Origin of the sequence: Parapedobacter lycopersici, from assembly GCF_040395035.1 — a bacterium.
GTDB classification, from domain to species: domain Bacteria; phylum Bacteroidota; class Bacteroidia; order Sphingobacteriales; family Sphingobacteriaceae; genus Parapedobacter; species Parapedobacter lycopersici_A.
Genome location: NZ_JBEBRB010000004.1, coordinates 1 through 57,671 on the forward strand (window position 1 = coordinate 1; position 57,671 = coordinate 57,671).

52 protein-coding genes and 1 pseudogene (1 of these 53 running past the window's edge) are annotated in these 57,671 nt (G+C 49.4%); 27 read left to right on the plus strand and 26 right to left on the minus strand.

Translation table 11 applies throughout. The features are described 5' to 3' along the window. Positions 1-245 (minus strand): annotated as a pseudogene (locus ABWO75_RS02040) (ABC transporter permease); the annotation flags it as partial. Beyond that, positions 242-1,177 carry an ABC transporter ATP-binding protein gene (locus ABWO75_RS02045; protein ID WP_353182057.1) on the minus strand — a complete coding sequence of 312 codons (936 nt, stop codon included), beginning with the start codon at positions 1,175-1,177 and terminating at the stop codon, positions 242-244. The pseudogene ABWO75_RS02040 and the gene ABWO75_RS02045, both read right to left, overlap by 4 nt. Before the next feature lie 333 nt (positions 1,178-1,510). Here ABWO75_RS02045 and ABWO75_RS02050 point away from each other — a divergent pair, with 333 nt between their 5' ends. Genes ABWO75_RS02050 through ABWO75_RS02060 form a run of 3 tightly spaced genes read left to right on the plus strand, consistent with a single transcriptional unit; the run spans position 1,511 to position 4,202 of the window. Beyond that, a complete protein-coding gene (locus ABWO75_RS02050) occupies positions 1,511-2,356 on the plus strand; it encodes a 3-hydroxybutyryl-CoA dehydrogenase (RefSeq protein ID WP_353182059.1) in 846 nt (281 codons plus the stop codon). Between the two features lie 40 nt (positions 2,357-2,396). Next, positions 2,397-3,461, plus strand: a complete 1,065-nt coding sequence (locus ABWO75_RS02055) for an NADH:flavin oxidoreductase/NADH oxidase (RefSeq protein WP_353182061.1) — start codon at positions 2,397-2,399, stop codon at positions 3,459-3,461. Between the two features lie 12 nt (positions 3,462-3,473). Next, a complete protein-coding gene (locus ABWO75_RS02060; RefSeq protein WP_257656677.1) occupies positions 3,474-4,202 on the plus strand; it encodes an RluA family pseudouridine synthase in 729 nt (242 codons plus the stop codon). A 35-nt stretch (positions 4,203-4,237) separates the two neighbouring features. Here the strand turns inward: ABWO75_RS02060 and ABWO75_RS02065 are convergent, their stop codons facing one another. The 4 genes from ABWO75_RS02065 to purN form a co-directional block, all read right to left on the minus strand. Continuing rightward, a complete protein-coding gene (locus ABWO75_RS02065) occupies positions 4,238-5,107 on the minus strand; it encodes a DUF72 domain-containing protein (protein WP_353182063.1) in 870 nt (289 codons plus the stop codon). A gap of 80 nt (positions 5,108-5,187) precedes the next feature. Continuing rightward, a complete protein-coding gene (purH, locus tag ABWO75_RS02070; RefSeq protein WP_353182065.1) occupies positions 5,188-6,714 on the minus strand; it encodes a bifunctional phosphoribosylaminoimidazolecarboxamide formyltransferase/IMP cyclohydrolase in 1,527 nt (508 codons plus the stop codon). 104 nt (positions 6,715-6,818) lie between these two features. Then, positions 6,819-7,196, minus strand: coding sequence for a hypothetical protein (locus ABWO75_RS02075; RefSeq protein WP_353182067.1), 378 nt, complete (start codon positions 7,194-7,196; stop codon positions 6,819-6,821). A gap of 49 nt (positions 7,197-7,245) precedes the next feature. Beyond that, positions 7,246-7,818 (minus strand): phosphoribosylglycinamide formyltransferase, encoded by a 573-nt coding sequence (purN, locus tag ABWO75_RS02080; protein ID WP_257656674.1) that lies wholly within the window; start codon positions 7,816-7,818, stop codon positions 7,246-7,248. 345 nt (positions 7,819-8,163) lie between these two features. Between purN and asnB the strand changes: the two genes are divergently transcribed. Continuing rightward, complete coding sequence (gene asnB, locus ABWO75_RS02085; protein WP_257656673.1) at positions 8,164-9,852, plus strand: asparagine synthase B; 1,689 nt, start codon at positions 8,164-8,166, stop codon at positions 9,850-9,852. A 134-nt stretch (positions 9,853-9,986) separates the two neighbouring features. Here the strand turns inward: asnB and ABWO75_RS02090 are convergent, their stop codons facing one another. Together ABWO75_RS02090 and ABWO75_RS02095 are read right to left on the minus strand one after the other, a co-directional pair. Next, positions 9,987-10,730, minus strand: a complete 744-nt coding sequence (locus tag ABWO75_RS02090; protein WP_353182070.1) for a 3-keto-disaccharide hydrolase — start codon at positions 10,728-10,730, stop codon at positions 9,987-9,989. A gap of 66 nt (positions 10,731-10,796) precedes the next feature. After that, positions 10,797-11,969 carry an acyl-CoA dehydrogenase family protein gene (locus ABWO75_RS02095; RefSeq protein ID WP_353182072.1) on the minus strand — a complete coding sequence of 391 codons (1,173 nt, stop codon included), beginning with the start codon at positions 11,967-11,969 and terminating at the stop codon, positions 10,797-10,799. Positions 11,970-12,291: 322 nt separating this feature from the next. Here ABWO75_RS02095 and ABWO75_RS02100 point away from each other — a divergent pair, with 322 nt between their 5' ends. From ABWO75_RS02100 to ABWO75_RS02115, 4 genes are all read left to right on the plus strand, one after another. Then, positions 12,292-12,993, plus strand: coding sequence for a helix-turn-helix transcriptional regulator (locus ABWO75_RS02100; RefSeq protein ID WP_353182075.1), 702 nt, complete (start codon positions 12,292-12,294; stop codon positions 12,991-12,993). 20 nt (positions 12,994-13,013) lie between these two features. After that, complete coding sequence (folB, locus tag ABWO75_RS02105) at positions 13,014-13,379, plus strand: dihydroneopterin aldolase (protein ID WP_353182077.1); 366 nt, start codon at positions 13,014-13,016, stop codon at positions 13,377-13,379. 14 nt (positions 13,380-13,393) lie between these two features. Continuing rightward, complete coding sequence (locus ABWO75_RS02110; RefSeq protein ID WP_353182079.1) at positions 13,394-14,794, plus strand: FAD-binding oxidoreductase; 1,401 nt, start codon at positions 13,394-13,396, stop codon at positions 14,792-14,794. A 125-nt stretch (positions 14,795-14,919) separates the two neighbouring features. Next, positions 14,920-15,360: an Hsp20/alpha crystallin family protein gene (locus ABWO75_RS02115; RefSeq protein WP_353182081.1), complete on the plus strand. Its 441-nt coding sequence runs from the start codon at positions 14,920-14,922 to the stop codon at positions 15,358-15,360. Between the two features lie 68 nt (positions 15,361-15,428). Here ABWO75_RS02115 and ABWO75_RS02120 read toward each other — a convergent pair whose 3' ends face one another. The 6 genes from ABWO75_RS02120 to ABWO75_RS02145 all read right to left on the minus strand — a co-directional run bounded on the left by ABWO75_RS02120 (position 15,429) and on the right by ABWO75_RS02145 (position 21,728). Then, positions 15,429-15,863 carry an acyl-CoA thioesterase gene (locus ABWO75_RS02120; RefSeq protein ID WP_257656666.1) on the minus strand — a complete coding sequence of 145 codons (435 nt, stop codon included), beginning with the start codon at positions 15,861-15,863 and terminating at the stop codon, positions 15,429-15,431. 102 nt (positions 15,864-15,965) lie between these two features. After that, positions 15,966-16,838 (minus strand): SMP-30/gluconolactonase/LRE family protein, encoded by an 873-nt coding sequence (locus tag ABWO75_RS02125; protein ID WP_353182083.1) that lies wholly within the window; start codon positions 16,836-16,838, stop codon positions 15,966-15,968. Between the two features lie 57 nt (positions 16,839-16,895). Then, a complete protein-coding gene (locus tag ABWO75_RS02130) occupies positions 16,896-18,821 on the minus strand; it encodes an OmpA family protein (RefSeq protein ID WP_353182085.1) in 1,926 nt (641 codons plus the stop codon). A 1-nt stretch (position 18,822) separates the two neighbouring features. Then, positions 18,823-19,575, minus strand: a complete 753-nt coding sequence (locus tag ABWO75_RS02135) for an enoyl-CoA hydratase/isomerase family protein (protein ID WP_353182087.1) — start codon at positions 19,573-19,575, stop codon at positions 18,823-18,825. A 29-nt stretch (positions 19,576-19,604) separates the two neighbouring features. Continuing rightward, the gene (locus tag ABWO75_RS02140; RefSeq protein WP_257656662.1) at positions 19,605-20,687 is read right to left on the minus strand and encodes a mannose-1-phosphate guanylyltransferase; all 1,083 of its coding nucleotides are present in this window, start codon (positions 20,685-20,687) and stop codon (positions 19,605-19,607) included. Positions 20,688-20,759: 72 nt separating this feature from the next. After that, the gene (locus ABWO75_RS02145) at positions 20,760-21,728 is read right to left on the minus strand and encodes a KpsF/GutQ family sugar-phosphate isomerase (RefSeq protein ID WP_353182090.1); all 969 of its coding nucleotides are present in this window, start codon (positions 21,726-21,728) and stop codon (positions 20,760-20,762) included. Between the two features lie 96 nt (positions 21,729-21,824). On the opposite strand from ABWO75_RS02145, the gene recQ reads away from it, so the two are divergent. The 6 genes from recQ (at position 21,825) to ABWO75_RS02175 (ending at position 29,927) form a co-directional block, all read left to right on the plus strand. Beyond that, positions 21,825-24,017, plus strand: coding sequence for a DNA helicase RecQ (recQ, locus tag ABWO75_RS02150; protein WP_353182092.1), 2,193 nt, complete (start codon positions 21,825-21,827; stop codon positions 24,015-24,017). A gap of 81 nt (positions 24,018-24,098) precedes the next feature. Next, on the plus strand, positions 24,099-24,914 hold the full coding sequence (kdsA, locus tag ABWO75_RS02155; protein ID WP_257656659.1) for a 3-deoxy-8-phosphooctulonate synthase: 816 nt from the start codon (positions 24,099-24,101) through the stop codon (positions 24,912-24,914). Between the two features lie 161 nt (positions 24,915-25,075). Beyond that, on the plus strand, positions 25,076-26,866 hold the full coding sequence (lepA, locus tag ABWO75_RS02160) for a translation elongation factor 4 (protein WP_257657027.1): 1,791 nt from the start codon (positions 25,076-25,078) through the stop codon (positions 26,864-26,866). Positions 26,867-27,006: 140 nt separating this feature from the next. Beyond that, positions 27,007-27,891 (plus strand): bifunctional 5,10-methylenetetrahydrofolate dehydrogenase/5,10-methenyltetrahydrofolate cyclohydrolase, encoded by an 885-nt coding sequence (locus ABWO75_RS02165; protein WP_257656658.1) that lies wholly within the window; start codon positions 27,007-27,009, stop codon positions 27,889-27,891. 59 nt (positions 27,892-27,950) lie between these two features. Further along, on the plus strand, positions 27,951-28,625 hold the full coding sequence (locus ABWO75_RS02170) for a response regulator transcription factor (protein WP_257656657.1): 675 nt from the start codon (positions 27,951-27,953) through the stop codon (positions 28,623-28,625). 9 nt (positions 28,626-28,634) lie between these two features. Next, complete coding sequence (locus tag ABWO75_RS02175) at positions 28,635-29,927, plus strand: sensor histidine kinase (RefSeq protein WP_353182096.1); 1,293 nt, start codon at positions 28,635-28,637, stop codon at positions 29,925-29,927. Here the strand turns inward: ABWO75_RS02175 and ABWO75_RS02180 are convergent. Beyond that, positions 29,920-30,192: a hypothetical protein gene (locus ABWO75_RS02180; protein WP_353182098.1), complete on the minus strand. Its 273-nt coding sequence runs from the start codon at positions 30,190-30,192 to the stop codon at positions 29,920-29,922. The two genes, ABWO75_RS02175 and ABWO75_RS02180, sit on opposite strands and share 8 nt — an antisense overlap. Positions 30,193-30,750: 558 nt before the next feature. Here ABWO75_RS02180 and ABWO75_RS02185 point away from each other — a divergent pair. From ABWO75_RS02185 to ABWO75_RS02195, 3 genes are read left to right on the plus strand one after another with little or no spacing between them, the layout of a single operon-like run. Continuing rightward, positions 30,751-33,876, plus strand: a complete 3,126-nt coding sequence (locus ABWO75_RS02185; RefSeq protein ID WP_353182100.1) for a SusC/RagA family TonB-linked outer membrane protein — start codon at positions 30,751-30,753, stop codon at positions 33,874-33,876. Between the two features lie 18 nt (positions 33,877-33,894). After that, positions 33,895-35,430, plus strand: coding sequence for a SusD/RagB family nutrient-binding outer membrane lipoprotein (locus ABWO75_RS02190; protein ID WP_257656653.1), 1,536 nt, complete (start codon positions 33,895-33,897; stop codon positions 35,428-35,430). A gap of 24 nt (positions 35,431-35,454) precedes the next feature. After that, positions 35,455-36,321: a DUF1735 domain-containing protein gene (locus ABWO75_RS02195; protein WP_353182102.1), complete on the plus strand. Its 867-nt coding sequence runs from the start codon at positions 35,455-35,457 to the stop codon at positions 36,319-36,321. Positions 36,322-36,645: 324 nt separating this feature from the next. Here ABWO75_RS02195 and rplI read toward each other — a convergent pair whose 3' ends face one another. The 3 genes from rplI to rpsF are packed head-to-tail and all read right to left on the minus strand — an operon-like array spanning position 36,646 to position 37,737. Continuing rightward, on the minus strand, positions 36,646-37,089 hold the full coding sequence (rplI, locus tag ABWO75_RS02200) for a 50S ribosomal protein L9 (protein ID WP_353182104.1): 444 nt from the start codon (positions 37,087-37,089) through the stop codon (positions 36,646-36,648). Positions 37,090-37,102: 13 nt separating this feature from the next. Continuing rightward, on the minus strand, positions 37,103-37,366 hold the full coding sequence (gene rpsR / locus ABWO75_RS02205; RefSeq protein WP_257656650.1) for a 30S ribosomal protein S18: 264 nt from the start codon (positions 37,364-37,366) through the stop codon (positions 37,103-37,105). Then, the gene (gene rpsF, locus ABWO75_RS02210) at positions 37,366-37,737 is read right to left on the minus strand and encodes a 30S ribosomal protein S6 (protein ID WP_353182106.1); all 372 of its coding nucleotides are present in this window, start codon (positions 37,735-37,737) and stop codon (positions 37,366-37,368) included. Before rpsF ends, rpsR begins: the two co-directional genes overlap by 1 nt. 187 nt (positions 37,738-37,924) lie before the next feature. Between rpsF and rplU the strand changes: the two genes are divergently transcribed. Next, positions 37,925-38,236, plus strand: coding sequence for a 50S ribosomal protein L21 (rplU, locus tag ABWO75_RS02215; RefSeq protein ID WP_257656648.1), 312 nt, complete (start codon positions 37,925-37,927; stop codon positions 38,234-38,236). Between the two features lie 51 nt (positions 38,237-38,287). Then, positions 38,288-38,929, plus strand: coding sequence for a 50S ribosomal protein L27 (gene rpmA / locus ABWO75_RS02220; protein WP_353182109.1), 642 nt, complete (start codon positions 38,288-38,290; stop codon positions 38,927-38,929). An 83-nt stretch (positions 38,930-39,012) separates the two neighbouring features. On the opposite strand, the gene ABWO75_RS02225 is transcribed toward rpmA, so the two are convergent. After that, a complete protein-coding gene (locus ABWO75_RS02225) occupies positions 39,013-40,803 on the minus strand; it encodes an ABC transporter ATP-binding protein (RefSeq protein WP_353182111.1) in 1,791 nt (596 codons plus the stop codon). Positions 40,804-41,000: 197 nt separating this feature from the next. Here ABWO75_RS02225 and ABWO75_RS02230 point away from each other — a divergent pair, with 197 nt between their 5' ends. The 7 genes from ABWO75_RS02230 (at position 41,001) to ABWO75_RS02260 (ending at position 46,535) form a co-directional block, all read left to right on the plus strand. Further along, positions 41,001-42,080, plus strand: a complete 1,080-nt coding sequence (locus ABWO75_RS02230; RefSeq protein WP_353182113.1) for a Glu/Leu/Phe/Val family dehydrogenase — start codon at positions 41,001-41,003, stop codon at positions 42,078-42,080. Between the two features lie 41 nt (positions 42,081-42,121). Continuing rightward, on the plus strand, positions 42,122-43,069 hold the full coding sequence (gene nusB / locus ABWO75_RS02235; protein WP_353182115.1) for a transcription antitermination factor NusB: 948 nt from the start codon (positions 42,122-42,124) through the stop codon (positions 43,067-43,069). A gap of 56 nt (positions 43,070-43,125) precedes the next feature. Beyond that, a complete protein-coding gene (locus tag ABWO75_RS02240; protein WP_353182117.1) occupies positions 43,126-43,599 on the plus strand; it encodes a DUF1573 domain-containing protein in 474 nt (157 codons plus the stop codon). A gap of 32 nt (positions 43,600-43,631) precedes the next feature. Continuing rightward, complete coding sequence (gene yajC, locus ABWO75_RS02245) at positions 43,632-43,958, plus strand: preprotein translocase subunit YajC (protein ID WP_353182119.1); 327 nt, start codon at positions 43,632-43,634, stop codon at positions 43,956-43,958. A gap of 209 nt (positions 43,959-44,167) precedes the next feature. Beyond that, entirely contained in the window at positions 44,168-44,983 is an 816-nt protein-coding gene (locus ABWO75_RS02250; protein ID WP_353182121.1) for a YbbR-like domain-containing protein, read from the plus strand. An 8-nt stretch (positions 44,984-44,991) separates the two neighbouring features. Beyond that, complete coding sequence (coaE, locus tag ABWO75_RS02255; protein ID WP_353182123.1) at positions 44,992-45,579, plus strand: dephospho-CoA kinase; 588 nt, start codon at positions 44,992-44,994, stop codon at positions 45,577-45,579. Further along, complete coding sequence (locus ABWO75_RS02260) at positions 45,579-46,535, plus strand: MBL fold metallo-hydrolase (protein WP_353182125.1); 957 nt, start codon at positions 45,579-45,581, stop codon at positions 46,533-46,535. The genes coaE and ABWO75_RS02260 overlap by 1 nt, the downstream gene beginning before the upstream one ends. A gap of 23 nt (positions 46,536-46,558) precedes the next feature. Here the strand turns inward: ABWO75_RS02260 and ABWO75_RS02265 are convergent, their stop codons facing one another. The 5 genes from ABWO75_RS02265 to ABWO75_RS02285 all read right to left on the minus strand — a co-directional run bounded on the left by ABWO75_RS02265 (position 46,559) and on the right by ABWO75_RS02285 (position 55,412). Continuing rightward, on the minus strand, positions 46,559-48,019 hold the full coding sequence (locus tag ABWO75_RS02265) for a SusD/RagB family nutrient-binding outer membrane lipoprotein (protein WP_353182127.1): 1,461 nt from the start codon (positions 48,017-48,019) through the stop codon (positions 46,559-46,561). Between the two features lie 62 nt (positions 48,020-48,081). After that, complete coding sequence (locus ABWO75_RS02270) at positions 48,082-51,384, minus strand: SusC/RagA family TonB-linked outer membrane protein (protein WP_353182129.1); 3,303 nt, start codon at positions 51,382-51,384, stop codon at positions 48,082-48,084. A gap of 102 nt (positions 51,385-51,486) precedes the next feature. After that, complete coding sequence (locus tag ABWO75_RS02275) at positions 51,487-52,224, minus strand: MIP/aquaporin family protein (RefSeq protein ID WP_353182132.1); 738 nt, start codon at positions 52,222-52,224, stop codon at positions 51,487-51,489. A 75-nt stretch (positions 52,225-52,299) separates the two neighbouring features. Continuing rightward, complete coding sequence (gene glpK, locus ABWO75_RS02280; RefSeq protein WP_353182134.1) at positions 52,300-53,790, minus strand: glycerol kinase GlpK; 1,491 nt, start codon at positions 53,788-53,790, stop codon at positions 52,300-52,302. A 32-nt stretch (positions 53,791-53,822) separates the two neighbouring features. Continuing rightward, positions 53,823-55,412 carry a glycerol-3-phosphate dehydrogenase/oxidase gene (locus ABWO75_RS02285; RefSeq protein WP_353182136.1) on the minus strand — a complete coding sequence of 530 codons (1,590 nt, stop codon included), beginning with the start codon at positions 55,410-55,412 and terminating at the stop codon, positions 53,823-53,825. A gap of 189 nt (positions 55,413-55,601) precedes the next feature. Between ABWO75_RS02285 and ABWO75_RS02290 the strand changes: the two genes are divergently transcribed. Continuing rightward, positions 55,602-56,366: a DeoR/GlpR family DNA-binding transcription regulator gene (locus ABWO75_RS02290; RefSeq protein WP_353182138.1), complete on the plus strand. Its 765-nt coding sequence runs from the start codon at positions 55,602-55,604 to the stop codon at positions 56,364-56,366. 4 nt (positions 56,367-56,370) lie between these two features. On the opposite strand, the gene ABWO75_RS02295 is transcribed toward ABWO75_RS02290, so the two are convergent. Beyond that, positions 56,371-57,363 carry a lipid A deacylase gene (locus ABWO75_RS02295; RefSeq protein WP_353182140.1) on the minus strand — a complete coding sequence of 331 codons (993 nt, stop codon included), beginning with the start codon at positions 57,361-57,363 and terminating at the stop codon, positions 56,371-56,373. An 11-nt stretch (positions 57,364-57,374) separates the two neighbouring features. Further along, positions 57,375-57,671: the 3' end of an ArnT family glycosyltransferase gene (locus ABWO75_RS02300; RefSeq protein WP_353182142.1), read on the minus strand. The gene runs 1,410 nt beyond the window's last position; only the last 297 of its 1,707 coding nucleotides appear in the window; its start codon lies beyond the right edge, outside the window; the stop codon is at positions 57,375-57,377.

Consider the following 57,671-nt stretch of genomic DNA (forward strand, 5'->3'; position numbering starts at 1 on the left):
ACATTGCCGGATGTTTCCACAAACGTAATGGTTTCCGTATCATGCAGCTTCCCCTCAAACAGGCCGCTTTGATCGATAACCTGTACTGTAGCTTGGTTGCTTTCGAAGCTCTTAACCGCAAGCAAAATCGCAATTGCATAAACCGCAATCAGAAAAATCGGAACCAGGAAGGTGATCAGCAGAAATGATTTCTTTTTTACGCGACTCAGGTATTCACGCCGGATGATGAGTAGTATCTTGTTCATTGGTTGGTTTCAATTGCAGTGGACGGCTTCTTTTGGGTTACCTTGTCAACAAAAATGTCATGTATACTCGGTACAATTTCCTTCAGTTCGTGAAGTTGTACCAGTGGGATAAGGTAAGTGAGCACATCGTTAATAGTCCGTCCACCGGCGATATTAATGGTCAGCACCGTGCGGTCCTCCACCGTTTCCCGGCTGCTGACGGAAAACAGGTCGTCCACTCCCGTAACCGGTTTGTCGCGGGAAAAGTATTCCACGCGGTAAGTATTCGTCCGATAGGTATCTTTAATGGCCTTTACCTTTCCGTCCAGTATTTTCTTTGATTTGTTGATCAGGATGATGCTGTCGCATAGCTCTTCAACGGATTCCATCCGGTGAGTGGAAAAGATAATGGTTGCTCCATTACGGTTCAATGCGAGGATTTCCTCCTTGATGATGTTTGCATTGACGGGGTCGAATCCGGAAAACGGCTCGTCAAGAATAATTAAGTCCGGCTGGTGCACCACGGTAGCAACAAACTGCACTTTTTGCTGCATCCCCTTGCTGAGATCTTCTATCTTCTTATTCCACCAGCTTTGCATCTCCATCTTCTCAAACCAATGTTTGATCCGCTCGACGGCTTCCTGCCGCCGAAGGCCTTTTAGCTGGGCAAGATAACACATCTGTTCGCCGATTTCCATTTTCTTATACAGTCCGCGTTCCTCGGGCAGGTAGCCAATCCGGCCGATGTGTTTCGGTCCCAGCCGTTCGCCATCCATGTAAACTTCGCCGCTATCGGGAGCTGTAATCTGGTTAATAATACGGATCAACGAAGTCTTACCCGCACCGTTCGGACCCAGCAGTCCGAAAATACTGCCCTTTGCAATATCCGTAGAGATGTTATCCAGCGCCAGGTGATTGGCATATTGTTTTACGATGTTTCTGATTTCCAGCATGTGTGTTCCGTGGGCTTGCCTGTCATTGGATACAAAGATGTCGTTTTTGTTACGAATAAGCCTTTAATTCTTTAACATTTTTTAACAGCCGCGCGGTTAAACTTTTCCGGATAAACAAGCTCTTACAGGTAAGCGAATGTAACGAATGGCCAGACAGGCACTGTCCGTTTACATGCATCCCGGGAAATGCCATAGCGGCAGAAATATCCCGGCCGGAAAGACAAATTGTTTAATTGTTTATAGTTTTTGGTTTAAGTTTGATGATGAACGTCCGGTCTGCCTTTGGCGGCCGGGCGTTTTTAGTTATGTTTGCGGTGCATCAAACTCGACGCCATGCAACAGATCAGCGTTATCGGCTCGGGGACCATGGGTAACGGTATTGCTCACGTCTTCGCACAGTATGGATTCCAGGTTTCCCTGGTCGATACGGATGCAGGTGCGTTGGAGCGGGCGTTAGTCACCATTGCCGGCAACCTGGATAGGCAATCCGGCGCTGGAGTCATTACCGGAGCAGCTAAGCAGGCTATCCTCGATCGTATCTCACTCCATGCCAGCTTGGGGCCGGGTGTACGGGAAGCCGACCTGGTTGTGGAGGCCATCACGGAAAACGAGGAAGTTAAACTCCGGGCATTCCGGCAGCTTGATCAGCTGGCCCCGCAACACGCCATTCTGGCCACCAATACGTCATCCATTTCCATCACCCATATTGCGGCCGCCACGCAACGGCCGGATAAAGTAGTGGGCATGCATTTTATGAACCCCGTGCCTGTAATGAAGCTGGTTGAGGTGATCCGCGGAAAAGCCACAGCCGGATCTACCATGCAAACAGTAGTGGCACTGGCCAGGCAGCTGGATAAAGTTCCGGTAGAAGTAAACGATACCCCCGGTTTTGTGGCCAACCGCGTGCTGATGCCCATGATTAATGAGGCAATCTTTGCGTTACACGAAGGTGTTGCAACAGCGGAGTCGATTGATACCGTGATGAAACTGGGTATGGCCCATCCCATGGGGCCGCTGCAGCTGGCCGATTTTATCGGACTGGATGTATGCCTGTCCATTCTGAATGTGCTGCATGAGGGGTTTGGTACGCCGAAATATGCACCCTGTCCGCTGTTGGTTGATCTGGTTGCTGCGGGAAAACTGGGAAAAAAGACAGGCAGTGGGTTTTATAATTATTGAGCTATTGATTCATTTGTTGAATACCATTTAATCAGCTACGATGTCTTTACTTTTTCAACCGATAACGATCCGGTCGATTACCGCCAGAAACCGGCTGGCCGTTTCGCCAATGTGCCAGTATTCCAGTGTCGATGGTTTTGCCAATCACTGGCACCTGATCCATCTGGGCAGCCGGGCGGTGGGCGGCGCAGGAATTGTCTTCACCGAGGCCACGGCCGTTTCGCCCGAAGGACGGATTTCACCCGATGACCTGGGGATATGGAAAGACACGCATATTGCCGGGCTGGCACAGGTGGCCGAAGCGATCAAAAGCAATGGCGCTGTGGCGGGGATACAGCTGGCCCATGCTGGCCGCAAAGCAAGCCATAGCAGTCCGTGGAACGGTAACCGGCTCCTGACCACTGCCGAAGACGGATGGCAGACACTGGCGCCAAGCGCAGTCGCCTACAGGGAGGGGATGCCTCTGCCCGGGGCGATGGATATCTCCCAGATCCGGCAGTTGATTGCCGATTTCGGAAATGCCGCCCGGCGGGCCGTGGAAGCCGGTTTCCAGGTATTCGAAATCCATGCCGCACATGGTTATTTATTGAATGAATTTCTTTCGCCGCTGAGCAATTTCCGCGACGATGAATATGGGGGTTCTTTTGAAAACCGCATCCGCCTGCTGCTGCAGGCGGTGGGGGAGGTCCGGCGGGTTATCCCGGAGATATTACCCCTTTTTGTGCGGATATCCGCAACAGAATGGACAGCAGGTGGGTGGGATGAATCGGACTCCATAAAGCTTGCCGTCCGGCTAAAAGAACAGGGCGTTGACCTGATCGATTGCTCCTCGGGTGGGAATTCGCCCAATCAGCAGATTGTAACGGCCCCGCTGTACCAAGTGCCGTATGCCGCCAGTATCAGGCAGGCGGCCGGTATCTTAACCGGGGCTGTGGGATTGATCACACGCGCAGACGAAGCAGAGGATATCCTCCGTGGGGAGCAGGCAGACCTGGTTTTCATGGGACGTCAGTTGCTACGGGATCCATATTTTCCGCTGCACGCGGCAAAACAACTGGGAGCCAATATACCGTGGCCGGTACAATATGAACGAGCCAGGCCATAAGCAGTAATACAAATGGGAAAAAGTAAATACAATAAATTCGAAGAATTAATTCTTCATGAAGATGACAATCTGATTGTGATCAATAAACCGCCGTTCCTGGCCTCGCTGGATGAACGCGAGGGGGAGGGACTGAGCGTGCATCGCCAGGCTAAGCAGTACTACGCTGAAGCCCAGGTTTGTCACCGGCTCGATAAGGAAACGTCAGGTTTACTGCTTATCGCAAAAAATCCGGAAACCTACCGTGCGGTATCCATCGAATTTGAGCGCCGGCGGGTCGCCAAAACCTATCATGCCGTCATCGAGGGCACGCATATATTTGAAGACCTGCTGGTCGACCTGCCCATCCTGAATATGGGGAATAAAAACGTGACAATCGACCGTGCAAACGGTAAACGGGCAGAAACTTATTTTAAATCGCTTCGCTACTTTAAGCATTATACATTGGTAGAGTGCCGGCCCATTACCGGTCGCATGCACCAGATACGGATCCACCTGGCTACCCAGCGGGCCTCCATTGCCGGCGATGAGCTGTACAAGGGCAAGCCTGTCTTTCTTTCGCAGATTAAAAAGCGTGGATTTACCATGGGTAAGGGGCGTGAAGAAGAACCGATTATGAAGCGGTTTGCGCTTCATGCACGCGAGCTACGGTTTGCGCTTGGGGAAAAGCAGTATCACTTTGAAGCGCCGTACCCGAAAGATTTTGCTGCCCTGCTCAAGCAGCTCGAAAAATACGACGATTAACTGTCGGTGCGCCGAACCAACCGGTGCACCGCTTTTTAGAAAAGCTTGCCGTGCGGACCGCGTACCTGAAGTCCGAGCAACTGATTCAGTTTATCGATAAAATAGCGGGCCAGCAGGGGAGACTCCACCTCCAGGTTTTGATGGACAAAGAAATAAAGGGATTTCAATCCTCCGTCATGCCACTCCTTGATGCGGACAAGCCAGTCGTCCAGTCGCCGGTAATCGCTGGGGTGATTGGCGCCGACATACCGGACAAAAGCGGCGGGGGCGGTGAGCTGCATGTGCAGCATATCGCGCCGCCCGGCGGTATCTACGATAACGGCCGTACGGTGCTCTTCACGAAGCAGGTCATATAGTGCCTGACTTACCCCGGCATCGTTAAACCACTCCGCATTCCGTACCTCCACAGCCAGTGGAATGGCCTTCGGGTATTGTTTTATAAACGTTGCCAAGCGGTCAAAGTCCTTGGGTTTGTAATTATCATGCAGCTGAAGAAAACTCATGCCCAGTTTCTCTTCAAATAGACTGATGGCATCACAGAAAGCCGTTACTTTTTCCCCTACATTGAGGAGACGGCTATAATGGCTGATGGATTGCGGTATTTTTGGAAAAAACTTAAAATCCCCGGGCGTCTTGTTTTTCCACACTTCCACTTGGTGTTTGTCGGGCGAATTATAAAACGTAGCGTTTAACTCGATGCAGTTGAACTGGGTGGCATAATAAACCAGTTCGTCTTTCGTTCCCCGTGGATAAAAGCCTTTGAGATCCTGTTTATTCCACTTGGCACAGCCGACGTACACTTCGAAATCGGTCCCCTCTTTTTTGAGGACTTTCCAACTATCGGGGTGAGTCGGGGGCAGGGAGAAATCAACCGCTTCGGGGTCAGCTACGCTTCCAAATTTCATAACGCTGTTTTATTACAAAAGCGATTAACTGTTAGCAACACGCGTCAGTTGCCTGATTGCTAACAGTTAACCGTTAAGACTTAGTGCTTAAAATGCCGTACACCTGTAACAACCATGGCTACTCCTTTACGGTTGGCCATGTCCACGGACTCCTTGTCGCGGATGGACCCGCCTGGTTGCAGGACTGCCGTAATGCCCGCCTCGGCCGCAATTTCCACACAGTCGGAAAACGGAAAGAACGCATCGGAGGCCATCACGGCGCCGTTCAGGTCAAAACCAAACGACTGGGCCTTCAGGATAGCCTGCCGCAGGGCGTCCACACGTGAAGTCTGGCCGACACCGCTTGCCGAAAGCTGTCCGTCTTTAGCCAGTACGATGGTATTGGACTTGGTATGTTTTACAATTTTGTTGGCAAAATAAAGATCGCTGAGTTCATGATCCGTCGGCTGCTTATCCGTTACGGTGTTCATCTGGGTTGGCCCCTCAATCACGAGGTCCTTATCCTGCTCAATGACGCCATTCAGCAGCGTCTTAAACAACTTGGTTGGCAGTGTTACCGCTTTCCGTTTTAGCAGGATCCGGTTTTTCTTGCTGGTAAGCGTATTAAGCGCCCCGTCGCTGTAGTCCGGAGCAATAAGCACCTCAAAAAACAGCTTGTTGATTTCTTCCGCGGTAGCATCGTCCACCTGCCGGTTGCAGATGATTACCCCGCCGAAAGCCGATACCGGATCACAGGCCAGCGCGTCGTTCCACGCCGTAAGCAGATCCCCGCGTGAGGCCACCCCGCATGCGTTCGTATGTTTCAGTACGGCAACTGTGGGTTCGTCAAACTCGTCGATCAGCGCCACCGCCGCATCAATATCAACCAGGTTATTATAGGATAACTCTTTTCCGTTCAGCTTCTCAAACATGGTGTCCAGTGCACCATAAAAAACACCCCGCTGATGCGGGTTTTCACCGTATCGGAGTACCTGTGCCTGCTGTTCGCTTTGCTTGAATACCGGCAGTGGCTCCGTCGCGTTGAAGTAATTGAAAATGGCCGTATCGTAATGCGACGACACGTTGAACGCCCGTTTAGCAAAGGTTTTCCGATGCTCCAGCAGTGTATGCCCTCCGTTTTCCGTTAAAATATCCTGAAGCAGCTGATAATCATTCCGCGAGGAAACGATCACCACATCGTTGTAATTCTTGGCCGCTGCGCGGATAAGCGAGATGCCGCCGATGTCTATTTTTTCGATGATCTCCTGTTCAGCGGCTCCAGAAGCCACAGTTTCTTCGAAAGGGTAGAGGTCGACGATCACCAGGTCGATTTCTGGGATTTCGTATTCCTGCAGCTGCCGTCCGTCGGCTTCCAGGGGCCGGCGTGACAGGATCCCGCCAAAGACCTTGGGGTGCAGGGTTTTTACCCGGCCGCCCAATATGGACGGGTAACCCGTGAGATCTTCCACCGGGACAACCTCATGGCCGAGTTCGCGGATGAAGGTTTCCGTGCCTCCGGTGGAATAGAACGTAACACCTTGTTTATTTAACAGTTCGATTAATGGGGCGAGTCCGTCTTTATAGTAAACGGATATCAATGCGTTTTTGATTTTTACGGGGTGGCTCATTTGCTATTTAGCGCTTTTGTTTATGAGCAGCAAAGATAAGAAAAATCCCCGTGCATTCTCCCGGCACGGGGATCTGATGACAAATCAATGCTCCCGGCCGTTAATCAACCGCTTAAGCCGAGCAGTTGCTTTGCTTCGGCGTAACTCACCCGGTTCCAGTCGATATCCGAAGCCGGGCGCATGCCGGTTAGCGTAACGCCCGCAGGTATCAGTACATAGCGGAACTCATTCCCCCGGACACCTGAATAATCATACTCGGTGAGTGCCGAACCGTCGGTGCTCCTTATCCGATATTGATGGCATTGAGGGTGGAAACCGCAAAAGAGCCGCCCGACCAGGTGTACTCGACATTTGAATAGGAATAAGGCTGTTGAATTGATTTCGTAGTCAATCCAACTGGAAGAGACCACGTTGGCCGTACCGCGCTCACTTACATTTGTAAAAAAGGGCCAAAATGAAAAAACAAGGGAATTACAATCCATAATAACCCGGGCAAATAACATGTCTTGGGAGACGGCACCCGTCCGTCGCTTACATTTTCTTCAGCAGGTTTTCCACAACTTTGGGATAATGCTGGTGTTCCAGCTGCTGCCCTTTAAATTTGATGACCTCCAGGCTGTCCTCCGGTTCGATCCTGAACCGGGCCTGGTAAATCACTTCGCCTTCATCGAAGTTTTCGTTGACAAAATGGATGCTGATGCCCGATTCCGCTTCGCCGGCATCCAGCACCGCCTGGTGCACGCGGTCGCCGTACATTCCCTTTCCTCCGTAGGCCGGAAGCAGGGCAGGGTGGATGTTGATGATTTTATTCGGGTATTTTTGCAGGAGGTTCTGGGGCACAAGCCACAGAAAGCCTGCTAACACGATGAGATCGATATTCAGCTTACCCAGCAACTGGACAATTTCATCTGTGTGGAAGAACTCATGCCGATCAAAAATGTGGGTAGGTACTTCAAAATTATCAGCCCGTTGCAACACATACGCTTCCGGGTTGTTGCTCAGAACCAGGGCTATTTCGGCCTGGTCGTGATACCTGAAATATTCCATCAGTTTTTGGGCGTTCGATCCGGAGCCGGAAGCAAAAATAGCGATTCGTTTCTTCACGTGATATAAATTAGTAGTTGGTACGGGGTTGCCACCCAAATTTACATTATTTTTTTTGATGCATTAAATGCTGGGCAAAAATAGCATATTTGCAGGCAATATCATTATCTTAGCACCGATTAACGCCTGAACCTGCTGTAATATAACAATAATTCCCGACGCGTGTCACCCTGTTTTTGTATTAAAATCATGACATTACATGGCGTGTTTTGTTGATATTATTTCTTTATATCTCGTGTTTTTTTGAAAAAATCGTTAAAAAAATAATATTTTGTTGCAAATGTCAATATTTTATTTGTTACTTTTGCATCATTATAGCTATATTAACATTTAACGTTTTTATCTATGTGTGGAATTATTGGTGCTTTTGACCTGAAAGGTAAGTCAGAAGAATTGCGCCCCCAAGTGCTTAAGATGTCGAAAAAGATTCGTCATCGCGGGCCGGACTGGTCGGGGATATATAGCTCGGAAAAAGCTATTCTAGCGCATGAACGTTTAGCGATTGTTGATCCGAAATCCGGCCGTCAGCCGTTGTTTAGTGCCAACGGTAATACGGTATTGGCGGTTAATGGGGAAATATATAATCACCAACAGTTGCGGAATCAGCTGACAGACTATGCATTTTCCACACAGTGTGACAGCGAGGTAATATTGGCACTGTACGAAAAGAAAGGCCCCCAATTTATTGAAGAGCTTAACGGCATATTTGGGTTTGCCCTCTATGATATTGAACAGGATACGTTTTTAATAGCACGCGACCATATTGGCATTATTCCGCTGTATATGGGATGGGACGATGCCGGCACGTTTTACGTTGCGTCTGAACTTAAGTCACTCGAAGGCTATTGCAAACGCATTGAAACGTTTCCTCCGGGACATTATATTTACAGTAAAGAAGGACTGACACCGCAACGGTGGTACAGCCGCGACTGGGAAAGCTATGCGAATGTCGAAAACAACGTTTCGGACATTGACGTACTTCGCAAAGGACTGGAAGACGCGGTACACCGGCAGATGATGTCTGACGTACCTTATGGCGTACTGCTTTCCGGCGGACTGGACTCGTCGGTCATTGCGGCGGTGACGAAGAAATTTGCAGCCAAACGGATTGAATCTGACGACCAGGAAACCGCCTGGTATCCGCAACTGCATTCATTTGCCGTGGGATTGAAAGGTTCACCGGATTTGATCGCCGCCAAGCGCGCTGCCGATCATATCGGTACCATACACCACGAAATCAATTTCACCATCCAGGAAGGGCTGGATGCGGTGCGGGACGTAATTTACCATTTGGAAACCTATGACGTAACCACGATCCGCGCTTCAACTCCGATGTACCTGCTTGCGCGTGTGATTAAATCCATGGGGATTAAAATGGTGCTTTCGGGAGAAGGCTCGGATGAGCTGTTTGGCGGGTACCTGTATTTCCATAAGGCACCCAATGCGAAGGAATTCCACGAAGAAACCGTACGCAAACTGGGTAAACTGTACTTGTACGACTGCCTCCGCGCCAATAAATCATTGGCCGCCTGGGGTGTGGAAGGACGTGTCCCGTTCCTGGATAAGGAATTTATCGATATTGCCATGCGGCTGAACCCTGAAGATAAAATGATCAGGGACGGCAGGATGGAAAAATGGATTGTACGGAAGGCCTTTGAGAACTATCTTCCCGAAAGTATTGCCTGGAGGCAGAAAGAACAGTTTTCAGACGGTGTAGGTTACAACTGGATCGATACACTCAAGGAACAGGCAGCGCAGAAGGTAAGTGACGGAGAGCTGGCCAAAGCCGCCGAGCGTTTCCCGATCAACCCGCCACAGAACAAGGAGGAATACCTGTACCGCTCGATTTTTGCGGAGCACTTTCCCTCGGATGCAGCGGCACTGACGGTACCTTCCGTTAAATCGGTCGCATGCAGCACCCCCGAGGCGCTGGCCTGGGATGCTTCATTCCAGAACCTCAACGATCCGTCCGGACGGGCCGTAGCTGCGGTGCATAACGAAAGTTACGAGAAATCCAAAGCAGTAGCGCTGTAAGCCGTTTACTGACGAATCAGAAACATAGAAAAGGCCGGGTGCATCATACACCCGGCCTTTTTTGTGAAATGTCTTTTGCGGTGACTAACCGGCTGTCCGTTATCCGTCGCCGGCCAACGTACGGATCGCCGCCGCTAAAGCGGCCTGATCCAGATGTTCCGGAAGCTGACGGGGTTGCCATGGTCCTGCAGGGCAATCGGGCCCGGGCCATGCGCTTTGTATTTGGGTATCCCGATATATTCCGTTGTTCCGTCGAGTTCGACGTTATTTTGCACCAATACCCCGTTATGGATCACGGTAACCCGGGCTTTACTCACCAAGATACCGTCTGCATTGAATCGCGGCGCTGTCCAGATAATGTCATATGTCTGCCATTCACCCGGCGGCTTTGTGGCATTTACCAACGGAATCCGCTGTTTATAGATGCTGGCCGCCTGTCCGTTGGAGTAGGTGCGGTTATCGTAACTGTCGAGCACCTGTACCTCATACCGCCCCTGCATAAATACGCCGCTGTTGCCGCGCCCCTGGCTTTCCCCGACAATTTCCGTAGGCGACCTCCATTCCAGATGCAGCTGATAGTCGGTAAATTCCTGCTTGGTCTGGATGCCGCCTTTGCCTTTTACTACCGTAAATGCACCGGCTGACACCGTCCATCCGGCCGGCGACGAACTGTCATTGCTGCTGACCCATTGGTCTAATGAGGTGCCGTCGAACAGGACAATGGCGTCCGATGGTGCCCGGTCGGCATATGTGGTCACCATGCGTGGTTCAGGTTCCCAGATCTCCGTTTCTTCAGGTTTCATTTTCGTTTGCTGTGCAAAAGCGGAAAGTGTCAGCGAAGCTGCAATCCCGGTTGTTATGACTGATTTGATATGCATAGTATAATGTGTAATTTGTTGTCTTTTCTGTGGTTTCGGCCGGCTGATGCCTTCCTGTCCTTTCCGTTACCCGAAAGCATTAAATCCGGTAATATCCATGCCGGTGATTAATAAATGGATGTCGTGCGTACCCTCGTATGTGACGACCGATTCCAGGTTCATCATGTGCCGCATGATCGGATAATCACCCGTGATACCCATTGCGCCGAGTACCTGGCGCGCTTCCCGTGCCACCTGAAGTGCCGTTGCCACACTATTGCGTTTGGCCATCGAAATCTGTGCCGGTGTGGCCCGGTCTTGGTTTTTGAGTAAGGCCAGCCGCCATACGAGCAGTTGGCCCTTCGTGATCTCGGTCAGCATTTCCGCTAATTTCTTCTGCTGCAGCTGGAAGCTTCCGATGGGCCTGCCGAATTGCTGCCGTTCTTTGGCATAACGGACAGCCGTGTCATAACAGTCCATCGCCGCGCCGAGGGCACCCCAGGCGATGCCATACCGTGCCTGGTTCAGGCAGCTTAGCGGGCCGCGCATCCCGGTAATACCCGGTAAGATGTTGGTCTTGGGGATGCGCACCTGATCGAACACGAGTTCGCCGGTAGCTGATGCCCGGAGGCTCCATTTGTTATGTGTTTCGGGTGTGCTGAATCCTTCCATACCGCGTTCAACGATGAGCCCCTGAACCTGACCATCCGGGTTTTTAGCCCATACGATGGCAATATCGGCAAATGGTGCATTCGATATCCACATTTTGGATCCGTTTAGGATCACGTGGTCGCCTGCGTCATCAAAATGAGTCAGCATCCCGGCCGGATCGGATCCGTGATTGGGCTCGGTAAGTCCGAAGCAGCCCATAAGCGCGCCGCTCGCCAGTCTGGGCAGGTAGATGGCCTTCTGCTCCTCGCTGCCGTAGGTGTAAATGGGATACATCACCAACGACCCCTGTACGGAAGCGGTGGAACGGATGCCGGAATCGCCACGTTCGAGTTCCTGCATCATCAGGCCATAGGCAAGGTAATCAAGCCCCCCGCCGCCGTGTTCCTGCGGAATGGTCGGGCCGAACAGCCCGAGTTCCGCCATTCCCGGAAGCAGCTGGCTGGGAAATTCGGCACGCTGGGCGTAATCTTCGATGATAGGTAGGAGTGCCCTGTTTACCCACTGCCTTACGCTGTCGCGGATAAGCCGGTATTCCTCGCCAATGAGTTCGTCCAGCAGATAATAATCAGGTGGTTGGTATTGGCTCATGATTCATCAGGTTTACCATCTGTCTGACAAGTATACAGATAATTTTCCGTATCAGGTTCGGCACTGGTTTATTATTGCACCGGGCCTGCTTCGTTGCCCGTCCGGAATCCGGCCGCGGTACCTGCAGGACGAAAGCACGTTTTGTCGATAAAGACGTGGACTCACCGTGCACTCACCGTGGACAGATGGTGCACTCACTTCGAAGCAGGTGCAAACCAGTAACGGGCAAACCCCGGATGATGTAAAGCTGAGAATACCCACTTTTGGGTATTTTTCATTATCTTGCCTCGAGAATACCTAATATCAACTAAATCTACTGATCATGGACGAATTTTTACCAGCTGATTTCGATTGCAGCATGGCGGTGCGGCAGGAAATCATACGTAAACTTAAGGCGCTTGAAGCGGTGGCCGACGAGCTGCCGGTCTATATCATTCACGATGTGCGCCATTTCTCGGTGATGTATATGTGTCCACGCGGTTTGCAGCTGTTGGGGATTTCCCTGGAAGATGTCCGGCGGCTGGGCTCGGCGTATTACACCAGGTTCTTCAATCCTGATGATGTGGCATTTTACCTGCCCAAGTTCATGGAACTGCTGCAGAATCCCGACCCGCCAAAGTGGTTTTCTTTTTTTCAACAGGTTACCACGGGAAAAGGGAACGGGTTTGAATGGTATTTGAGCGCTTCCCGGCCATTTGTGTTCGATGAAGAAGGGAAACCGATTCTTTCACTCACTTTTGCGCTGCAGCTTGACCCGAACCACCATCTCGCCGAGAAGGCGGAGCGCCTGATGGAGGAAAACCTGCTGCTTAAAAATAACTATCAGCGTTTTGCTTCATTAACCAAACGCGAGAAAGAGCTGCTGCAATACATTGCCCTTGGGCAGAAGACAGCCGAGATCAGCGGCCGCATCCACATTTCAGAAAAAACCATGCACACGCACCGGCGGAATATCAAGCGTAAAATCGGTGCGAAAACACATTATGACATCATCAAATTCGCCCAGGCATTTAACATGGTGTAAAAAATCAGTAGGTTTGCTGTATGGAACAGCTTCAGCAACGAGTGACACTCCGCGATTTGCGGTTTTATGCTTTTCATGGTTATTATCCCGAGGAACAGGTGCTGGGTAATGAATTTATCGTCGAGGTGGAAGCGGTGTTTAACCGTTCCGCCGGTACCGCGGAAACACTGGACGCCACGGTGGATTACGAAGTGGTATACCGCATGGTGCAGGAAGAAATGACCCTTCCCCGGAAATTGCTCGAAACCGTGGCCGAGGCGATCCTGGACCAGGTCCGGGCACATTATGCCTTTGTTCACGAGGCGCGGGTAAAGCTCATTAAAAACCATCCGCCTTTTGGCGGCGACCGGGCCGGGGCCGCAGTGGAACTGATCTGGAAACGTTAAACACAGGTATTCCGATGGCATACCAGGAAATTTCAGCGACCGTCTTAAACGAAATCCGCGCGATCCTGCCCGAACGGCTCATCGTTACGCCTTCCGCCGACCTCGAACCGTATTGCCACGATCAGACCGAAGACCTGCGGTTTGCGCCGGAACTGGTGGTGCTTCCCGAAACGGTTGAACAGGTAGCTGCCCTGCTGAAGCTATGCCATGCCCAGTGCATTCCCGTTACGCCACGGGGCGCGGGTACAGGCCTGAGCGGGGGAAGCCTGGCTGTTCATGGAGGCCTGATGATTTCCATGGAAAGGATGAACCGGATTATCTCGATCGACACGGATAACCTGCAGGCCTATGTGGAGCCGGGTGTGATTACCGGAGTGCTGCAGCAGGCGGTTGCCGAAAAAGGATTATTATATCCGATCGATCCCGCCAGCAAAGGCTCGTGCCAGATCGGCGGAAACATTGCGCATGGCAGCGGGGGACCTCGGGTGGTAAAATACGGGACCATCCGCGAATATGTGCTCAACCTCCAGGTGGTGCTGCCATCCGGCGACGTGATATGGACAGGGGCCAATACGATTAAATATGCTTCCGGTTATAATCTTACCCAATTGTTTATCGGTTCGGAGGGTACCCTGGGCATTGTTACCGGGGCGGTACTGAAATTAGTGCCCCGACCAAAGCAAACGATGCTGATGCTGGCATCGTTTCCGACCAATGAAGCTGCGTGCAGGACGGTATCGGCGATTTTCCAGGCTGGCCAGACGCCTTCGGCACTCGAATTCATGGAACGCCGGGCAGTGGAGTGGGTCAGCCAATACGAAGGGATAACTGTAGACATGCCGCCCGATGCGCAGGCAATACTGTTGATTGAAGTGGACGGGGACCGGATGGATGAACTGTTTTTGCAGTGCGAGCAGATCAATGCGGTGCTGGATGCGCACGGATGCCTGGATACGCTGCTGGCTGATACGGCATCACACCAGGAAACACTCTGGAATATGCGGCGCCGTATCGGTCCGTCGGTTAAATCAAACAGCGTGTATAAAGAAGAGGATACCGTGGTGCCCCGTGCCAGGCTTCCCGAACTGATTGCCGGAATCAAGGCCATTGGTGCGACTTATGGATTTGAGTCGGTCTGCTATGGCCATGCCGGCGACGGCAATCTGCATGTGAACATTATTAAAGGTGCAATGAATGATCACGACTGGCACCACCGGCTGAAGGACGGTATCCGGGAAATTTTCACATTGGCTGTTTCGCTGGGCGGCACCCTCTCCGGCGAACACGGCATCGGCTGGGTGCAGCGCGAATATATGCCCATTAAATATAACGAACTCCAGTTGTCGCTGATGCGTGGTATCAAACAGGTTTTTGATCCTCACGGCATCATGAATCCGGGAAAAATACATCAATAAATGACTTTATGTCACCTTTAAACCCAAAATAATGACATAATGTCTTTGTTTTCCGCATTATTATCGAGTGGAATACCATTTGAAGACGGGATGTTAGCGTTATTTATTTAAAAGGAGATATAAAAATGGCATTAGTAAAATTTTCAAACGGTAATTCAAACAGGGCAGTAGATTCCTGGACAAACAATCTTTTTGATTCGTTATTTAACGATTCCTTTATTTCAGACCGGCTTGTTTCCCGCGTACCGGCAGTGAACATTGCCGAAACGGCCGACGCCTATGCAATCGAGCTGGCTGCGCCGGGTCTGGAGAAGGGCGACTTTAAGATCAATGTGGATAAGGACGTGCTGACTATTTCAGCGGAAAAGAAGAGTGAGCAAGCGGCTGACGACCGGAAGTACAGTAAACGGGAGTATAGCTACAGTTCCTTTACCCGGTCTTTTACGCTGCCCGACAGCATTGACCACAGTAAGATCGATGCCGCCTACCAGGACGGTGTATTGAAAGTACTGGTCGGGAAACGGGAAGAAGCAAAGGTGGCTTCGCGACTGATTGACGTAAAATAAGGGAATAACCTTGTTCGTTGGCAAGTCCCGCTGGAAAAACAATCCAGCGGGATTTTTCATTGTACCGTCTATGCTTCTTCGTAATCTTCGCTTTTTGGCAGCCGGTTGGCCAGGTCCCGCCACGCATCCGGCAGCGGGGTAAGTTTGCGCCGGACAATGTCCATCCATGCCCCGTCAACGGTAACCACCGCACTTTTGACCCCATCGGCGCGGTAAACTTCGTGCCGGAACGTGAACCTGGAATTGGCAGGATTGTATTTAACCAGCAGTACCACAACCTTAACGTATTCATTCAGTTTGATTTCCTTCAGGTAAACCAGTTCCTCCCGGAATAAAACGGGACCGATCCCGGCCTCGGCAATTTTGTCAAGTGGTATTCCGAGCAGCTGGAGCATGTTGCTCCGGGCCTGTGCACACAGGTCGGCATAAGCGGAATGCCGTAAATGCCTGTTCGCATCAATCTGTGCCCAGATTACCTGTCCTTCGTAAAAGATATGATCCATAACCCAAACTTAAGAAGAAAACCGGATACCGCAAGTAACCGACGGGAGCTAATACAATCGTAAAGAGAGCAGGCGTTCGCGGGAGCGTATCATGCGCGCCGTCTATTTAACCCCCTTTACGTTCATTTTGAGCGTAAATACTTTGTCACGTGCCGTAATAAAGAGAAAATCACGTTCCGGGCCGCCGAAACACACGTTGGCGGTCCAGCCCGACGGTACCGGGATGTGGTCAATTTGGTTGCCATCGGAGTCGTACACGGTTACACCTTTTCCGGTCAGGTAGATGTTTCCCTGTTCATCAATGGTCATTCCGTCGGAGCCCTGGGGTGCAAAAAGCCGTTTGTCGGAAAGGGAGCCGTCGCGGCGGATGCGGTAGCGGTAAATTTTACTGTCACCGATATCGGCGACATACAGGAATTTGCCATCGGGTGTCCCGATTATGCCATTCGGCTGCTTAAATGCGTCGTCGAGACGTTTCACCTGTCCTTTGTGGTAAACATACAATGCCTGCGCCTGCATATCGGGCGCGGTGCGTTCCCAGTAGTCGCGCTGATAATAAGGGTCGGTGAAATAAATCAGTCCGGCAGGGGAGACCCATACATCGTTGGGGCCGTTGAATACCGAATCACGGTACCCCGTAGCTAATTTCTCCAGGCTCTCGTCCATACCGATGCGCCACAGCTCGTTGTGCTCATCGGCACAGGCAATCAGAAAACCTTCCCGGTCGACATACAACCCATTGGAGCGCCCTGCGTTTTCCATAAATACCGAAAGGTTGCTATCAATCCCGTATTTCCAGATACGGTTATTCGGCTGGTCGGTAAAAAACACGTTGCCGGCCCTGTCTGCTGCCGGGCCTTCGGTAAAGCTGAACTGGTCGCCAACCAGCCGAAGTGTATCGGAGGTAACCTGGGCTAGGCCCGATTGGGTAACGGCCAGTGCCGCAAGCAGCAAAAAGTAATGTCGTAGTGCCATAATTCCGGTTTGTCTATTCATCCAAAGCTAAAAAATTATCCGGCTCCTGCCAAATACCTATTCGACGATCTTGAACGCGGTCCTGCGGTTGAGCTGCCGGCCCTCGGCCGTTTCATTGGTGGCCACGGGCTGTGAGAGACCGTAACCCCTGTAACTTAACCTTGCCGGTGCGATACCCGCATTAATCAGGTAATGATGTACCGCTTTAGCCCGGTTTTCAGACAACCGCTGGTTGTAAGCCGCATCACCCGTATTGTCTGTATGCCCGCCGATCTCGATCCGGACGGACGGGTTCAGTACCAGGAAGTCGACCAGGTTTTTGATGTCACTTTCTGACTGGGGCAGCAGGCGATAGTCGTCGTAATCGAAAAAGATGTTATTCAATGTTTCCGTTTTACCCGTTTTGATCCGCGACAGCGCAATGCGGACTTCATATGCATCGTTCAGTTTCGCCGGGTCGTTGAGTGGGTAATGTTCGGAAAAAAAGAGGTATCCCGGCTGCCTGACATGAAGTGCGTATGTTTCTCCGAAGGGGAGGGGCGCAAGGAAAGTGCCGTCTTCGTAATCCGCCTGCTCCCGATACAGCACCTGGTTTGTCTGGATATCGGTTATCGTTACCAATGCCTGCAAGGGGGTATCCGTCTCCGTATCCACTACCGTTCCCTTCAGATAGGCTACCGGGTGTGGTCGCAGGATTTCCGGAAGCGAAACAAAATAGATGTCCAGTCCGCCGAGGGCATCCGGTCTGCGGGAGGCAAAAGCGGCCTGCTTGCCATTCATGCTGACGGAAAATGCGCTTTGCTCCCGATGGTCATTGATTGGGGAGCCAAGATTGACGGGAGGTCCCCAGTTTCCGGAAGTGTCCAGTGCGGTTTTAAAGATGTCCTTTTCACCGAACCCCGGCCAGCCGTCCGACGCGAAATAAAGCGTCCGGTTGTCGGCATGGATATAAGGCGAGCTCTCGTTACCGGGCGTGTTTACCTCCGGTCCCAGGTTCAGGGGCGTGCCCCATTGCCCGTTTTCCTGAAGGGAAGTCCGCCAGATGTCGTAGCCACCCTGCCCGCCGGCGCGGTTGCTGACGAAATACAGCGTACGGCCATCGGCACTGAGTGTCGGCTGCGCTTCCCACCCCCGTGTGTTGACCGGCGCTCCGAGGTTATGCGGTGTGCCCCACCCACTGCCCTCACGCCGGGATAGGTAGATGTCACAGCTGCCCAGTCCTCCGGGACGGTTACATCCCGTAAAAAACAAGTACTTGCCGTCCGGCGAGATGCAGTGTGCACCCTCATTGTAGGAAGTCGAATTGATCGCGCCCGTCAGCAGGGCCGCCGGCTGCCAGTTGCCGCTGCTGTCGCGTATGCTTTCGTAGAAATTCTCCCTGTTTGCTGTCTTTCGGGTAAAAATGATCGTTTGCAGGTCGGCCGTAAGCCTCGGAAAGTACTCATCATATTCACTGTTGATGGCAGCTCCAGGGTTTTGTAGCCGGACCGGCAGCGGTTGTCCGAGGGCCTGCAGGCTGAACGTGCAGTCGGCGATATATTTCCGGGCAGCCTGCACCGTTTCAGTCGCTGCGCCCGGTGTTGCAGCATACCGCTGCAGTGCCGTGCGCGCTTCGGCATACTGGCCGGTGAGCAGGAGGCTTTCGCCAAGGCCGAACCAGGTTAACGGAGTTAACTCAGGTGCCAGTTGCGTCACTTTTTCGTAATGCGGTATCGCCTGTTCGTAGGCCTTTTGCCGCCTATAGAGATCGCCAAGCTGCTGGTGTGCTGCGGCAAAACCAGTGTCAGCGTCCACCGCCGACCGGAGCGAAGCGGCCGCCTCATCATACTGGCCGTTCCGGAGCTGGGTAGCCGCTTTTTCAAATGCCCGCTGTGCCTGCCTGTTATCCGAATGCAGCTGTGCATATCCCGGCATGGATGCCAGCATTCCGCATAACCACAGGAACATGATCAGTAAGCAGCTGGATCTTAGCGGAAACATCATATCAGGTATTAGTCAACCGGCTCCGGGCCTCCGGGCCAACGATTAAACGTCCGCTGATGGCCGCCTGCCTGTCAAGCAGCTCGTCCCAGTCGTCGGTACCGCGCCACAGGGTCTGTTTAAGCGCGGTAAGTGCCGACTGGCTTTTGTCCATCAGCTGAGTAGCTAATTCCCCTATGGCAGCATCCAGTGCCGTAATATCAGGCTGTATGCCATGCAGCAGTCCATGTTGTGCTGCCCAGTGGGCGTCGAAAAACCGGGTGGGATTAAGCGATAGCACGGTCAGCGCTGAAATGCCGGCTTTCCGTTCAATGGCGGGGGCGATGACAAACGGGCCAATGCCGAGATCAATCTCGCTGAGTCTGATGGCGGCATTTTCCGTTGCGAGGCAGTAATCACACGCCGCAATAAGTCCCACGCCGCCGCCAACAGCCTTGCCCTGCACCCGACCAATAACGAGCTTTGGCGAGCTGCGTATGGCATTGATGACCCTGCCGAACCCGGAAAAAAAAACCTTCCCCGCCGTCTCATCAGGGATGGCCTGTAATTCGTCAAAACTCGCCCCGGCACAGAATGTCTTTTCACCGGCGCTCTGCAATAGGATAAGCCGGGTCTGTTTCCGGGTGCCGGCGTCATTGATCTGGTCAGCCAGGCCGCTGAGCAGGGCGGAGGGCAATGCATTGTGTGCGGGGTGGCTGAAGGTGATCACCGCCAGGCCGCTTGCATTAATTTCCGTTTTGACAAACCCCGGTTCCATAAAGGACTATGTTTTTGGATGCAGTATGATTAAATGTATTTATTCCCGAATTTATCTTTTACATCCGCGACAACCTGTTTGACCCCCTGTTCCTGGTCCTGCGGGCAGATCATTAATGTGTCGTCCGACTGAACGACAATGAAATTATGCAGCCCCTTGATAATAACCAGTTTGTCTTTTGGGGTGTGAATCATGCAATTGGAGGTATCGTATACGATGACATTTTCGGACGAGGAGGCAACATTACCGAGGTAGTCCTTTTCCGCCAGCTCATATACCGAAGTCCAGGTACCCAGGTCCGACCAGCCGAAGTCCGCCGGAAGCACATAAACGTTGTCGGCTTTTTCCATTACGGCAAAATCAATGGAAATATTGACACAGCGTACAAAAGCACCGGAGATGAACTTGGCTTCCCGGTCCGTGTTATATACGTCATCACCCTCCTTAAATACGTCATTCATTTCCGTCTGGTATTTGTCAAAGGCGGCGATGATGGATTTAGCCGACCAGATAAAAATACCGGCATTCCAGAGGAAATCACCGCTTTGGAGAAATGTTTTAGCCAGTTCCAGGTTGGGCTTTTCGGTAAAGGTTTTTACTTTTTTGAAACCCGGCACGGACGCGCTTTTGCCATACTGGATATAACCATATCCGGTGTCGGGCCTGGAAGGCTTGATGCCCAGGGTGATCAGCCAGTCGTTGCTGGCCGCGCAATTCAATCCCTTCACGATGTTGCGCACAAATTCGTCGGTTTCCAGAATCAGGTGGTCCGCGGGGGCCACCACGATGGTGGCGTCGGGGTTCAGCTGCTGGATCTTGTGGCTGGCATAGGCAATGGAAGGCGCGGTATTGCGCATAATGGGCTCCAATATCAGCTGGTTGGGAGTCAGTTTCGGAAGTTGCTGAAGCACCAGGTCGGCATATGACTCATTCGTGGCTATGAAGATGTTGCGTTCGGGAACAATCTTGCGGAAACGGTCGTAAGTGGCCTGCACCAGCGTTTTCCCGGTGCCCATCATATCGATAAACTGCTTTGGCAGGTTGGTACGGCTTATCGGCCAGAACCGGCTTCCGACCCCTCCCGCCATGATCACAGCATAGTGGTTTTTCATGGGAATAAATTAGTTATTGATATACGCTCTGTTTTCAGCAATCGGTGTTGGCCGGTTGCTACCTATTATCGTTTAAATGATCCCTTCCCGCAGCAGGTCGTGCAGGTGTACGATCCCGTCGTAAACCTGATCGTCATTTACCACCAGCAGTTGCGTGATGTTGTACCGGCGCATCAACTCAAACGCGTTGACCGCCAGTTCGTCGCGGCGGACGGTTTTGGGCGACTGGCTCATGATCTGTCCGGCTGTCAGCTGATCGATGTGACTGTACTTTTCGAGCATGCGGCGGATGTCCCCATCCGTAACGATGCCGGCCAGGCGGTTGTCTGCCACAACGGCAACCGCGCCCAGCCGATGCTGGGTAATTGCAACGATCACTTCCTTCACGGGTGTATCTGGTCCTACACTGGGCTTGCTGTTCTGTTCCGCCAGATCGGCCACCTTAAGGTATAACCGTTTGCCCAGTACGCCGCCCGGATGGAAACGGGCAAAATCGCGGTCGCTGAACGACCGGCATTCCAGCAGTGCAATGGCCAGCGCATCACCCATGGCCAGCTGGGCCGTGGTGCTGGTGGTGGGGGCAAGGTTATGCGGGCAGGCCTCTTTCTCTACGGTCGTATCCAATATGAATGCTGCCTGTTGCGCCAGGTAAGAGTCGGTGTTGCCTACCATGGCCACCAACTGATTGCCAGTCTGTTTCAACAGGGGAACCAATACCTTGATTTCGGGGGTATTGCCGCTTTTCGAGATGGCCATCACGAGGTCATCCGCCTGGATCATGCCGAGATCACCGTGTATGGCGTCGGCCGCATGCATAAAAATAGCCGGCGTACCGGTAGAATTCAATGTGGCCACGATTTTCTGGGCGATAATGGCGCTTTTCCCGATCCCCGTGAGCACTACCCGGCCTTTAAGGCCGATTATAGCCTGAACCACGGCTGCGAAACCGTCGTCAATCCGGGCCGTCAATTGGCTCAATGCGGCGGCTTCTTCGGTCAGCACAGCGGTTGCAATATTTTTGATTTCGGAATTGCTTTTCACAAATATATTTTATAATTTTAGATACTGATATGCGCAAAAATATGTTATTTTGGGCATTATTTAGTTATCAGTCTGGCTTATTTTGCGAAGGGCGAAATGGAAATCGAGAAAATACTTTTTGATAATTTACAGGAATTTTTTGGTTTTGACACATTCAAGGGCGACCAAGAGGCCATAATCACCAACATTTTACAGAAGAAGGACACCTTTGTGATCATGCCTACCGGCGGGGGGAAATCCATTTGCTACCAATTACCGGCATTGATGAGTGAGGGCACTGCCATTGTGATTTCGCCGCTTATCGCATTAATGAAAAACCAGGTTGACCAGCTGCGGTCGTTTGGCGGGGATGATAGCATTGCGCATTTCCTCAACTCGTCGCTGAACAAGAGTGAAGTAACCCGTGTACGGCAGGATGTGGTATCGGGCAAAACCAAATTGCTTTATGTGGCCCCGGAATCGTTGGCAAAAGCTGAAAACATCGGATTCCTGAAGCTGATTACCATTTCGTTTGTTGCGGTGGATGAAGCCCATTGTATTTCGGAATGGGGGCATGATTTCCGGCCGGAATACCGTAAGATCAGGCAGGTGATCAACTCCATTGACGAAAACATTCCGGTTATTGCCCTTACCGCCACAGCGACACCCAAGGTGCAATCGGACATCCGCAAGAACCTGCAGATGAACGACGCCACTTTATTTAAATCGTCCTTTAACCGGCCGAACCTCTATTATGAAGTCCGCCCGAAGCGGAATGTGGTCAAGGAGATCGTCCGGTTCATCAAGAATAATACCGGCAAATCGGGCATCATTTATTGCCTGAGCCGGAAAAAGGTAGAGGAGATTGCAGAGGTCCTAAACATCAACGGCATCCGCGCGTTGCCGTACCATGCGGGCCTGGATGCAAAAACCCGGGCCGATACACAGGATAAATTCCTGATGGAAGACGTAGATGTTATCGTAGCCACCATTGCCTTTGGAATGGGCATCGATAAACCCGATGTGCGTTATGTGATCCACCATGATATCCCGAAAAGCATGGAGGGTTATTATCAGGAAACCGGTCGTGCGGGACGCGATGGGGGCGAGGGTCACTGCCTGGCTTTTTATTCGGAGAAGGATATTGAGAAACTGACCAAATTCATGAAAGATAAGCCGGTATCGGAGCGCGAAATCGGTACGCAGATCCTGAAGGAGGTGATTGACTATTCCGAGTCTTCCGTGTGCCGCCGCAAGCAGATCCTGCATTACTTCGGAGAGAACTTTGATGAAACCGGCTGCAACAGCATGTGTGATAACTGCAGTTCGGAACGGGTATATTTTGATGCGGATGAATCACTGCTGGATATGCTGAAGTTTATACAGCAGCAGGGTGATAAATTTGATGATCATCACATTATCAACGTGTTTATGGGGCAGAATAACCAACCCATATCCTCGTATAAGCACGATGTGCACCCCTCATTCGGGAGCGGAAAGGAGCATGGCTCTTTTTACTGGAAGTCATTGGTAAGGCAGGCCGTGCTGAATAATTTTCTGGCGAAAGATATCGATAACTACGGACTGCTTGTACTGACCGAAACAGGTAAGCGGTTCATCGAAAATCCGTATCACATCAAATTCATCCTGAACAAGCCAATGGAGACCGCATCAGAGGATGGGGCGGAGGAAGTGCTGCAACAGGGAAGCAGCGCCGTGGATACCCAGCTGTTGCAGTTGTTAAGGGACCTCAGAAAGAAAATAGCCAAGCAAAAAGGGCTGCCGCCATTTGTCATTTTCCAGGATCCGTCGCTGGACGAGATGTGTACACACTACCCCGTTACGCTGGACGAGCTGAAGCAGATCCACGGCGTGGGCGCAGGTAAAGCAATGAAATTCGGCGGGCAGTTTGTTGAGCTGATCAAGACATATGTGACGGAAAATGAAATTGACCGGCCCCAGGATCTGGTGATTAAGGGAACGGCCAATAAATCGGCGTTAAAAGTTTCTATTATCCAGAATATCGACCGTAAAATCGGTTTGGAGGACATCGCTTCGGCAAAAGGCATCAGCTATGAAGACCTGCTCCGCGAGGTGGAGTCGATTGTCAACTCCGGCACAAAACTTAACCTGGCTTATTTTGTCGACGAGCTTATCGACGAGGACCGGCAGGACGAAGTATTTGACTATTTCCGAAGTGCCGAAGTGGACTCCGTTGAAGAAGCCCTGCGTGAGTTAGGCACAGATGATTATACGTATGAGGAAATCCAGCTCATGCGGATTAAGTTTATGTCAGAATTGGGTAATTAAGCCATTAGCCGCAGGCTTTTAGCTGTCCGGGTCAATTAACCCCGACCGGCTGATTATATGGTTAATACTAAGCGAAAAAAGATGATTCAGCAGCATATTCCCGGCATCAACCATGCCGATTCCCCGAATTTTTTCCTTATGGCCGGTCCATGCGCAATTGAAGGCGAAGAAATTGCACTGCGCATTGCGGAACGCATTGTAGCCATTACGGACCGGTTCGCCATTCCCTACATTTTCAAGGGGTCCTATCGAAAGGCCAATCGCTCCCGTGTGGATTCGTTTACCGGCATCGGCGATGAAAAAGCGCTTCGTATACTGGCCCGGGTGGGCCGGGAATTCGGGGTGCCCACGGTAACGGATATCCATGAAAGCCACGAGGCGGCCATGGCTGCCGAGTATGTAGATGTGCTTCAGATTCCGGCATTCCTCTGCCGGCAAACCGAATTGCTCAGTGCGGCGGCAAAAACAGGGAAGACCGTCAACATAAAAAAAGGGCAATTCCTTTCCGCGGATGCCATGCGGTTCGCGGTCGACAAGGTAATCGATTCCGGCAACAGCAAGGTACTGCTGACCGATCGGGGAAATACGTTCGGTTACCAGGATCTGGTGGTGGATTTCCGGGGTATCCCGGAGATGCGGGGTTTCGGTGTACCGGTTGTGATGGACTGTACGCATTCCCTGCAGCAGCCCAACCAATCTTCGGGCGTTACCGGCGGTAAACCTGCCCTGATCGAGACCATTTCCAAGGCCGCCATTGCCGTTGGTGCCGACGGACTTTTTATTGAAACCCACCCGGACCCAGCAAACGCCAAATCCGACGGGGCCAACATGCTGCACCTGGATCTGCTGGAGGGCCTGCTGGAGAAATTGCTGCGGATAAGGGAAGCAATCCGGTAAGCGCAGCCGGCTAAACGGTGTTTTAGCAGAGGTGCGGGGGCGCACGAAAGACAATCCGCGGTTCCGTGGGTTTTGCGAAAGCAATTGGTCATTTTGTTATGCTATAATCGGATGGAAATATTACGTCAAAACCATATCTTTGCCGTTTGAAGTCGATTTATATGAAGCACATCCGCAACTTTTGCATTATCGCACATATTGACCACGGTAAAAGCACACTCGCTGATCGGTTGCTGGAGGTGACAGCGACCATCAGCCAGCGGGAGGCGCAGGCGCAACTTTTGGACAACATGGACCTGGAACGGGAGCGTGGCATTACGATCAAGAGCCACGCCATCCAGATGAATTATATTAAAGACGGGCAGCCCTATACCCTGAACCTGATCGATACGCCCGGTCACGTGGATTTTTCCTACGAAGTATCCCGCTCAATTGCTGCCTGTGAAGGTGCATTACTCATTGTGGACGCCTCCCAGGGGATACAGGCACAGACTATTTCCAACCTGTACCTGGCATTGGAACACGACCTGGAAATTATACCGATACTCAATAAAATGGACCTTCCGGGGGCGATGCCCGAAGAGGTGAAGGACCAGATCATTGAACTGATCGGTGGCAAAAGAGAAGATATTATCCCCGCTTCCGGCAAGACCGGCCTGGGTGTGCAGGATATCCTGAATGCCATCGTGGAGCGCGTCCCGCCACCGGTTGGTGATCCGGAGGCACCGTTGCAGGCGTTGATCTTTGATTCCGTTTTTAATTCGTTCCGGGGTATCATGGCCTATTTTAAGGTTGAAAACGGTGTGATTCGGAAGGGCGATAAAGTGAAATTCATTGCCACAGGCAAGGAATATGTGGCGGATGAAATTGGTACGCTAAAGCTCAATCAGGTTCCCAAAGAGCTGATCCAGACAGGGGACGTGGGGTATATCATTTCCGGCATTAAGGAAGCCCGGGAGGTGAAAGTGGGGGATACCATTACCCACGTGGCCCGGCCGAGCCAAGTTGCCATCAAAGGATTTGAAGAAGTAAAGCCCATGGTGTTTGCCGGTATCTATCCGGTAGATACGGAGGATTTCGAGGAGCTGCGCGAAAGCATGCACCGCCTGCAGCTGAACGACGCGTCGCTTGTTTTTGAACCGGAATCATCCGCAGCGCTGGGGTTCGGTTTCCGATGCGGCTTTTTGGGTATGCTGCATATGGAAATCATCCAGGAGCGCCTCGAACGCGAATTTGATATGACGGTGATCACGACCGTCCCGAACGTATCGTACAAAGCCTACCTGACGAAAGATCAGGAGGAAATCATTGTGCATAATCCGTCTGACCTGCCGGATCCGAGTAAGCTGGATTACGTGGAAGAACCTTACATTAAAGCGAATATCATTACAAAGGCCGAATTTGTGGGTTCAGTAATGTCGCTGTGTATCCAGAAACGGGGTGTCATTATCAACCAGTCTTACCTGACGGCCGACCGGGTGGAGATGGTGTTTGAGATGCCAATGGGCGAAATCGTGTTTGATTTTTACGATAAGCTGAAAACCATATCCAAAGGCTATGCCTCATTTGATTACCATCAGATCGGTTACCGGCAATCCGACCTGGTAAAACTGGATATCCGGCTGAATGGCGAACCTGTCGACGCGCTTTCTTCGTTGATCCACCGCAGCAATGCTTACGATTTCGGTAAAAAGATCTGTGAAAAGCTGAAAGAACTGCTGCCACGGCAGCAATTCGAGATTGCCATCCAGGCGTCTATCGGAGCCAAAATTATTTCACGGGAAAACATCCGGGCACTGCGTAAGGACGTGACGGCGAAATGTTACGGCGGGGACATCTCGCGGAAACGTAAATTACTGGAAAAGCAGAAAAAAGGAAAGAAACGCATGCGCCAGGTGGGTAACGTGGAGATCCCGCAGTCGGCATTTATGGCGGTCCTGAAGCTGGATTAATTTTAGTTTCCCGGTAAGTAACTGTCGACTGATAAATAGGCGATAATAAATATATAAACAGGCAATTAGGGAGTTGTAATTAAATTAATAATGAAGATGGCTTGAAGTGTAAAACCAAAGGCCAAAAGCAAGCATAGCATATGGAACTACTCGACGGCAAACTCGTATCGGCAAAGATCAAGGAAGATATTAAGCAGGAAGCTGCGGCTTTTATGGCATCCACAGGAAGGAAACCGCACCTGGTGGCTATATTAGTGGGGCATGACGGTGCGAGCGAAACGTACGTAGCCAGTAAAATGCGCAATTGCGAGTTGGTAGGCTTTGAATCCACGAACATCCATTATGAAGCGGATGTGACGGAAGCTGAGCTGATTGCCAAAATCGAATCGCTCAATGCCGACGATCGGGTAGACGGCCTTATTGTGCAGCTCCCGCTGCCGGCGCACATCAATCCCGAACGGATTACCGAAGCCATCGACTACCGGAAAGATGTGGATGGATTCCATCCGGTAAACCTTGGCCGTATGCAGCGTAACCTGCCGTGCTTTATTCCGGCCACGCCCTATGGTGTGATGCTGATGCTGGACCATTACCGGATTGATACCGCCGGACTGCATGCCGTCGTCGTGGGACGAAGCAATATCGTGGGCAGCCCCATGAGTATCCTGCTCGCCCGTAACAGCGTCCCGGGCAACTGCACGGTAACGCTGACCCATAGCCGTACCAAAAACATCACGGAGGAGGTCCGCCGTGCGGACATTGTGGTGGCCGCGATCGGCAAGAAACATTTTATCACCCCCGACATGGTAAAACCCGGCGCCATTGTGATCGATGTCGGCATCAATCGCGAAACCAGCACACAGACCAAATCGGGATATAAGCTTTACGGTGACGTAGATTTCGACGGGGTGGCACCAAAGGCCTCCTGGATTACGCCGGTACCGGGCGGGGTCGGCCTGATGACCATTATCGGGCTGTTAAAGAACACCCTGGAGGCGGCCAAAGGGACCATTTACCCACGCTGATATTTTCCAGTCTTTTTACCGAATTTGGCTTTATCTTTACCATTTCATGAGCAATTGAAATGAAGATACTGATTATCGAAGATGAAGCGGACCTGCGGGAAAATATCATCCAGTTTCTCCGCAAGGAGCAGTACCTGGTCGAATCTGCCTCGGATTTCCATTCAGCAAAGGAAAAGATCTCCCTGTATGACTACGACTGTATTCTGCTGGATGTGGGCCTCCCGGACGGCAATGGACTGGACATACTCCGGATGTTGAAATTGCTGGAAAAACAGGAAAACGTGATCGTTATTTCTGCCAAGGACTCGCTGGATGATAAACTGGAGGGCCTGGACCTGGGCGCCGACGATTACCTGACCAAGCCGTTCCACCTGGCCGAGCTCAATGCCCGGATCAAGGCGGTGCTCAGAAGAAAAGCACTGGATGGCCGCAATATGGTGCGGATAAACAACATGGAGCTTAATTTCGATGACCGCACGCTGCAGATTAATGGCAACGACATCCGGCTCAACCGAAAGGAATTTGATATCATGGCTTTTTTTGTGGTCAATAAAAACCGCCTGATCCATAAGTCGGCGTTAGCCGAACATGTGTGGGGCGACCATATTGATAATGCCGATAACTTTGATTTTATTTACTCCCAGATTAAAAACCTTCGCAAGAAGCTGAAAGACTGCGGCGCCGACCTGGAGATACAGGCCATATACGGCGTAGGATATAAGCTGACCGTATAATCCCGCTGGATGAAACTGCTCAATCATACATTGCTGTATTTATCCGCTTCCCTGATTTTTATTCTCAGCATCTGGGCGGTTGTCTTTTATATCGGCATGATGGACGAAGTGTACGACAGCATTGAGGACGGATTGGAAAACTACAAGATCCTGATCATCCAAAAGGCAGGCACGGACACGACATTGCTCGGGAAAAATTATTTTGGAGAGAGTAACTACGCCATCCGGCCGATTGCAAAGGAAAAGGCCATAATGGCCACGGAAGCATTCAAGGATACAGCCATGTATATGGAGTATGAGGAAAGCCTGGAAACCGTCCGTATGCTGACCACCTATTTTTCGACACCGGATGACCGGTACTACCAGCTGAAAATCATTGCTTCCATGGTAGAGGAGGATGACCTCGTCGCCGATTTGATGCATGCGCTGCTGTGGCTCTATGTGGCCGTGATTGCCAGTGCGTTTATTATCAACAACTGGGTGCTGCGTAAAATCTGGCGTCCTTTTTATGAATTACAGGACGAACTCCGCCTTTTTAAGCTGGGCGAGGACAAGTCATTCAATCCACCGCAAACGCGGGTATCCGAATTCAGGGACATGAATGAAACCGTCGCCGAATTGCTTAAAGCCAATATTGCCGCATTTCAGCAACAGAAACAGTTTATTGAAAACGCGTCACATGAATTGCAGACGCCCCTGGCCATTGCAATGAATAAACTGGAATTATTGCTGGAGCAGCATTACGGCACCGAGGAGCAGACACAGTTACTGGCAAACGCCATCCAGTACCTTGAGCGGCTTACCCGGCTGAATAAGGCATTGCTGCTGCTTTCCAAAATAGAAAACAGGCAGTTTGCCCGTGAAGAGGCTATCGATTTCAATGCGTTGCTGCGCCAGCAGACCGATGATTTCGGGGAGCTTCTGGAGTATAAAGATATCCGTGTGGACATTACGGAGCAGGCTTCTCTGGTGTGGTCTTTCAATGCAGACCTGGCTGATATTTTAATTACAAACGTGGTGAAAAATGCCATCATACATAACCATCCAGGCGGTCATATTCAGATCCGTATAGAAGAAAACGGATTCAGCATTACGAATACCGGACAAGCAAAGTCGTTGGAAACCACCGAGATTTTCATGCGTTTTCACCGTACACCGGATAATCCGGCATCCACTGGCCTTGGTTTAGCCATTGTACGGTCCATTGTTCAGTTCTATCATATTCAGGTGACGTACCATTACGAAAACGGATTGCATGGTTTTACGTTTCATCGGGAGCCCCGGCCCGCTGCCGTTAACTGATGTAGTCGCGGTCGGGATCATCCAATGGTTGGGGTGATCCACCGGTAACCGGATCCTCCTGGCGTTCCGGTAGGGGCGGGCGTCTTTTTGGTCGCCCGATCAGAAAGCCTACAACGGCTCCGATAAAAAACATGGTGCCCAATACAGCCAGCTTCGGGACCGTCCGCACGCCAAATATCCAAAAATTGACCTCATCCATGTTTTTCATGAGGATAATTGTCACCAAAACAGTTACAATGATCACAAAAAGGGTCTTTGCACGCATAATGTTATGATTTGGGACTAAAATTAGGTTAAAATTCCGCAGCATGCAAATGTGGATTTAAACCGCTTATAGCTAATATGTAGCGAAGCTTTGCATAAAATTTTAACTATTTTTAACTTTTTCTTTCATAAAATTTTGCTTATACAGTACCATATCGTATTTTTGGCGAACAAATAAGAACACACAAAAACCAAGCACAGTTTACGCACACGGAAGGGGTATTGTACTCAAATCATTGGTATAAGGTCATGCTAAATCGATATTGTACCTATGATAGCACCCAAGAGCTAAACAGTTGCATTGCAATTTGAAGGAAGGCAATGTCCCAGTTGACCACATCAGAAAGCAAATTTATTAAGACGGTAATGATGCCGTTTTTCCAACTTGGAACGTATTGCCTTGTCATTAAACCAGGCGAATAGTATCCGGTCGTGGATACGTTTTGCTATGTTTAACCGATACCAGGGATAGCAAGCTACCTGATCCCGTAAGGGATTGTCCAAATACAACATCAACGCTTTATTATTCAACTATATTTTTAACCAAATTCACAAACGCATGAAACAAAAATTACTATGTTTCCTAATGTTGGGTGTATTGCTGATTGGTTCGGCATATGCCCAAGACAGAAGGATCAGTGGTAGGGTGACGGCCGAAGTAGATGGTGAACCCCTATCAGGTGTGTCTGTTGTTGTCACAGGGACTACTTCCGGTACAGCAACAGACGGCAGTGGTGTTTATTCCATTGTGGTTCCTTCTGGAAGCCAATCCTTGACATTCAGTATCCTGGGATACGCATCGCAAACCATATCCGTGGGTTCGGCCAACTCCATTGACGTGGCCTTAGCGCTGGAATCAGCGGAGTTATCCGAAGTGGTGATTACTGCACTCGGTATTGCTCGGCCCAAGAATGAATTGAGCTATGCCGCTACGTCCGTAGGCAACGAAGAACTGACCCAGGTCAATGCCGTCAATGCCGTCAATGGATTGCAGGGTAAAGTATCCGGATTAAACGTGACGACCATCAGCAGTGGCGTGTTTGAGGATGTGAACATCAACCTGCGCGGGATCCGCTCACTGACGGGGAATAACGATCCGTTATTGGTACTGGACGGTGTTCCGACCCCGATCAGTTACTTTGCTTCGATTAATCCGAATGATATCGAGAATATCTCGGTGCTTAAAGGTTCCTCTTCAGCAGCCATCTATGGCCCGGATGCCCGTAACGGGGTGATTGTGGTGACCACAAAGCATGGATCAGACGCACCGGTAATCAACGTCAGCCACGCAACCCAGTTCCAACAGATTTCCTTTTTTCCTAAACTCCAGAAAAAATTTGGTTCAGGTGGATATGGATCCTACATCCCGTATGAAAACTGGTCGTGGGGACCTGCTTATGACGGTTCCACCAAAGAAATCGGACATACATTGCCTGACGGAAGCGTGCAAACGGTACCCTACAGTGCAACTGATGAGCGACAGGATTTCTTCGATACCGGCGTTACGATACAAAATGGTGTCTCGTTGTCTACAAGCGACTTTTTCTTATCCCTGCAAGATGCCAACGTAAAGGGCATCGTTCCGGGTGATAAAAATCGCCGGACAAGCGTTCGCCTGAATGCAAGCCGTGAGTACGGAAAATTTGATGCCGGACTGAATATCAACTATAGTCAGATGAACTATAAGTTGTTCCATGACGAAGGTATGGGTGATTATTTTACGGCACAGAATGTTGGCGGTAATGATGGTCTGATGGCGCAGATATTTAATACGCCAGCCCATATTCCGTTGTCCAGGTATAAGAATTTTGATACAGACCCATTTTCCGATTATAATGGCTATTTTAATGACTATGGATTAAATCCATACTTTGCAATTGATAACTGGCGGCGTGAGGGGAAACGGCAGGATGTGTTGGCCAACCTGAAACTTGGATTCCAGGCAACGGAATGGCTTAATTTTACCTACCGTGCCGGTATAACCAGCCAAACCAGGATCGACAGAAACTACTCTAAAGGGGAAGTACCTAATGAATATGGCCTTAGCAGGTCCTTTACGTTAATCCCCGGCACGGTAGAGGAACAGCCGTATTCTTATACGCGGCTGTCGTCAGAACTGTTCGGTTCCCTTGACAAGGAGCTGAATGATGATTTTAGAATTACGGCTATTTTAGGAACCTACCTGCGGCAGACGGAATACCGCGATACCGAGGTAGGTGCAGGTAACTTGGTGGTTCCCGAACTGTATAATATCGGTAACCGTACCGGAAGCCTTTCAGGACAGTCAACCTTTAGTCGGTCCAGATTATTTTCCGTTTACGGTAGCGCAGGATTAAGTTTTAGAGGCTGGGCGAACATTGAGGTCACCGGACGGAATGACCAAACCTCATTACTCTCATTAGCGAATAACTCTTATTTTTACCCAGGTGTCAGTGGATCCATCCTGCTGACAGATGCGGTTCCCGCACTGAAAGGTAATGGGTTGACTTATTTAAAGCTGAGGGGTGCGTGGAACAAAACGGGTAATGCCGATATTGCCCCGTATTCATTGGCAGCTATTTATAGGCAGCCCCCTTATACGGGATTCCCCTTCGGATCACTGCCTGGATTTTCAGCCGGAAATACGACATATGATGCGAACCTCAATCCGGAGTTTATTAATAGCACAGAAGCCGGTATTGAATCCGCATTCCTGAATGGCCGGATTACATTGGAGGCAACCTATTTTTATCAGAAGAACACGGATCAGATTATTAGTGTTAGGACATCGGATGCCACCGGTTATAACTTTGCCAATTTAAATGCGGCCTCGTTTGTCAATAAAGGTATAGAGTTGGACCTTGGTTTTACACCGCTGGTTAAATTTACGGACGGTAGCGTCAATTTCCGGGCCAACGCGTTGTACAATGATAGCAAAGTGACCAGTGTTCACCCTGCGTTGGGAGGCGAAGTGAATATCGGCGGGTACATTGCATCCGGAAACTCTGCAATTGTGGGCCTTCCCGCTTTCGTTCACAAAGCGACGGATTATTTGAGAGATGATCAGGGACGTATCATTGTTGATCGCATTTCCGGTTATCCCTCTGTGGACCCGAATAATAAAATATTTGGCCGCACCATGCCCCTGTGGATTATCGGCTTAAATCCTTCCGTCAATTGGAAAGGCTTCAGTTTATCCGCGCTGCTTGAATACAAGGGCGGCCATAACGCATCCTTTTTTGGTCAGGGCACTGACATGGCATGGACTGGTGTAGGCGAGGCAACGGCCGTAAACAATAGGGAGCGTTTCGTGCTTCCGAATTCTTCGTATGAGGATCCGGCAAATCCCGGCACTTACCTGCCAAACACGGATATTACCGTAGCAAACGTAAACGACTTCTTCACTGGTGTATACCGTGATGCGGCATCTAACTTTATTGTAAGTGCAGCAGCTTGGCGTATGCGGGAATTGTCGTTATCTTATAGCTTCCCAGAGCATATTCTTGCTAAACTTGGCGTCGTAAAGGGCTTGTCTGTTGCTGTAACGGGCAGGAACCTGTTTATATGGGTGCCCAAAGAAAACAAGTTCAACGATCCTGACTTCAATAGCGTGGATGCAGATTACGATAATATCTTTGGTATTGTCGATTCACGGTCTAATCCGCCGGTCAGGAACTTTGGGTTTAATGTAAACGTTAGATTCTAAGACTTTAAAAATAAAACGATGAAAAATTTAAAATATAGCTTTTTGATTCTGCTGGTTTTTCTAGCGGCAGGATGTAAGGATAGCTTCTTTGATATTAACGATAACCCGAACAACCCTACGGATGAGTCGATGCAGCCTAATCTGTTGTTGCCATCGGTGTTGAACGCAACGGCTTCCAAAATGGCAACGTCATATGATTATGCCGCACATTGGATGGGTTATTGGGCAAGATCCGGGTCCTATGGACCGAGCAATCCCTTGGAGAATTATGATCTTACAACTACATACGAGCAGGACGAATGGGTAAATGGCAATACCACGGTCACCTATCCTACAGTTTCCTGGTATGACATCCTGATGGATGCGAAGGTCATGGAACGGAAGGCTACTGAAGAGGGGCAGACTTTTTACGTAGCCGTCGCGAAAGTTATCCGCTCGATCGGTTTTATGTATTTGGTTGACCAGTACAATAATGTACCCTATACACAGGCCCTTAACATGGAAGAATATATTTCGCCGGCATACGATAGCGGGCAGGATATTTATAATGATCTGCTCCTTCAGCTTGACGAGGCGGCTTCCCTGTTTGCGTCTATGGATCCTTTGGCCAATCCGGGTATTGAAACGGCTGATATTATGTTTCATGGTGACGCACAGATGTGGCGCAAATTGGTGAACACCCAACGCTTAAAATTGTTGATCCGCCAGTCTGAGGTATTTGGAACTACGCCGCCCGCCGACCAACTAAATGCCATTCAGGCCGATGGAAGCGGTTTCCTGATGAGTGGCGAGACCGCCGAAGTGAACCCAGGTTATGCCGAAGACGAATACAAGCAAAATCCATTTTATAATACCTATCTGCGGGATCATACCGGAACACTTATCGATAACTTTAACCGGGCTAACAATTACCTGCTTGATCTGTATATGGATAACGACGATATCCGGTATCAGTATGTATTCAATGCAGCCCGCGAACCCCTGGATGGTAACGATTATTTTGGTTATGACTTTGGTTTTGTTGACCCCAATCCGGATAACCCTAAGGGCGTTAACTCATCCGAGGTGGCTGGTCCCGGACTGGCTAAAAGTCCCACACAACCCCAATGGCTGTTTACTTCTGTTGAAAGTCTCTTTCTCCAGGCCGAAGCTACTCAACGCGGGTGGATCAGTGGTGATGCGCACCAGGCTTATAATGATGCGGTGACCGAATCCTTCATTTGGCTGGGCGTAGAAAATGCGGAAGACGAAGCTGCCGGTTACCTCGCACAATCAGATAACATTGTAAGCTGGGATAATGCAGGTGATAAGATCAACCTCATCATCACCCAGAAATACCTGGCGTTACCCGGTATTAACAATTTTGAGGCCTGGGTTGACTATCGGCGGTTAGGCATTCCTAACGTACCTTTGTCACTTTCACCGAGCCGGAACGGGCGGCATATTCCATTGCGGTTGCTCTATCCTCAGAATGAGTATAGTTATAACGCGGAAAATGTAGCGGCTCAGGGAACCATTGATGCGCAGACATCCGCTGTTTTCTGGGACAAATAGTGACAACCCATTAAAATTATGAATATGAAAATAGGATATAAAATACTCCCTATGGCTATCATGGCCTTGGGTCTCTCATCGTGTTTGAAAGATGAGAATATCGAGAACCTCGAGTATGGTATTAATGAAGATGCCATTGAAAGTAACCGAATTATCGAGCTTCCGTCCGCAAGCGGTACACATGTCATTGCTGCTTCGTTTGTTCCGGAAGATAAGGATACCGTTTTTAGTACCCTAACGGTAGGTTTAGCTTCGAAGGAACCTGCAAGTGAAGACATCACCGTAAACCTGACCTTGGATAACAGTGCAGCGATCATCGATAACTGGAATGAAGCCAATGGCGGTGAGCTTGTTGGCTTTCCTTCGGATCAATTTTCAATTGAAGGAGGCTTATCCGTTACCATTCCGAGGGGTAGCCGTTCGGTGACTACACCGGTTAAAATTGCTTTTAACCCAAGTGCGTTACTGGAAGCTCAATATGCACTTGGGTTCCAGATCGCCAGCGTAGATCAGACTGGGTATTTGATCAGCGGTAATTTTAAAGATATGTTAATCCAGTTTGTTGCACAAAGTGCATTTGAGGCTGATTACTCCTTTACTTCTGTGATTACCGGCGGAGCAAATACAACAACTACTGAAGATGTTTATATGCCAACGATTGATGCGACAACGGTGAGCAAAGATGGCATCGGCGGTTATTTTTCGGGTTATACCGAATATACCTTCAACGAAGATGGTACCATAACTGTTGGAGCATACGCAGATGCAACCAAAGGTTCCTCATATGGTGCGACGGTTGTAGAAAGCAGCTACGATGACAACGGCTTCCACGTGAAGTTTACCATTCTTGGCGGTGGCTATACGTTTGATGAGACGGCCGTCAGAAATTAATTAATTCAGTATATTAAACACAAGGGGCGATCTCAATTCGGTTGAGATCGCCCCTTGTGTTTTGAATATACTATTATTATCATTATTGCTGACTGGGACTTATAATCCTACAATTTTAACTGAAAAAGATACAATTGATATCAAAACTTACGCATACGCAGGAATGTGGTTAACACCTCTTTTAGTTAATTATTTAGCTCCTCATTTGAAAAACGGCTATGCTGATTTATTTAATTACGCGGTGAATCTTATTTATAAGATTATAGACACAAAAAAGGGGATACCGATTCGGTATCCCCTTAGTTAATGTCTGTGGAATCTGGATTACTCCGCAACCACCTCGAAAGGTACCTGCACTTTTACTTCTTTATGCAGGTTGAGGTTAGCTACGTATTCACCCAATACCTTGGGGTCTTCTTCAAACGTGATGCGACGGCGATCTACATCAAAGCCTTGTTGCTTTAACGCTTCTGCCACCTGAATGCTGTTCACGGAGCCGAAGATCTTTCCGGTCTCGCCGGCCTTTGCACCGATGGTCAGCTTTACGCTTTCCAGTTTGGCAGCCAGCTCCGTAGCGTCCTTCTTAATCTTATCTTGTTTGAACTGAGCCTGACGGATGTTTTCAGCCAGCACCTTTTTGGACGATTCTGTTGCCAGTACGGCAAATCCCTGAGGGATCAGGTAATTGCGGCCGTAACCGGGTTTTACCGATACGATGTCGTCTTTTTCGCCCAGTTTTTTGATGTCCTGTTTTAAAATTACTTCCATGTCGTTTCCCTCCTTATTTTAATGAATCCGTAACATAAGGCAATAAACCGATATGGCGGGCGCGTTTCACCGCCTGAGCCACTTTCCGTTGGAATTTCAGGGAAGTGCCCGTCAGCCGGCGTGGTAATACCTTGCCTTGGTCGTTGACGAACTTCAACAGGAAGTTAGCGTCTTTATAATCGATGTACCGGATGCCATTTTTCTTGAAGCGGCAGTATTTTTTACGGTTGTCCTCCACCTTGGGAGCGGTTACGTACTGGATTTGTTCGTTTGCCATTATTCTGCTACCTCCTCTGCTTTAGGCGCTTCGGCCTTTTTGTTGAACGCTCCACTGCGCTTTTTCTCGTTGTAGGCAATGGCATGTTTGTCTAATCGGATTGTGAGGAAACGCATTACCCGCTCATCACGCTTGTATTCGACTTCCAGTTTATTGATTAATTCACCTGGAGCCTTGAATTCTGTTAGGTGATAGAATCCGGTTGTTTTCTTCTCAATCGGATACGCTAATTTTTTCAAACCCCAATTATCCTCGTGGATAATTTCGGCTCCGCCTTCGGTCAGGATGTTTTTGAATTTGGCAATCACCTCTTTCGAAATCTCCTCAGAAAGCAACGGGGTAAGAATGATAACGGTTTCGTACTGTTGCATACTTTTTGTAAATAAATTAATTTAATCGCGTTTTATATGTTAAAACGGGCTGCAAATTTATGCATAAAGTTTTTGATATCAAAAGGGTATCTTACTAATTTTTGCGATGCTTGGTTTGTATTATTAAAATAAAGCCTTACCTTTGCGCTTCGATTTATAAAAAATAGTAATTATTAATTCATTAACAATGTACGCAATAGTAAATATAGCCGGACAGCAATTTAAGGTTGCAAAAGACCAGCAGCTCTTTGTACACCGTTTACAGGGAGATGAAGGCGCTAGTATTGAATTTGACAACGTATTGTTAGCGGAAGACGGTGGTAAATTCACGGTAGGAGCACCTATCCTGGAAGGCGCTAAGGTTTCAGCTAAGATCTTGTCACATTTAAAAGGAGACAAGGTGATCGTTTTCAAGAAAAAACGCCGTAAAGGCTACCGGAAAAAGAATGGCCATCGCCAGCAATTTACCAAAATTGAAATCACCGGAATCACATTATAATACGAACTGATTGTTAATCGGGCTTCATGCCCATCATAAGATAAAGTAAACATGGCGCATAAAAAAGGTGCGGGTAGTTCAAAGAACGGCCGTGAGTCACACAGTAAACGCTTGGGAGTAAAGATATTTGGTGGTCAGCTTGCCGTTGCCGGTAATGTGATTGTACGGCAACGTGGAACTAAGCATCATCCGGATGTGAACGTAGGTATCGGTAAAGACCACACACTGTTTGCACTGATTGACGGCAAGGTGGTGTTCCGCAAGAAGGCAAATAACAAGTCTTTTGTATCGGTTATCCCGGTAGCAGAAACAGCGGTAGCCGAACAACCCAAAGCAAAAGCCAAGGCTGCTCCGAAAGCGGAACAGAAAGCTGCTGCCGAAGAAGCTCCGGTAGCTGAAAAAAAAGCAAAAGCTGCCCCGAAAGCGAAAAAGGCTAAAGGCGATGACCTGACGATCATTGAGGGTGTTGGCCCGAAAATAGCGGAAGTATTCGTAAATGCCGGTATCTCTGATTATGCAGCGGTAGCTGCTAAGTCTGCTGCAGAATTGAAAGCACTGTTAACCGAAGCGGGTGACCAGTTTAATACTGCGGTAACGGATACCTGGCCTGAACAAGCCAAATTGGCTGCGGAAGGTAAGTTTGACGAGCTTAAGAAATGGCAGGAAGCGCTTGACGGCGGTAAGGAAGATTAATCCGCGCAAGCCGTTAACTATAACGAAAAACCACTCGCCTGTAAAAGTGAGTGGTTTTTTTGTGCCCGTTTGTTTTTTGCCGATTAGACCACTTCTTCAAGCAGCTGCTTTTCGTGCAGCTCGAAATAACTTCCCCGAAGCGCAAGCAATTGTTCATGTGTACCCTGTTCGATGACCGTTCCTTCATCAAGCACGATAATATGGTCGGCATTTTTAATGGTTGATATCCGGTGCGCAATGAAAATCGTCGTTTTATGCTGCATCTCCCGACTCAGGTTACGGAGGATCTCTTCTTCGGTCCGGGTATCCACTGCCGACAGGCAATCGTCAAAAATGAGAATCTGAGGGTTCTTAATCAGCGCACGTGCAATCGACACCCGTTGTTTCTGTCCGCCCGACAGGGTAATACCCCGTTCGCCGATGGATGTTTCGAATCCTTCCTCAAACGCCATGATATTTTCATAAACCGCCGCATTCCGTGCGGCTTCCTCAACCTGGTCCGGATAGGTGCTATCGAGTCCAAATGCGATGTTATTGGCGATGGTATCGGAAAAAAGAAATACGTTCTGTGGAACGAAGCCGATCTGCTGGCGATAGGCCTGAAGCGGGAGTTTCCTAATGTCCGTGCCGTCTACCCGGATATCACCGGTCTGTACATCATACATGCGCATCAGCAGGTTGGCCAGGGTGGATTTTCCCGAGCCCGTCTTACCCACAATGGCCAGTACCTGTCCCGGCCGTACTTCAAAAGATACCTGGCGGAGCGCCCGGATACCGGTTTCGGGATAAGTAAAGCTGACATTGTTGACCTGGATATGTCCCTGAATAGCTAAATCGGCTGCCACGTGCTCAGCCATTGGTCGGATGGAGGGTTCAGTTTGCAGAAACTCATTAATGCGCTTCTGTGACGCGGCAGCCCGTTGGATGAGCGAGGTAACCCAGGCCAGGGCCATTGCCGGAAACGTAAGCTGGTTAACATACACGATAAATTCGGCAATGTTTCCCGAGGTAATGGTGCCTTTTGCCACTTCTAGTCCACCTACATACACCGTAATGATGGTGCTTAACCCGATCAAAAGTAAAATTAACGGAAAGAAAATCGCCTGCGTTTTAACGAGTGCCAAGGAGGCATCCCGATAATGATCGCTTTCATTCGAAAACACCCCCATTTTATCCGCCTCGCGATTGTACGCCTTAACCACGCGGATTCCGGAAAACGTTTCCTGTACGAACGACGATAAGGAGGACAATTGCCGCTGAATCGCTTCGCTGCGCCGGTTGATAATTTTATTTACATACAGTAGGATGACGCACAGAATCGGGATGGGAAGTAGCGCATAGAAGGCCAGTGTCGCATTTACCTGGATCATGGCGGCGATCACCATGATGGAGAGTACAATGGTGTTAATCGAGTACATGATGGCCGGCCCTAGGTACGAACGTACATGGTTTACGTCTTCTGTTACGCGATTCATCAGGTCACCTGTATTGTTGCGTCTGAAAAACGCCATGTCCAGCTGCTGGTAATGTCCATAGATTTCGTTTTTCAGGTCGTACTCGATATGCCTTGACGTCAGGATAATTGTCTGACGCATCAGGAAAAGGAAAATACCACGTATAAGCGAAAGTATTAATACCAGTGCACCAAAGAGGAGTAGACTGGAACCGAACACCTGGTAAATCAGTTGCTGCCGCTCAAAGCCGTCAAAAAGCCGGTACATGCTGATGTTTTCCTTTACCAGGTCGAACGCGATTCGGATTACCTGTGCCGGCAATACACCGAAATAATTGGAGGCAATGACGAAAAGAACGCCGGGAATCATGCGCCAGCGGTACTTGTAAAAATATTTATTGAGGTGTGCGAGATGTTTCATCTTGGTAGGCAAAAATACACATGTTTTAGTCAAAATAGCACGGTGCCGCCAACAACGGCTGTAAATTTACTTAATATTAGCAATACACGTGTTTCGCAGGTAACGACGGAATCGAAAAATGCGATGATAAAATTGTATTATCATTGTAATTTGAGTAGTTTTGCGCAACATTTTCAATGCACAAACCGATAGCATGTATGGCAGTTTCCGCTAATGATCATTCGTCGTTTAAGCTGATGGGGCAATTCGGACATCAGCAACTTGTTTTCTGCAACGACAGCGCGACGGGGTTACAGGCAATAATTGCCGTGCATGACACTACCTTGGGACCCGCCATTGGCGGTGTGCGGATGCTTCCGTATACCAATGTAGATGAGGCAATAGATGATGTGCTCCGCCTATCAAGGGGTATGACATACAAAACCGCAGTAACCGGAATCAACCTGGGTGGCGGGAATGCAGCCATTATAGGTGATCACCGCACACAGAAAAGTGAAGTATTGCTGCGGCGGTTCGGACAATTTGTGGACCGGCTGAACGGCGCTTTTATTGCCTCGTTGGACATTGGAACTTCGCCCCGCGATATGGAATATATCCACATGGAAACCAATCATGTTGCAGGGTTGCCCAAATCCCTCGGCGGCAGCGGTGATTCTTCCCCATTTACAGCAAAAGGTGTATATTATGGTATTAAAGCCGCATTGAAGGAGCTTTACGGTAACGACAGCCTCGCCGGACGGACCATTTCGGTACAGGGAGCGGGGAATGTTGGTGAACATCTAATTGCGATGCTCCGGGAGGAAAATGCAAAAGTATACGTGAGCGATATCGTAGAGGACCGGATGATCGAAGTGGCCAATAAGTATAAGGCGGTTGCCGTATCAAACAACGACATGTATACACTTGATGTAGATGTATATGCGCCATGTGCTTTGGGCGGTACCGTAAATAAGGACACCATTTCAAAGATGCGCTGCCGGATTATCGCGGGATCGGCGAATAACCAGCTGCGTAATGAGGAAGAGGATGGACAGTTGCTGATGGAAAAGGGGATCCTTTATGCACCCGATTATTTGATCAATGCCGGCGGATTGATCAGCTGTTACTCTGAAATTGCGGGGTACGGTATATCCCGCACCGCGGAACTGACGGAGAACATTTACGACGTCACCCGGTCGGTATTGCGCAAGGCTATTGATGAGCGTATCGCGCCCTATCAGGCAGCTAACCGCATTGCCGAATCACGGATAGCGGCCATGGGTAAAATTAAGAAGTAATCAATAAGTATAGGCGGTAACGCCATTTCGTTCTTTGTAACATGCTAAACAGAAGGCACCTCCGGGTCAAAGTATTACAAACGCTGTATGCGTACCAGTTATCGGAAGATAAACAGGTAACCAAATTTGAAAAGGCACTGCTGCAAAGTGTCGATCAGGTATACGAAATGTATATCTGGGCGCTGAATTTATTGGATGAAGTGGCTGATTATGTCCTGGTTGATGCGGAGGAACGCGCAAACAAGTTTCTGCCGACAGAAAAGGACCTTTCGTTGGATACGCGCTTGCACGACAACACGTTTATCGTATCGCTTCGGAATAATGAAAAATACAAGGCCGATGTAAAGCGATACAAGGTTTCCTGGAGCTTTGATCCGGAAATTGTCCGCAAAGTTTTCCAAGAACTGAAAAGTTCAGAAGCCTATGAAACGTATTTGAAGCAGGAGGACAGGTCTATCGCCGCCGAAAAAGACGTCATCAAGTTTATCTTCAAGAAGATAATTTTGACGTCACCCGCCATTGAGCAGGTTTTTGAAGAACGGTTTATTAACTGGTCGGTTGATAAAGAGGTGCTGCAGGCCATGGTGGCCAAGACATTCAAGAATTTTGCCAGCGAAAACCCGGCGCAGAATAAGCTGGCGGAATTGACCCCTAACTGGGATGAAGACCGGCCGTTTATCATGGAGCTGTTTACACAGACCATTCGCTACGCCGATGAATATCAGCAGCTGATCGGTGCAAAAACCAAAAATTGGGAGGCCGACCGAATAGCACTGCTTGATACGCTGCTTATGCGCATGGCCATCTGTGAATTGCTTAATTTTCCAACGATTCCGGTAAAAGTTACGATCAATGAGTATATCGAACTTTCGAAAGTATACAGCACGGCGAAAAGTAATACATTTATTAATGGTGTATTGGATAAAATACTTGGCGAATTGCAGGCGTCGGGCCGGATACGAAAACATGGCCGCGGATTGATACAATAAAATAGGCGCATTTACCAAACAATTAGCTCGAAAGAAAATTAAACTTAATACCAAGGATGATGAATACCATGAAAATAATCCCGTTGTTCTGTGCCGGTCTGGCGCTTACCCTCTCATGTAATTCCGGAAATAATCAACAACAGGCAGCAGAGGTTCCGTCGGAGCATGCCGGTGAACAGCCTGTTACCCAGCATGTAATCCCCGGGGATAATGCAGAGGCGCCAGTATTGGAACTGGTTTCCGACACCTATGATTTTGGAAAAGTGGATGAAGGAACGCGGGTTGAGCATGAGTTTCTCTTCAAGAATACAGGTGGGTCACCATTGATTATTTCGAATGTACAGGCATCTTGTGGCTGTACTACGCCAGAATATTCAAAAAACCCGATCGCTCCGGGCGAAGAGGGACTTGTTAAAGTGGTGTTCAACAGTGTAGGACAGTTGGGAAAACAACATAAGATCGTGACGGTTACTTCCAATGCGTTGAGCACAAATACATTACTTCACCTCCGTGGAGAGGTGTCAAAATAACCAGACAGCATAAACACGATAATTTTTAAACAATGACAACAACGACAATTTTATTACAGGCAGGAGGATCGGCAGGCATCATGGGTTTTTTACCCATGGTTTTGATCATCGTAGTATTCTACTTCTTCATGATCAGGCCGCAAATGAAAAAGGCAAAAGACCATAAAAAATATATTGAGGAACTTAAGGTAAACGATAAAGTGGTGACTACCGCCGGCATACATGGCCGCATTGTCGAAATTTCCGAAACCACGTTTCTGGTAGATGTTGGATCAGGAATCAAGATCCGTTTCGATAAGTCTGCTATTGCCCTGGATGCTTCCAAGGCACAGAATGCTGCTGCGGCACCCAAAGCGTAGCGGCCGTAGGGGACAGGTCATTTCAGTGGCCCTGTCCCAATTGCATATCCGCTCAACTTTCGCTAAGTTTGTTCGTGATGCCGGGAATGAAATTAAACAAAACGCAGCGACGCAAGCTTAGCATTTTTGCGAAATGCATTTTTTTTTCATTCCTGGCATGGACTATTTTTGCGGTTTCCAACAATTACGTTTATACCGTTAAAGCTGGCGTGGAATATGTTAACGCGCCGGCAAATAAGGCGTTCCACCCACTGCAATCGGACACCGTAAATATACGGCTGGAAACGACAGGCTGGCAATTGCTGTTCTCCACCCTGCGTTCCACTGCACATACCATTCAGGTGGATCTCAGTGGACTTCAGAACAGAAACTGGATTGTCTTTACCAACCAGTTGGGGTTTGTAAATCGCCAGTTTGCGGCGAACCAACAGGTCGTGTCCGTTTCACCGGATACGCTGTACTTTGATTTCTCCAAACAAACCGAACGAAAGATCCCGGTTAAGCCGGTATATCACATCCAATTTGCAAAACAGTATAATATCATTGATCACTTAACGGTATCACCCGAATACGTGACAATTACCGGTCCACTCGAAGATGTGGTGGAAATCGAATCCTGGGAAACAGATACGATACGAGGCACCCAGGTGCAGTCTGCTGTACGCGCGAATGTTCCGTTACAGAAAAACCAGCGCGCTAATATTAATATCTATCCGACAACAGTTGAAGTAAATATTCCCGTTGGCGAGGTAACCGAAAAAATTCTTGAAGTGCCGCTGAAAGTGGAAAACGGCAGGCAATTCAGCTCCGTAAAGCTGCTGCCTGGCAAGGTGAAACTTACTGTTATGGTGTCGTTGCGTGATTACGCTAAGATAACAGGCAACTCCTTTGAAGTGGTCGTGAACATGGAGCATTGGGTTGATGACCAAATCAGTAGCCTGCCGGTGATCATTACCCAGATACCGGAATTCTGCACGTTGGTTAAAGTGGAGCCCCAAAATGTTGAATTCTTCGTCAGAAAATAATGCTGAGTATGCAAAAGGTTGGTGTAACAGGCGGAATCGGCAGCGGCAAAACGTTAGTTTGTCGTATTTTCGGCGTTTTGGGAATTCCGGTTTTTGATGCGGACAGGGAGGCAAAGCTACTGATGACCGGAGACCCCGGGCTGGTAGCGGCCATCACCGATGCATTTGGCGAGGAAGCTTATTCCGCAGACGGCTCACTTAATCGGGCATACCTGGCCGAAACGGTTTTTAATGATGAAGCCGCCCGGAAAAAGCTGAATGCGTTGGTGCATCCCGTGGTTATCCGGGCAGGAGAGGAGTGGGCAGCTGCGCAACATGCTCCTTATACCATTAAGGAGGCCGCCCTGCTGTTTGAAAGCGACTCATATAAAAAAAACGATTATAATATCCTGGTGACGGCCCCCGAAGGCCTGCGCATACAACGGGTGATGGAGCGTGACGGAACGACAGCACGCCAGGTGAGAGCCCGCATGGCCAGTCAATGGCCGGAAGAGAAAAAAGCGACCCTCGCTGATTTTACAATTACTAACGACGGTATTCAAGCACTTATTCCGCAGGTGCTAAAGTTACACGATTTTTTTCTTCAGTTACGATAATGGCGGATATTCTGGCGGATTTTCTGGTTCAGCGACCTGAAGGGTATTACTGCCGGTATGGCAATTTTTTTATTGATCCGTTGCTGCCTGTAGATAATGCCGTGATCTCCCACGCGCATGCTGACCACGCCACACCGGGACACCGACGGATTTTCTGCACGCCCCCGACGACTGTATTCATGAAACATCGCTATCGCCAACAATCGTCGCAAAGTTTTTTTGAACAGTCTTATCATCAGTTTTTTAGTCTGCAGGAAGTAAAGCTTTATTTCATACCTGCCGGACACATGCTTGGATCAGCTCAGGTCGTTATGGAATACCAGGGGATACGGTATGTATACACGGGCGATTATAAAGTTCAGCCGGATCATACTTGTGATCCGCTGGAGACCATTGCTGCCGATGTACTGATTACCGAAAGCACTTTTGCCAACCCAGAGATTATTCACCCCGATCCAGTTTCGGAAATTATCAAGCTGGCGGGAACATCGGCTAACCTGTTGCTGGGTGCTTATGCGCTGGGTAAGGCACAGCGACTTACCAGCCTGATTAATCGGTACTGTCCGGACCGGCGGATATTGATTCATCACAGTATTTTACCTTTTCACCGGATATACGAATCTTTCGGCATTGTGATGGGCCGTTATGAACCTTATAACCGCAAAGAGATGAAGGTACTGCCTGCTAATAAAATCTACATTGTGCCGCCGTTCACCTTCAATAGTTATTTCAGGGCTACCAATGTGCTACGAGTATTTGCTTCGGGATGGAAACGGCTTCAGCAGCACAACCACCTGGAATTGTATATTTCAGATCATGTGGACTGGCAGGATATCCTGTCGTATATCGCTGTGATGAAGCCACGGGAAATCTGGACCATCCATGGTGATGGGCAGCCATTGGCTGCCCATTTTTCAGGTGTCATCCCCATTAGGCCACTGCAATTAATGCCCTGAGGAAATTCTTTATTACAGCTGATCTATTTTTCCCACCAGACCTTGGTCATGACATCATCACCGCCGATACGGTCGGCCGCTTCCTGGTAATTTTGGGGATTGAACCGTCTTACGTTATTGTGATACATAAATCGCGTAGGCATTACCCCATCGTGCAGCATGTACGCGGTTGTCGGAAGTACGGGATAGCCGGTACGCCGGTATTCAAACCATTGCTGATAGTCATTGAAAAATAATGCGAGGTACTTTTGATTCATCAGCTGCTCCATTGTACCGTTAAATGCAGCTTTTTCATTTTCAAAATACCCCATGGGTATTTCACTGTTTTTCCATTGGGCAATTGCGGCGGTAACGGCGGCTTCATATGCCTCTTTTGCGGCTTCCATATCACCGAAATGGAGAGCTACTTCAGCCTTGATGAATTCGACCTCGGCATATCCCATGATTACCTCAATAATTTCCGTGCCTAATGCCGTGTATACCATCAGGTCGCCATTTGGCGTACTTGGCGAAAAATCGAACTGAGACTCATCACCGGAGTGGGCACTTGGAATACCTTTATAGCCAATGGGTTGTATGGCGCCATCTACTAATCGCGAAGCCTGGGTCATAAACAGGGCCCGCCGCGGATCTTCCAGTTCATTAAGCATGTCAACAAAGAACTGGCCCATCGCTTGGAAATTGACATAATCCTGCCTTCTTCCCCAAGCGTAATCGTATGGCGGGAGCCCCGTTACCGTCAAGAGCGCGGCCTCATCATTGTTGCGGAAAACGGGATATTGTTCAGGATCATTAATTATCGCTTGCAACTTATCGTAACTGTTGAATTCGGTCCGCTTGGAGAGTCTAAGGATGAGCCGCATCAGCAGCGAATTGTTAAACCGCCTCCAGCTTTCCTTGTTGTTGCCGTATAAGACGTCGTTTCCGGCCATTTCCCCTTCAGCGGCATAAATCGTATTCGCTTCCTCCAGGTCGACAATCAGTTTGTTGTAAATTTCCTCCTGTGTATCAAATCGAGGCTGGGAAATCCCCTCTTCGGCCATAAGCGCTTCCGAAAAAGGAACGTCGCCGAAACTATCTGTCAGGATACCCACAATATACGCCTGTAAGGTAGCGGCAACTGCCCGGTATACCGGCTGATCGTAGAATTCAGCAGATTCTCGCATTTCACGAAGGTTACGCATCCACTGATAGCAGGTATTCCAGGTGCCGTTACCTGCATTTTCATTTAACTCATAGCGATGTATGCCATTGGCAGGGCTGGGGTTGGGAAGGCCTACCTGCATGATCTGCCACGTAAAATCACGGCTGCGCTCGGTGAAGTAGGTGCTCATACCATAAACGGTAGGAGTTACCAGGCTACCGGGTGTTACCCGGTCTATCCGGTTGGGATCTGTATTTAAATCAGTAAAATTTTTCGTGCACGAAGAAAAGCTCATCGCGCCGATGGTGCTTGCCAATATTACTGCTGTTATCTTTTTCATTAGAATGATGAATTGAGGGTGTATGTATTCAATCGCATAAATGAGTTCATGCACCGGTTTGTTTAAAACTTCAAGCTTAAATTTGCGCCCCAAGTGCGTGGTGTGGGCAACTGGCCCATTTCGACACCCGGTACTACGGTTGCCCCGTTGAGAGATGCGGTTTCCGGATCAAATATTGGGAAGTTCGAGATCAGTAGGAGATCCCGGCCGTACAGGGCAATACTGGCACCCGACAGTTTGAGTCTTGCAGTCCAGGTTTGCGGCAGGTTGAATTCAATGCGCGCTTCACGGAGTTTGATGTAAGAGGCGTCAAAACTGTTGGTTTCAATATTGGCCCGGCGGTAATAATCACCGTACCAGGTGTTGATTGCCACCGGCGTGGTATTAGGTGAATAGGATCCATCGTCATTTAATACCACACCGTCCCCAACGACAAGACCTTCCTCCCGTCCAAGCAGCGTATGTTTCAATTTACCCTGCTCTGTCATTTTATGATGTGTCTGCGAATAAATCATACCACCATATTGGCCATCAAAGAGCAAACTGAACCGCCAGTTCTTATAGCTGAATTCGTTCAGAAAGCCGCCACGCCATAACGGATAAGCATTACCGATTTTGGTTATATCCGCGGGCCGGAGGGCCAGACCAGTCTCTGCGTCGAAGACGACTTGGCCTTGCTCGTTCCGGACCAGCCCATATCCCCAGATATCACCTGTTGTGCCGCCCTCGGTGGCAATGATGGATGCGGTGCCGCTGGTGGCAATGATTTGCTGGTCGGCATCGATTTCGTCACTGAGTTCCAGAATTTTGTTTTCATTTTTCGCCCAGGTAATGGTGGATGTCCAGGTGAAATTCTGATTGGATACCGGGCTTCCGCTTAACATCACCTCAATGCCGCGGTTACGAATGGTACCGGCGTTGATAAATGCGCTGCTGTAGCCGGTAGTGATGTCCAATGGTACGCTCAGTACCTGATTGACCGTATTGTTATGATATAAATTTACATCACCCGTTATGCGGTTCCGGAAAAGGGAGAAGTTGATCCCGCCTTCCCACGACGTGGAGATTTCGGGCTTTAAGTTTGCATTGTGTAATACCGAGGGGGCATTTGCCGAACCTGGGAAATCTGATTGGTTATAATATTTTGCAATCCGGTAAGGATCTGTGTCGGTGCCCACCTGCGCCCAGGAAAGCCGGGCTTTGGCGAAAGAGATGGCGGTGGGTAACCGGAATATATCAGATAGAATATAGCTGGTGCTTACTGATGGGTAAAAATAGGAGCGGTTTTGCTCGGGCAGGGTAGAGGACCAGTCGTTCCGGCCAGTAACATCAAGAAATATCAATTCTTTCCACGAAAAATTGACCAGTCCATAAAGGCTATGCGTACGCCGTTCAGCAATTATATTGTCCACCACACCCTGCTCCAGCGCATTGGATAGCTTGTAAATCCCAGGGAGCATAAGTCCCCTTGCCATGGCGTTGTTTTCTTTACTCTGCCCGTGCATGAGGTTGCCGCCCACTGATGCCGTCATGGTCACGGCCCGACTCAGTTGGTCATTATATGTCAGTAATGCATCGGTATTCGACTCATAAAAAAACACATCCTGCTGTTTATAGTAACCTTGCGGAAAATTGGCGGTATCCCATGGGCGACGCTGTTCACGCTGATCCTGGCGCAGGTTTAACCCGGAACGTACCATTAAATTAAAACGGTCGTTAAATGCGTAGACTGCCTGCAGGTTTCCATCAATATTGATGTTTTTTAAACTGTTTGTCATTTCGTGTGCGATGACAAAGGGATTTTCAATATAAGAGCTGAACGGATGAATCTGACTGATCTGATCCTGTCCTTGTTTCCACCGTGGTTCGTACACGGCCAGGTCGACGTTTGGATTTTGGAAGATCATGAAATAAGCGATCGACTGATTGTTGTAGCCTGTGCCTGGCAGGTTATCACTGGTTTTGTTGGTGAACCCCATCTTGGCATTGATGGTCAGTTTCTCCGACAGCTGTGCTCCGGCGTTAAGTGTACCGACGAAGCGTTCAAAACCGGTGTTGGGCATAATCCATTCGTTCTTGGTATGTGTGAAGGATGCGCGCGCCGAAAAGCGGTCGGTAGCACCGTCAAGCGCTAGGTTATTCGTGGTGGTAAAGCCGGTTCGCCAAAAACCTTTGACGTTATCCTTATATGGCACCCACGGTAGCCTTTCGGCCGACTGTCCCTCGATCGAAGGATCATATTGGAAATAACGCTGCCCGTCAAATTTCGGGCCGAAGGCACTGGACGTTGACCCTGTATTTGGTCCGTCTTCGGACAATTGATAGGAATAATACAATTCCCCATCGGCATTCCGGTTATTGTTGCCCTGACCATACTCGTACTGATATTCGGGCCAGCGTAAAACATCATTTATACTGGTGTTGGAATTGATGGATATCCCGACTCCGTCTCGGCTTTGTCCTTTCTTAGTCGTGATGATCAGCGCACCATTCCCTGCACGGCTTCCATATAATGCGGTAGCCGCGGCACCTTTCAGCACGGTCACCGATTCGATGTCGTCGGGATTAATGTCTGAGAGGCCGTTGCCGAAATCAATCGGAATATCTTTATCCACACCACTTGATCCAGCCCCGTATGCCTGGTCCACGCCTGAGCTCACCCGGCCGTTGATCATCGGGATGCCGTCAATGACAATGAGTGCTTCATTCCGGTTGGGATCCAGCGAACGGTCTCCACGGAGGTTTATCCGTGTGGAGTTTATCGGGCCTGACCCTGTCTGTGTCAGGTTAAGGCCGGCTACTTTACCTTTTAGCGCATCCGTCCACGTGTTCGGCATCGCCTTGGTTATCGCTTCACCCTTTACCGTACTCACGCCATAACCCAGTCCTTTCGCTTCCCGTTCGATTCCCAGTGCAGTAACCACCACTTCGTCAATCTCCGTAGAAGATTCGGCAAGCGAGATCACCAGGTTGCTTTGTGAATCGGCCGCAGTAACATGTCGCGACACTCGGCCTATCAATGCAAAAGTCAGGGCGGTACCTTTTGTCACCGTTACCCGGAACCTGCCGCTGTTATCCGTGGTGGTGATGGCCTGCCCGTTGGCGATAACAGTAACACCGCTAAGCGGCTCACCGTTGGTTTCGTTTTGTACAATACCCTCAAGGGTTACCTGTTCCTGATACGCTATTGCTCCGGCAGTCCGGGTTAACGCCCGGGCTTGCTGGTTTGACAGCATAACGAGGCAAAATAAAGACACCACTATCCAGGCGTATCGTAAGTGGTACGCGCCTGTACTGAGCGTGGATTTTTCCTTGCCGGAAACGCACGGATAAGCGCCGTGCGGAAAATCATGTCGATGTTTCATTTCATTCGAGGTTTATTGCTTTAATTGGTTGCAAGTATCTAATTCCTATATTTACTAATTATTAACCCCGCATTACAATAGGGTAAATAAATTAGTTTTTCGTTATACGGAACCGATCCAGTGGTATAGAAATGCAGCGAGTGCAGCGCCGATCAGCGGGCCAATTACTGGTACCCACGCATACTGCAGGTCAAAACCTGCTTTATTTTTTATCGGCAATAAGGCATGTATGATGCGTGGTCCAAGGTCCCGGGCCGGATTAATGGCGTATCCGGTTGTACCACCTAATGAGAGACCGATTACCCATACGATAAATGCGACGGGTATAGCGCCCAGTGATCCCAGCCCAATGGGTACGGTGTCGCCGTCGTCCAGCGACGCATCGGTAAAATAAAAGACAGCAAACAGCAATACAAATGTGCCTACTATTTCGCTGATCAGGTTTACCGGCAGGTTGCGAACAGCAGGAGCTGTACAGAACACGGCTTGTTTTGCGCCGGCGTCCTCCGTAAGTCTGAAGTGATCCTGATAAACCAGCCAAACAACGAATGCGCCAACCATGGCTCCGGTAAATTGCCCGGCAAGGTAGGATGGTACTGCTTCCGTGGCTACATTTCCCGTGATCCACATGGCTAATGTAACAGCAGGATTCAGGTGCGCACCACTGTAAGGACCGGCAATAACGACGCCTGTGAAAACACCCAGTGCCCAGGCTGTTGTAATTACCATCCAGCCGCCATTGTGTCCTTTAGTGCCATTGAGGACGACGTTAGCCACCACCCCTCCGCCCAATAGGATAAGAAAGCCGGTGCCCAGCATTTCTGCAATAAAAGGTGTCATATTATTTAGTTTTAATTGGTTACGTGGTCATCATAGCCCGCGGCCTAGCCACCAGGTGCTGATTGCTTCGGCATTTTACGGCCTATAGCTTTTGGCGGCTTCTACCGCGTGCCGCCAGCGACCAATTGCGCCATCCGCATCATATTGTGGATTTGGCTCAAACACACGGTTTATTTGCCATTGGTTCTGGATCGCATCTATATTTTTCCAGATTCCGACCGCTAATCCGGCAAGAAAGGCGGCACCAAGTGCAGTCGTTTCCGTAATCTCCGGCCGGATTACACGAGCCCCCAAGATGTCCGCCTGGAATTGAAGCAATAGGTTATTTACCGTCGCGCCACCATCTACCCGCAATTCCCGGATGGTTGTACCCGAATCTGCTTCCATTGCCCGGAGAATATCGACTGTTTGAAAAGCGATGCTCTCCAACGCTGCGCGTGCAATATGTGATGCGTTGCTGCCGCGCGTAAGTCCGACAAGTGTCCCGCGCGCATAAGGATCCCAATGAGGCGCCCCCAAACCCGAAAAGGCAGGGACGAGAAATACACCGGCTGTGTCCGGGACCCGGGCCGCGAGTGCTTCGACCTCTTCCGATGAACGTATAATGCCCAGCCCGTCGCGAAGCCATTGAACAATTGCCCCACCAATGAAGACACTCCCTTCAAACGCATAATTTACCACATCACCAATTTGCCATGCAACGGTTGTTACCAGGTTATTTTTGGATAATATGGGTTTATCACCGATGTGCATTAACATGAAACAGCCCGTGCCGTAGGTGTTTTTAACCATGCCAGGGCGCGTGCATAGCTGCCCAAAGAGTGCGGCATGCTGATCCCCGGCAATGCCGGCGATCGGTATTTTTGCTGCGAGGATATTGGCAGCGGTTTCACCGACTATTTCGGCGGAACTTTTAACTTCGGGGAGCATTGTCCGGGGGATATCCATCAGCTCCAGCAACTCATCATCCCAGCGCAGCGTATTGATGTTATATAGCATGGTGCGTGAGGCATTGGTTACGTCAGTCACATGCTTGCTGCCTCCGGTAAGGTTCCACACCAGCCAGGAATCGATGGTGCCAAAAGCGAGTTCACCGCTCTCGGCTTTTTCGCGGGCACCGGGAACATGGCGAAGAATCCAATTGATCTTACTCGCAGAAAAATAGGCATCGATAATCAAGCCTGTCTTTTTCCGGATGAGATCGCCATATCCCTTATTCCGCAGTTCATCGCAGTATTCAGCGGTACGCCTGTCCTGCCAAACAATGGCCGGATAAACAGGATAGCCGGTTTTCCGATCCCATACAACGGTTGTTTCACGCTGATTGGTAATGCCGATTGCCGCTATCGCAGCGGCTTTTAGTCCGGCCTTGGCTATTGCCTCGGTTGCCACGGAAAGCTGGCTCGACCAAATTTCCTGTGCGTCATGCTCTACCCAGCCAGACTGCGGATAATGCTGCTTAAATTCCTTTTGGGCGACGGCTACCATCTGGCCTTCCGGATTAAAAATAATGGCACGGGAGCTGGTGGTTCCCTGATCTAATGCTAAAAGGTATTGATTTGTCATCGCAGGATTCGTTTACTGATTGGTCGAAGTATTTAAGTGTCTAAGTTTTCTTCGGGTAAATACTGTCGGGCGATTAGTCGGTAAGCCTGAAGCTGCTGATTTTCCCATTCCCGGTTTTTATTCAGTTGTTTTGCCATCAATGCAACCACTTTGGGAGCCATCTCCATGGATTTGGCGGCATCCAGAAACAATACCCGTAGACGTCTGGCGAGTACATCTTCGAGCGTCCGGGCCATTTCATTTACCACCGCCCAAACGACTTCCGCCCCGATATAGTCGAAATCGGGGTGTAGCCGCTCCGCGAGGTCGGGCTGGCTTACCGTAAGTGCACGCACACGGCCGGCATCGCTTCCATAGCTCGCCCAATGGCCTGCCTGTTGTTGGGTGCAGTGCCCCTGGATTTTCAGGGTTTTGGTCAGACATGCCCGTTTTTCAAGCGCTCCGGTTTCGATGGCCCTGTCAATAGTCTCCTCTGCCATTTTTCGGTATGTCGTCCATTTACCACCCGTGATCGTAATGAGACCCGACGGATTCACAATAAGTTTATGGTCGCGCGAAATTTCCTTGGTCGCCTCTTCGCCGTCATCAGGAGCCGCAAGTGGACGCAATCCGGCAAACATGCTACGGATATCCGATTTACGCGGTGCAGGGCTCAGGTAATCGGCGGCTGTTTTCAGAATAAACGCAATCTCATCATCCAATGGAACTGGTTCGATATGGGTGTCTTTGATTGGGGTATCCGTGGTGCCCAACAATAGGTAATTATGCCAAGGGACACCGAATAATACCCGTCCGTCGCTGGTTTTGGGAATCATTAACGCATCGCGTTCACCGAGAAAAGTCCGATCTACCACAAGGTGTGTACCCTGACTTGGCCTGACCATTACTTTATGATTAGGAGTATCCATAGTCAAAATGTCATCCACGAAAACACCGGTCGCATTAATAACGGCCTTCGCAGTGACAGGATATGAAGTTCCCGTTTCGCGGTCGACAAATGTCAGTCCAGTTACCTTCCCGGCCGCGTCCTTGCTTAATTCGGTAACCTGACAGTAATTAAGTACCGCGGCTCCATGGACGGCCGCGGTTTGCGCCAGGTTAACTGCCATTCGTGCGTCGTCGAACTGGCCGTCAAAATACCGCACACCACCCTGCAGCCGCGCGGACTTCACGCCGGGCAGACTACGCAGGGTTTCCTCCCGGGAAAGTGCACTGGACTTTCCAATACGGTATTTACCGGCAAGCCAATCGTATATTTTTAACCCGATTAGGTATTTACATTTGCTGAAAAAAGAATAACAGGGAATAATAAAAGACTGTGCATGGGCTAAGTGCGGTGCATTGCGGAATAGAATGCCACGTTCGTGCAACGCATCGTATACTAAACGGATATCCCCCATGGCGAGGTAACGTACCCCACCGTGTACCAGTTTGGTACTTCTGCTCGAGGTTCCTTTGGCAAAATCATGTTGTTCCAGTAAGATGGTTCGATATCCCCGGGAAGCGGCATCTACCGCAATGCCCAGTCCCGTGGCTCCGCCCCCGATGACTGCCAGGTCCCACTGAAGCGTTTCGGCAACCCGCCGGAGTGTCGTATTTCGGTCTACTAGTGGTTTTTCCATTTAACGTGACCCATGCGGGCAAAATGGTAATAATATGAAATTATATATTGATTTTTTCAAAAGTAATTGAAATTATATAAATAACAAAATGAAATATAAAATTATAAAACGAAAATAATTGAAACAACATAACATTTTAATTTTATCGATAAAAGCTGTATTTTGGTCCACATCCATCACCGATTTGTTATGACTAACATCGAACGGCACCAGTATATCATGCGTCAGTTACAGCAAAAGGGCGTTGTTAATGTACTGGAGTTATGCAGACAACTGGACGTATCGTCAGTAACCATCCGCAAAGACCTGAAATTACTTGAGGAAAGGCAATTGCTTTTCCGAACACACGGCGGTGCCACCCAGGTAAATCCGTATACAACCGACCGCACTGTATTTGAAAAAGAGAAAATTCAGACGGCAGAGAAGCTGGCTATCGCCCGTGAAGCGGCTTCCCTGATTATTGATAATGATTCAGTAATTATCGCATCAGGTACAACAGTGCAGGCCATGGCCAAAGAGATTCAACCAAACCTGAATCTTACCGTTGTTACATCCGCATTGAATGTTGCTGTTCAACTGGTCAAACATCCCCATGTGGAAATTCTGCAGCTCGGCGGCACCCTGCGCAAAAGCTCTACATCCGTTGCCGGCATGTATGCGGAACGCATTCTCGCCGACTTTTTTTGCAGTAAACTGTTTCTCGGGGTCGACGGAATTGACCTGGATTTTGGATTAACAACGACCAATGCCCAGGAGGCGCATCTGAATAGAAAAATGATGGAAGTATCACAAAAAGTGATCGTACTGGCCGATTCTACTAAATTTGGAAAACGAGGTTTTGGGCGCATTTGCGGGATTGAGGAAATAGACCGGATCATTACCGATAAGGGTATATCTCCTCATACCGTAAAGGAACTGGAAAGGGCTGGAGTAAAAGTAACCGTCGTGCAATAGGCGTCTATTTCGGATAGCTTCCGCCAATATGGTAACGGAGTAAAAACTGCTGTTGGTTGTCTACCGCACCGGGAGTAAAATGGAAGCTGGCAATAAATTTTCCTTCTAAGCCTTTGTAGCGTATAGGTGTCCATCCGATTTCAAGCCGGTCATAGCTGCGGGCTGTATAAAATTGGTCGCCATAGGGAACATCAAGCGGCTCACCGGTAAAGAATGTGTTTTCAAGGAAGAAATTACGATATGCAGCGTGTAATCCGGTGATAAATCCCGCCGCGGTACGCCATTCGTAAATACCCCTAAGCCGATCATACCCCACTACGCCACCCACATGGATATCCAGTGAATCGAGCAAAGTACGCTTAGATAAATCGACGCCAACCTTTATCATCGCAGCGCCGTTGTCGCGCACCTGATCGTTGGGAATCTTAATCATCGGGCCTGCATTGTGCCAAAGCATGGCGTGGTGCGAAACGTACAGCAGGTTGGTCGCAACTTTGCCGGATAGTCCCACCATAAATTGTTCCCTGTCCATATCCGTTTGGCGGCTCGTCCAATCGATCCAGATTTGCTGGAAGAACGTAGCGTTTTCGTACCGTAACAGCATGCCTTCAACATTAGGACGGTAATATAACAGCGTATCATTGAGTATGGCTCTTGGATAGTCGCTCAATAATCCATAACGGGGAAACATTCCGATATAAAAATTAAAGCCGCGCTGCTGGTAATTATAATATAGGGTAGGATTGACCTTACTGGAAGGTCTGGAACCGAATTCATGCAGGTAATTTATTCCAGCCCGGAGACGATGTATACTGTCTACGGCAATACCGAGCTCAGGTGCGATCCGTGCTCCGAATATGGTTTGTGGATAACGGCCCGACTTAGCGTATTCCCTGTTATCGGCGAAGCCATGGAAACCGACATTCCATTCAAACTGCTGTGCACGGGTGGTCAAGCATAATACTATAAACAACACAATAAGCAAATATCGTTGCATGGGCTAACCGTTTAATTTACTTGAATTGGAAATTTGTCACTGTTACGTGCGCCGATAAAAGGATCGGTCCGGATGGAAAAAAACAGCATGTATTTTCCAGGTGATGGTGGCATATTGATCTTTGCAGGAAATGTAGCGGTTTCTCCCGGTGGGATAATGATATTGCGGTAGTCGCCGTGCATTTCCACAAAGTCATCTTCTTGGAAAACAGGCTGGGTATAGCCGTATTCCAGGAATACAGGCCACTGTTCGCCGACGTTGGAAAAAGAGATGGTATCCTGATACGGATTGTTTATCGTCAGTGTTAC

What these genes read in the sequence shown, in the direction of transcription:
- ABWO75_RS02045 (WP_353182057.1), bottom strand. Translation starts at nt 1,177, where the DNA reads ATGCTGGAAATCAGAAACATCGTAAAACAATATGCCAATCACCTGGCG.
- ABWO75_RS02050 (WP_353182059.1), top strand. Translation starts at nt 1,511, where the DNA reads ATGCAACAGATCAGCGTTATCGGCTCGGGGACCATGGGTAACGGTATT.
- ABWO75_RS02055 (WP_353182061.1), top strand. Translation starts at nt 2,397, where the DNA reads ATGTCTTTACTTTTTCAACCGATAACGATCCGGTCGATTACCGCCAGA.
- ABWO75_RS02060 (WP_257656677.1), top strand. Translation starts at nt 3,474, where the DNA reads ATGGGAAAAAGTAAATACAATAAATTCGAAGAATTAATTCTTCATGAA.
- ABWO75_RS02065 (WP_353182063.1), bottom strand. Translation starts at nt 5,107, where the DNA reads ATGAAATTTGGAAGCGTAGCTGACCCCGAAGCGGTTGATTTCTCCCTG.
- purH (WP_353182065.1), bottom strand. Translation starts at nt 6,714, where the DNA reads ATGAGCCACCCCGTAAAAATCAAAAACGCATTGATATCCGTTTACTAT.
- ABWO75_RS02075 (WP_353182067.1), bottom strand. Translation starts at nt 7,196, where the DNA reads ATGGATTGTAATTCCCTTGTTTTTTCATTTTGGCCCTTTTTTACAAAT.
- asnB (WP_257656673.1), top strand. Translation starts at nt 8,164, where the DNA reads ATGTGTGGAATTATTGGTGCTTTTGACCTGAAAGGTAAGTCAGAAGAA.
- ABWO75_RS02090 (WP_353182070.1), bottom strand. Translation starts at nt 10,730, where the DNA reads ATGCATATCAAATCAGTCATAACAACCGGGATTGCAGCTTCGCTGACA.
- ABWO75_RS02095 (WP_353182072.1), bottom strand. Translation starts at nt 11,969, where the DNA reads ATGAGCCAATACCAACCACCTGATTATTATCTGCTGGACGAACTCATT.
- ABWO75_RS02100 (WP_353182075.1), top strand. Translation starts at nt 12,292, where the DNA reads ATGGACGAATTTTTACCAGCTGATTTCGATTGCAGCATGGCGGTGCGG.
- folB (WP_353182077.1), top strand. Translation starts at nt 13,014, where the DNA reads ATGGAACAGCTTCAGCAACGAGTGACACTCCGCGATTTGCGGTTTTAT.
- ABWO75_RS02110 (WP_353182079.1), top strand. Translation starts at nt 13,394, where the DNA reads ATGGCATACCAGGAAATTTCAGCGACCGTCTTAAACGAAATCCGCGCG.
- ABWO75_RS02115 (WP_353182081.1), top strand. Translation starts at nt 14,920, where the DNA reads ATGGCATTAGTAAAATTTTCAAACGGTAATTCAAACAGGGCAGTAGAT.
- ABWO75_RS02120 (WP_257656666.1), bottom strand. Translation starts at nt 15,863, where the DNA reads ATGGATCATATCTTTTACGAAGGACAGGTAATCTGGGCACAGATTGAT.
- ABWO75_RS02125 (WP_353182083.1), bottom strand. Translation starts at nt 16,838, where the DNA reads ATGGCACTACGACATTACTTTTTGCTGCTTGCGGCACTGGCCGTTACC.
- ABWO75_RS02130 (WP_353182085.1), bottom strand. Translation starts at nt 18,821, where the DNA reads ATGATGTTTCCGCTAAGATCCAGCTGCTTACTGATCATGTTCCTGTGG.
- ABWO75_RS02135 (WP_353182087.1), bottom strand. Translation starts at nt 19,575, where the DNA reads ATGGAACCGGGGTTTGTCAAAACGGAAATTAATGCAAGCGGCCTGGCG.
- ABWO75_RS02140 (WP_257656662.1), bottom strand. Translation starts at nt 20,687, where the DNA reads ATGAAAAACCACTATGCTGTGATCATGGCGGGAGGGGTCGGAAGCCGG.
- recQ (WP_353182092.1), top strand. Translation starts at nt 21,825, where the DNA reads ATGGAAATCGAGAAAATACTTTTTGATAATTTACAGGAATTTTTTGGT.
- kdsA (WP_257656659.1), top strand. Translation starts at nt 24,099, where the DNA reads ATGATTCAGCAGCATATTCCCGGCATCAACCATGCCGATTCCCCGAAT.
- lepA (WP_257657027.1), top strand. Translation starts at nt 25,076, where the DNA reads ATGAAGCACATCCGCAACTTTTGCATTATCGCACATATTGACCACGGT.
- ABWO75_RS02165 (WP_257656658.1), top strand. Translation starts at nt 27,007, where the DNA reads ATGGAACTACTCGACGGCAAACTCGTATCGGCAAAGATCAAGGAAGAT.
- ABWO75_RS02170 (WP_257656657.1), top strand. Translation starts at nt 27,951, where the DNA reads ATGAAGATACTGATTATCGAAGATGAAGCGGACCTGCGGGAAAATATC.
- ABWO75_RS02175 (WP_353182096.1), top strand. Translation starts at nt 28,635, where the DNA reads ATGAAACTGCTCAATCATACATTGCTGTATTTATCCGCTTCCCTGATT.
- ABWO75_RS02180 (WP_353182098.1), bottom strand. Translation starts at nt 30,192, where the DNA reads ATGCGTGCAAAGACCCTTTTTGTGATCATTGTAACTGTTTTGGTGACA.
- ABWO75_RS02185 (WP_353182100.1), top strand. Translation starts at nt 30,751, where the DNA reads ATGAAACAAAAATTACTATGTTTCCTAATGTTGGGTGTATTGCTGATT.
- ABWO75_RS02190 (WP_257656653.1), top strand. Translation starts at nt 33,895, where the DNA reads ATGAAAAATTTAAAATATAGCTTTTTGATTCTGCTGGTTTTTCTAGCG.
- ABWO75_RS02195 (WP_353182102.1), top strand. Translation starts at nt 35,455, where the DNA reads ATGAAAATAGGATATAAAATACTCCCTATGGCTATCATGGCCTTGGGT.
- rplI (WP_353182104.1), bottom strand. Translation starts at nt 37,089, where the DNA reads ATGGAAGTAATTTTAAAACAGGACATCAAAAAACTGGGCGAAAAAGAC.
- rpsR (WP_257656650.1), bottom strand. Translation starts at nt 37,366, where the DNA reads ATGGCAAACGAACAAATCCAGTACGTAACCGCTCCCAAGGTGGAGGAC.
- rpsF (WP_353182106.1), bottom strand. Translation starts at nt 37,737, where the DNA reads ATGCAACAGTACGAAACCGTTATCATTCTTACCCCGTTGCTTTCTGAG.
- rplU (WP_257656648.1), top strand. Translation starts at nt 37,925, where the DNA reads ATGTACGCAATAGTAAATATAGCCGGACAGCAATTTAAGGTTGCAAAA.
- rpmA (WP_353182109.1), top strand. Translation starts at nt 38,288, where the DNA reads ATGGCGCATAAAAAAGGTGCGGGTAGTTCAAAGAACGGCCGTGAGTCA.
- ABWO75_RS02225 (WP_353182111.1), bottom strand. Translation starts at nt 40,803, where the DNA reads ATGAAACATCTCGCACACCTCAATAAATATTTTTACAAGTACCGCTGG.
- ABWO75_RS02230 (WP_353182113.1), top strand. Translation starts at nt 41,001, where the DNA reads ATGGCAGTTTCCGCTAATGATCATTCGTCGTTTAAGCTGATGGGGCAA.
- nusB (WP_353182115.1), top strand. Translation starts at nt 42,122, where the DNA reads ATGCTAAACAGAAGGCACCTCCGGGTCAAAGTATTACAAACGCTGTAT.
- ABWO75_RS02240 (WP_353182117.1), top strand. Translation starts at nt 43,126, where the DNA reads ATGATGAATACCATGAAAATAATCCCGTTGTTCTGTGCCGGTCTGGCG.
- yajC (WP_353182119.1), top strand. Translation starts at nt 43,632, where the DNA reads ATGACAACAACGACAATTTTATTACAGGCAGGAGGATCGGCAGGCATC.
- coaE (WP_353182123.1), top strand. Translation starts at nt 44,992, where the DNA reads ATGCAAAAGGTTGGTGTAACAGGCGGAATCGGCAGCGGCAAAACGTTA.
- ABWO75_RS02260 (WP_353182125.1), top strand. Translation starts at nt 45,579, where the DNA reads ATGGCGGATATTCTGGCGGATTTTCTGGTTCAGCGACCTGAAGGGTAT.
- ABWO75_RS02265 (WP_353182127.1), bottom strand. Translation starts at nt 48,019, where the DNA reads ATGAAAAAGATAACAGCAGTAATATTGGCAAGCACCATCGGCGCGATG.
- ABWO75_RS02270 (WP_353182129.1), bottom strand. Translation starts at nt 51,384, where the DNA reads ATGAAACATCGACATGATTTTCCGCACGGCGCTTATCCGTGCGTTTCC.
- ABWO75_RS02275 (WP_353182132.1), bottom strand. Translation starts at nt 52,224, where the DNA reads ATGACACCTTTTATTGCAGAAATGCTGGGCACCGGCTTTCTTATCCTA.
- glpK (WP_353182134.1), bottom strand. Translation starts at nt 53,790, where the DNA reads ATGACAAATCAATACCTTTTAGCATTAGATCAGGGAACCACCAGCTCC.
- ABWO75_RS02285 (WP_353182136.1), bottom strand. Translation starts at nt 55,412, where the DNA reads ATGGAAAAACCACTAGTAGACCGAAATACGACACTCCGGCGGGTTGCC.
- ABWO75_RS02290 (WP_353182138.1), top strand. Translation starts at nt 55,602, where the DNA reads ATGACTAACATCGAACGGCACCAGTATATCATGCGTCAGTTACAGCAA.
- ABWO75_RS02295 (WP_353182140.1), bottom strand. Translation starts at nt 57,363, where the DNA reads ATGCAACGATATTTGCTTATTGTGTTGTTTATAGTATTATGCTTGACC.